At 64.6% G+C, this 57,671-nt stretch carries 45 protein-coding genes (2 of these 45 cut by a window edge); 32 read left to right on the forward strand and 13 right to left on the reverse strand.

Translation table 11 applies throughout. The features are described from left to right. Positions 1-1,032: the 3' portion of a murein biosynthesis integral membrane protein MurJ gene (gene murJ, locus DB459_RS17535; protein WP_253706552.1), read on the forward strand. The gene continues 495 nt to the left of window position 1, outside the view; the window shows 1,032 of its 1,527 coding nt (coding positions 496-1,527); its start codon lies off the left edge, out of view; it ends in the stop codon at positions 1,030-1,032. Between the two features lie 193 nt (positions 1,033-1,225). Here murJ and DB459_RS17540 read toward each other — a convergent pair whose 3' ends face one another. After that, entirely contained in the window at positions 1,226-2,308 is a 1,083-nt protein-coding gene (locus tag DB459_RS17540; RefSeq protein ID WP_253706553.1) for an IS630 family transposase, read from the reverse strand. Positions 2,309-2,878: 570 nt separating this feature from the next. On the opposite strand from DB459_RS17540, the gene DB459_RS17545 reads away from it, so the two are divergent. From DB459_RS17545 to DB459_RS17555, 3 genes are all read left to right on the forward strand, one after another. After that, a complete protein-coding gene (locus DB459_RS17545) occupies positions 2,879-5,191 on the forward strand; it encodes a xanthine dehydrogenase family protein molybdopterin-binding subunit (RefSeq protein WP_253713611.1) in 2,313 nt (770 codons plus the stop codon). 116 nt (positions 5,192-5,307) lie between these two features. Continuing rightward, positions 5,308-5,739 (forward strand): cytochrome c, encoded by a 432-nt coding sequence (locus DB459_RS17550; protein WP_253706554.1) that lies wholly within the window; start codon positions 5,308-5,310, stop codon positions 5,737-5,739. A gap of 75 nt (positions 5,740-5,814) precedes the next feature. After that, a complete protein-coding gene (locus DB459_RS17555; protein WP_253706555.1) occupies positions 5,815-6,744 on the forward strand; it encodes a cytochrome c in 930 nt (309 codons plus the stop codon). Positions 6,745-6,982: 238 nt separating this feature from the next. Here DB459_RS17555 and DB459_RS17560 read toward each other — a convergent pair whose 3' ends face one another. Then, entirely contained in the window at positions 6,983-8,494 is a 1,512-nt protein-coding gene (locus DB459_RS17560; RefSeq protein WP_253706556.1) for a porin, read from the reverse strand. Positions 8,495-9,067: 573 nt separating this feature from the next. Here DB459_RS17560 and DB459_RS17565 point away from each other — a divergent pair. Further along, a complete protein-coding gene (locus DB459_RS17565) occupies positions 9,068-9,547 on the forward strand; it encodes a MarR family winged helix-turn-helix transcriptional regulator (protein WP_253706557.1) in 480 nt (159 codons plus the stop codon). Between the two features lie 113 nt (positions 9,548-9,660). Beyond that, entirely contained in the window at positions 9,661-10,701 is a 1,041-nt protein-coding gene (locus DB459_RS17570) for a DMT family transporter (protein ID WP_253706558.1), read from the forward strand. 17 nt (positions 10,702-10,718) lie between these two features. Here DB459_RS17570 and DB459_RS17575 read toward each other — a convergent pair whose 3' ends face one another. After that, entirely contained in the window at positions 10,719-10,961 is a 243-nt protein-coding gene (locus tag DB459_RS17575; protein WP_253706559.1) for an Lrp/AsnC ligand binding domain-containing protein, read from the reverse strand. Between the two features lie 264 nt (positions 10,962-11,225). Here DB459_RS17575 and thiD point away from each other — a divergent pair, with 264 nt between their 5' ends. The 5 genes from thiD (at position 11,226) to DB459_RS17600 (ending at position 15,813) form a co-directional block, all read left to right on the forward strand. After that, positions 11,226-12,086 carry a bifunctional hydroxymethylpyrimidine kinase/phosphomethylpyrimidine kinase gene (gene thiD, locus DB459_RS17580; RefSeq protein WP_305884136.1) on the forward strand — a complete coding sequence of 287 codons (861 nt, stop codon included), beginning with the start codon at positions 11,226-11,228 and terminating at the stop codon, positions 12,084-12,086. Positions 12,087-12,192: 106 nt separating this feature from the next. Further along, positions 12,193-12,846 carry a class I SAM-dependent methyltransferase gene (locus DB459_RS17585; protein ID WP_253706560.1) on the forward strand — a complete coding sequence of 218 codons (654 nt, stop codon included), beginning with the start codon at positions 12,193-12,195 and terminating at the stop codon, positions 12,844-12,846. Positions 12,847-12,898: 52 nt separating this feature from the next. Further along, positions 12,899-13,699, forward strand: a complete 801-nt coding sequence (locus tag DB459_RS17590; RefSeq protein ID WP_253706561.1) for a UDP-2,3-diacylglucosamine diphosphatase — start codon at positions 12,899-12,901, stop codon at positions 13,697-13,699. After that, a complete protein-coding gene (locus tag DB459_RS17595; protein ID WP_305884137.1) occupies positions 13,699-14,751 on the forward strand; it encodes a glycosyltransferase family 1 protein in 1,053 nt (350 codons plus the stop codon). Before DB459_RS17590 ends, DB459_RS17595 begins: the two co-directional genes overlap by 1 nt. An 81-nt stretch (positions 14,752-14,832) precedes the next feature. Next, a complete protein-coding gene (locus DB459_RS17600) occupies positions 14,833-15,813 on the forward strand; it encodes a threonine/serine dehydratase (protein ID WP_253706562.1) in 981 nt (326 codons plus the stop codon). A 384-nt stretch (positions 15,814-16,197) separates the two neighbouring features. Here the strand turns inward: DB459_RS17600 and DB459_RS17605 are convergent, their stop codons facing one another. Then, complete coding sequence (locus DB459_RS17605) at positions 16,198-17,529, reverse strand: hypothetical protein (protein WP_253706563.1); 1,332 nt, start codon at positions 17,527-17,529, stop codon at positions 16,198-16,200. 47 nt (positions 17,530-17,576) lie between these two features. Here DB459_RS17605 and DB459_RS17610 point away from each other — a divergent pair, with 47 nt between their 5' ends. Beyond that, entirely contained in the window at positions 17,577-18,719 is a 1,143-nt protein-coding gene (locus tag DB459_RS17610) for an MFS transporter (RefSeq protein ID WP_253706564.1), read from the forward strand. Here DB459_RS17610 and dgcA read toward each other — a convergent pair. Next, entirely contained in the window at positions 18,689-19,696 is a 1,008-nt protein-coding gene (gene dgcA / locus DB459_RS17615; RefSeq protein ID WP_253706565.1) for an N-acetyl-D-Glu racemase DgcA, read from the reverse strand. The genes DB459_RS17610 and dgcA overlap by 31 nt on opposite strands. Positions 19,697-19,977: 281 nt before the next feature. Between dgcA and DB459_RS17620 the strand changes: the two genes are divergently transcribed. From DB459_RS17620 to DB459_RS17630, 3 genes are read left to right on the forward strand one after another with little or no spacing between them, the layout of a single operon-like run. Continuing rightward, entirely contained in the window at positions 19,978-21,177 is a 1,200-nt protein-coding gene (locus DB459_RS17620; protein WP_253706566.1) for an MlaE family lipid ABC transporter permease subunit, read from the forward strand. 2 nt (positions 21,178-21,179) lie between these two features. Beyond that, positions 21,180-21,977, forward strand: coding sequence for an ABC transporter ATP-binding protein (locus DB459_RS17625; RefSeq protein ID WP_253706567.1), 798 nt, complete (start codon positions 21,180-21,182; stop codon positions 21,975-21,977). Between the two features lie 15 nt (positions 21,978-21,992). After that, positions 21,993-22,892, forward strand: a complete 900-nt coding sequence (locus DB459_RS17630) for an MlaD family protein (RefSeq protein WP_253706568.1) — start codon at positions 21,993-21,995, stop codon at positions 22,890-22,892. A 391-nt stretch (positions 22,893-23,283) separates the two neighbouring features. On the opposite strand, the gene DB459_RS17635 is transcribed toward DB459_RS17630, so the two are convergent. Next, positions 23,284-29,103 carry a negative regulator of septation ring formation gene (locus DB459_RS17635; protein ID WP_253706569.1) on the reverse strand — a complete coding sequence of 1,940 codons (5,820 nt, stop codon included), beginning with the start codon at positions 29,101-29,103 and terminating at the stop codon, positions 23,284-23,286. 364 nt (positions 29,104-29,467) lie between these two features. On the opposite strand from DB459_RS17635, the gene DB459_RS17640 reads away from it, so the two are divergent. Beyond that, positions 29,468-29,845, forward strand: a complete 378-nt coding sequence (locus DB459_RS17640) for an Hpt domain-containing protein (RefSeq protein ID WP_253706570.1) — start codon at positions 29,468-29,470, stop codon at positions 29,843-29,845. A 335-nt stretch (positions 29,846-30,180) separates the two neighbouring features. After that, entirely contained in the window at positions 30,181-30,501 is a 321-nt protein-coding gene (locus DB459_RS17645; RefSeq protein ID WP_253706571.1) for a 2Fe-2S iron-sulfur cluster-binding protein, read from the forward strand. Positions 30,502-30,849: 348 nt separating this feature from the next. On the opposite strand, the gene DB459_RS17650 is transcribed toward DB459_RS17645, so the two are convergent. After that, entirely contained in the window at positions 30,850-31,293 is a 444-nt protein-coding gene (locus DB459_RS17650; protein ID WP_253706572.1) for a thioesterase family protein, read from the reverse strand. 185 nt (positions 31,294-31,478) lie between these two features. On the opposite strand from DB459_RS17650, the gene DB459_RS17655 reads away from it, so the two are divergent. Then, positions 31,479-32,507, forward strand: a complete 1,029-nt coding sequence (locus DB459_RS17655) for an NAD(P)/FAD-dependent oxidoreductase (RefSeq protein WP_253706573.1) — start codon at positions 31,479-31,481, stop codon at positions 32,505-32,507. A gap of 270 nt (positions 32,508-32,777) precedes the next feature. Here DB459_RS17655 and DB459_RS17660 read toward each other — a convergent pair whose 3' ends face one another. From DB459_RS17660 to DB459_RS17670, 3 genes are all read right to left on the reverse strand, one after another. Continuing rightward, a complete protein-coding gene (locus tag DB459_RS17660; RefSeq protein ID WP_253713614.1) occupies positions 32,778-34,757 on the reverse strand; it encodes a hypothetical protein in 1,980 nt (659 codons plus the stop codon). A 67-nt stretch (positions 34,758-34,824) separates the two neighbouring features. Continuing rightward, complete coding sequence (locus DB459_RS17665; RefSeq protein ID WP_253706574.1) at positions 34,825-35,886, reverse strand: UPF0104 family protein; 1,062 nt, start codon at positions 35,884-35,886, stop codon at positions 34,825-34,827. A gap of 886 nt (positions 35,887-36,772) precedes the next feature. Beyond that, on the reverse strand, positions 36,773-37,162 hold the full coding sequence (locus tag DB459_RS17670; RefSeq protein WP_253706575.1) for a hypothetical protein: 390 nt from the start codon (positions 37,160-37,162) through the stop codon (positions 36,773-36,775). Between the two features lie 315 nt (positions 37,163-37,477). Here DB459_RS17670 and DB459_RS17675 point away from each other — a divergent pair, with 315 nt between their 5' ends. Next, entirely contained in the window at positions 37,478-38,092 is a 615-nt protein-coding gene (locus DB459_RS17675) for a hypothetical protein (protein WP_253706576.1), read from the forward strand. A 9-nt stretch (positions 38,093-38,101) separates the two neighbouring features. Here DB459_RS17675 and DB459_RS17680 read toward each other — a convergent pair whose 3' ends face one another. Both DB459_RS17680 and DB459_RS17685 read right to left on the reverse strand, forming a co-directional pair. Then, positions 38,102-38,527 (reverse strand): universal stress protein, encoded by a 426-nt coding sequence (locus tag DB459_RS17680; RefSeq protein ID WP_253706577.1) that lies wholly within the window; start codon positions 38,525-38,527, stop codon positions 38,102-38,104. Positions 38,528-38,600: 73 nt separating this feature from the next. Further along, positions 38,601-39,146, reverse strand: coding sequence for a histidine phosphatase family protein (locus DB459_RS17685; RefSeq protein WP_253706578.1), 546 nt, complete (start codon positions 39,144-39,146; stop codon positions 38,601-38,603). Between the two features lie 331 nt (positions 39,147-39,477). Here DB459_RS17685 and DB459_RS17690 point away from each other — a divergent pair, with 331 nt between their 5' ends. The 9 genes from DB459_RS17690 (at position 39,478) to DB459_RS17730 (ending at position 53,115) form a co-directional block, all read left to right on the forward strand. Beyond that, positions 39,478-40,884 carry an FAD-binding oxidoreductase gene (locus DB459_RS17690; RefSeq protein WP_253713615.1) on the forward strand — a complete coding sequence of 469 codons (1,407 nt, stop codon included), beginning with the start codon at positions 39,478-39,480 and terminating at the stop codon, positions 40,882-40,884. A gap of 211 nt (positions 40,885-41,095) precedes the next feature. Next, on the forward strand, positions 41,096-41,608 hold the full coding sequence (gene msrB, locus DB459_RS17695) for a peptide-methionine (R)-S-oxide reductase MsrB (protein ID WP_253706579.1): 513 nt from the start codon (positions 41,096-41,098) through the stop codon (positions 41,606-41,608). A 206-nt stretch (positions 41,609-41,814) separates the two neighbouring features. After that, entirely contained in the window at positions 41,815-43,632 is a 1,818-nt protein-coding gene (locus tag DB459_RS17700) for a flagellar hook-basal body complex protein (protein WP_253706580.1), read from the forward strand. A gap of 48 nt (positions 43,633-43,680) precedes the next feature. After that, positions 43,681-45,555 carry a flagellar hook-associated protein FlgK gene (gene flgK, locus DB459_RS17705; protein ID WP_253706581.1) on the forward strand — a complete coding sequence of 625 codons (1,875 nt, stop codon included), beginning with the start codon at positions 43,681-43,683 and terminating at the stop codon, positions 45,553-45,555. A gap of 15 nt (positions 45,556-45,570) precedes the next feature. Further along, positions 45,571-47,445: a flagellar protein gene (locus DB459_RS17710; protein WP_253706582.1), complete on the forward strand. Its 1,875-nt coding sequence runs from the start codon at positions 45,571-45,573 to the stop codon at positions 47,443-47,445. Between the two features lie 287 nt (positions 47,446-47,732). Further along, positions 47,733-48,986: a flagellin gene (locus tag DB459_RS17715; RefSeq protein ID WP_253706583.1), complete on the forward strand. Its 1,254-nt coding sequence runs from the start codon at positions 47,733-47,735 to the stop codon at positions 48,984-48,986. 611 nt (positions 48,987-49,597) lie between these two features. Continuing rightward, positions 49,598-50,851: a flagellin gene (locus tag DB459_RS17720; RefSeq protein ID WP_371926768.1), complete on the forward strand. Its 1,254-nt coding sequence runs from the start codon at positions 49,598-49,600 to the stop codon at positions 50,849-50,851. Positions 50,852-51,295: 444 nt separating this feature from the next. Next, a complete protein-coding gene (locus tag DB459_RS17725) occupies positions 51,296-51,562 on the forward strand; it encodes an RNA-directed DNA polymerase (RefSeq protein WP_253706584.1) in 267 nt (88 codons plus the stop codon). Between the two features lie 299 nt (positions 51,563-51,861). After that, positions 51,862-53,115 carry a flagellin gene (locus tag DB459_RS17730; RefSeq protein ID WP_371926769.1) on the forward strand — a complete coding sequence of 418 codons (1,254 nt, stop codon included), beginning with the start codon at positions 51,862-51,864 and terminating at the stop codon, positions 53,113-53,115. A 204-nt stretch (positions 53,116-53,319) separates the two neighbouring features. Here the strand turns inward: DB459_RS17730 and DB459_RS17735 are convergent, their stop codons facing one another. Continuing rightward, a complete protein-coding gene (locus DB459_RS17735) occupies positions 53,320-54,576 on the reverse strand; it encodes a flagellin (protein WP_253706585.1) in 1,257 nt (418 codons plus the stop codon). 469 nt (positions 54,577-55,045) lie between these two features. On the opposite strand from DB459_RS17735, the gene flaF reads away from it, so the two are divergent. The 4 genes from flaF to DB459_RS17755 all read left to right on the forward strand — a co-directional run. Beyond that, complete coding sequence (flaF, locus tag DB459_RS17740) at positions 55,046-55,414, forward strand: flagellar biosynthesis regulator FlaF (protein ID WP_253706586.1); 369 nt, start codon at positions 55,046-55,048, stop codon at positions 55,412-55,414. Between the two features lie 23 nt (positions 55,415-55,437). Then, positions 55,438-55,803 (forward strand): hypothetical protein, encoded by a 366-nt coding sequence (locus DB459_RS17745; RefSeq protein ID WP_253706587.1) that lies wholly within the window; start codon positions 55,438-55,440, stop codon positions 55,801-55,803. Positions 55,804-56,241: 438 nt separating this feature from the next. Beyond that, positions 56,242-57,564: a hypothetical protein gene (locus DB459_RS17750; RefSeq protein ID WP_253706588.1), complete on the forward strand. Its 1,323-nt coding sequence runs from the start codon at positions 56,242-56,244 to the stop codon at positions 57,562-57,564. Further along, positions 57,554-57,671 carry the start of a RimK family alpha-L-glutamate ligase gene (locus tag DB459_RS17755; RefSeq protein WP_253706589.1) on the forward strand. 1,133 nt of this gene lie beyond the right edge of the window, so only the first 118 of its 1,251 coding nucleotides appear in the window; it begins with the start codon at positions 57,554-57,556; its stop codon lies off the right edge, out of view. Before DB459_RS17750 ends, DB459_RS17755 begins: the two co-directional genes overlap by 11 nt.

Raw genomic sequence — 57,671 nt, forward strand, 5'->3', positions numbered from 1 at the left:
AATCTTGCGATGATGGCAGCTCTGACGCTGGCATCCTTGTTTCCCAGCGCCGGCCATGCCGCCGCATGGGGCGTGCTGATCTCGGGCTTTCTGCAGTACCTGCTGCTTGCCGCCGATACCGCACGCCATGGCGGCCTGCCGAAGTTCACCGCCCCAAGGCGCGATGCGGAGGTCCGATCCTTTTTCGCCGTGCTTGGCCCGGCGACGCTGGGGTCGATGGGCACCCAGGTCGCGATGTTCGCGGATACGATCATCGCCACATTCCTGCCTGCCGGCGCGCTTTCGGCCCTGTATTACGCCGATCGCCTCAATCAGCTGCCGATCGGCGTGATCGGCATCGCCGTCGGCACAGTGCTGCTTCCCGACATGTCGCGGCGGCTCGCTGCCGGCGACCACGCGGGCGCGCACGCCTCGCAGCGTCGCGCCTTCGAGCTTACGTTGTTGCTGTCAGTACCCTTCGTCGCGGCCTTCCTCACGGTTCCCGACGTCATCATGCGGGCGATGTTCGCCCATGGTGCCTTCACCAGGGCGGATGCCGCATCTGCTGCGCAGACGCTCGCGGCCTATGCCGTCGGCCTCATTCCCTTCGTGCTGATCCGCGGTGCCGTCGCCACCTTCTATGCCCGCAAGGACACCGCGACGCCCGTCAAGGCGGCGCTCACCGGGGTCGCCGTCAACGTGGCGCTCAAGCTCGCATTGATCGGCTCGCTTGCCCAGATCGGCCTGGCGCTCGCCACCGCCGTCGGGGCCTGGGTCAATCTCCTGCTGGTGATCGGCTTCGCCATCCGGGCCGATTATCTGCAATTCGACGCCGGATTCCGCAACGCGCTGGTCAAATTTGCCGCCAGCGGCGTGGTCCTGGCGGCGGGATTGTGGGCGACGAAACGTCTGATGCTGCTGGGCGGCCTCGGCACCGTGCCGTTGGCCGCCGAGATCATGCTCGCCGTGCTGATCCTCGTCGGCGCGGTGATTTATGGCCTGTCTATTCTGCTGTTGTTCGGGCGGCGCTGGATCCTCGGGCTTGTGAGCTAGTGTGGCGTCTCGCAATTGCCTACCGCCTTTGCGGCAACCCTCTCGTAGGCAATTGCGAGACATAAGCCACACTAGGACTTTGATTTTGCTAGTGTCCCTATGTCTCCGAATGACCGTGCGAGTGCGAGGCAAACGTAGCGGTAATTCGGAGACAGGACACTAGTGTCCTGACTCTCAATTGCCTTGCAATAACTCACGCTGCCTCGATTTTGTCGAGGGCGGCGCGGGCGCGGTTGATTTTTTCGAGGATGGCCGCGCCCTCGGCCCTCCACGTGTAGGGCTTCGGGGCGGCATTGCGATCGGAGAGATAGGCTTCGATGTCGCGGACGAGTTCGCCGATGGAAGCGAAGCTGCCCGAGCGTATCACGTCGGCGGTTAAATCAGCGAAGAAGCGTTCGACGAGGTTCATCCAGGACGAAGATGTCGGCGTGAAGTGCGACTTGAAGCGCGGGTGACGGGCGAGCCAAGCCTTGACCTTTGGATGCTTATGCGTGGCATAGTTGTCCTGGATCAGATGGATGTCGAGTTCCTCGGGCGTTTCGCGATTGATCTGTTTCAGGAACCTGAGCCATTCGATGTGAGTGTGACGCGCCTCGGTGCGCGCGATCAACTTGCCTTTCATCGCATCGAGGGCAGCAAACAACGTAATCGTGCCATGCCGGGTGTAATCGTGAGTCATTGTCCGGGGACGCTTCGGGGCAAGCGGCAAGCCAAGTTGAGTGCGTTCCAGAGCCTGGCATTGGCTCTTCTCGTCGCAGCATAACACCAGCGCCTTCGCTGGCGGATCGAGGTAGAGCCCGATCACGTCCCAGAACTTTTTCTCAAACTCCGGATCATTCGAGAGCTTGAACGTCTTTACAATGTGGGGCTTCAAGTCATTCTTTGACCAGATCCGCTGCACAGTACTGTGCGATACTCCGGCATGGCGGCCCATGCTGCGCACGCTCCAACGCTTGCGGTTCTTCGGCGGACGCGTGGCATCGGTGATGACACGCTCGATTTTCTTCTCTGTAATCGAGGGCTTGCGTCCGCGTCCGCCCTTGTCGTCGAGGCCGTCGAGCCCGTGTGCCTCGAACCGGCTGGACCATGTCGACACCGTTGGCATCGATGTATCCATCTGCTCGGCGACGAGCTCGATTTTCACCCCCTCCAGACGCAGCAGAATAATTTTTGCTCGAAAACGATCGCGATGCGCACTGGTCGGAGCATTGGCCCTCCGTTGGAGTTCAGCCCGTGTCTCCGCATCGGCGGTAAGTACCTTGACGGGACGCGCCATCCTCTCAGCTCCTGCTTGCCCGAAGCAACCAAGATTATTTAAACTGATTTGCGAGACGGAACACTAGTATTCCGGTTCTGGCGTTCGTATCCCGCTTGCAGCGGGCTCTCATTCGAACGTTAGTCCCAAAGGGATGCTAGTGTGGCGTCTCGCAATTGCCTACCGCCTTTGCGGCAAGCCCCTGTAGGCAATTGCGAGACATAAGCCACACTTGCTTTTTGATTTTGCTAGTGCCCCTTTGTCTCCGAATGATCGTCCGACCGTGCGGCAAATGAAACGGTCATTCGGAGACGGGACACTGGCATCGTTATGATTCTAGTGCGGTTTTGGATCTGACGCGCGTACGACGAATTCGCTGCGATGCGGATATGAGCGTCAGATCCACATCAATCAACTGGAGCGCGAAGAGGATCGGCTCCAAAGATTGGCGTGCCGGCGTCGATCGCTGCTGCGCGAAAGATTTGCGCTGACTGCGGAGAGGCGGCAAGATAGGCTCTTTCTTCGGGAACCGCTTCGGGGGCCGATTGGCGCCAGCGTGCTTTCCGATCATCGCGTGGAGAGGTCATGGCTTTGGCTCCCCTCAAATTCGGCGTCGGCCACAGCGTCCGCCGCAAGGAAGACGATGCGCTGATTCGCGGCAGAGGCCATTACACTGCCGACTTCATGCCGCAGAAGACGCTTCACGCCCTGGTGCTGCGTTCGCCTCATGCCCATGCGCGGTTCACCATCGACGTTTCCGCGGCACGGAACCTGTCGGGGGTGGCGGCGGTCTTGACGGCCGAAGACACCGCCGAACTGGGCGGACTGCCATGCCTGTTCAACCTGCCGGACAATCCCTTCACGGCTCCGCCATATCCGATCCTCGCCCGTGACGAGGTTCGACACGTCGGAGACGCCGTCGCTTTCGTCATCGCAGAAACCATCGAACGTGCGCGTGACGCCCTTGAGGCGATCACGGTCGACTGGCGGCCACTGCCCGCCGCCGTCGGCGCTGCCGCGGCGCTCGGCAAGGACGCGGCGCAGGTCTGGCCGGACCATCCCGGCAACCTGTTGTTCGACGTCGAGATCGGCGACAGGGACGCGACCGAAAAGGCATTCGCCGGCGCGCATGCGGTTGCCGAGATCTCGATCGTCAATCCGCGCATCGTTACCAACTTCATGGAAACGCGGGCGGTGGTCGCCGATTATGATATCGGCGCCGATCACCTGACGCTCACCATCGGCAGCCAGGGCAGTCATCGGCTGCGCGAAATCCTGTGTGACATGGTGCTGAAGATCCCCCGGGAGAAGATGCGGGTAATCTGCCCCGACGTGGGCGGCGGGTTCGGCACCAAGCTATTTCCCTATCGCGAATACGCTCTGGCGGCGCTTGCCGCGCGCAAGTTGCGCCGTTCGGTCAAATGGGTGGCGGACCGGGCGGATCATTTCGTCGGCGATGCCCAGGGCCGCGACAACATCACGACCGCGCGCATGGCTTTGGCCGAGGACGGTCGCTTTCTCGGCCTCGACGTCGATCTCGTTTCCGACATGGGGGCCTATCTCTCGACCTTCGCGCCCTACATTCCCTATGGCGGCGCCGGCATGCTGCCCGGTCTCTACGACATCCGCGCGTTTCACTGTCGCATCCGCACGGTGTTCACGCACACCGTGCCGGTCGATGCATATCGCGGCGCGGGGCGGCCTGAGGCTGCCTATGTCATCGAGCGGCTGGTCGACGCTGCCGCACGTAAGCTCGGCATCACGCCGGATGCGATCCGGCGCAAGAATTTCATCCCGAGCCGCGCGCTGCCTTACAAGACGGCGACCGGCAAGGTCTATGATTCCGGCGATTTCGCCGGCCATTTGAAGCGGGCGATGGAGGCCGCGAAGTGGAAGGATTTTCCCAAGCGCGCCAAAGCGGCCAAGAAACTTGGGCGCATCCGCGGCATCGGTCTGGCGAGCTATGTCGAGGTCTGCGGCACCATGGGCGAGGAAACCGCGCAGGTGAAGCTCGATCCCAATGGTGATGTCACCATCCTGATCGGGACCCAGTCGAGCGGGCAGGGCCATCAGACCGCCTATGCCCAGCTCGTCGCGGAGCAGTTCGGGCTGCAGCCGGAGCGGGTCCACATCATTCAGGGCGACACCGACCTGATCCCGACCGGGCTCGGTACCGGTGGCTCATCGTCGATCCCCTCGGGGGGCGTCAGCGTCGACCGTGCCACCCGCAAACTCGGCGAAGCCCTGAAGGATATCGCCGCCGAGGCGCTCGAAGCCGGCAGTAGTGACCTCGAGATCAGCGGCGGTGCGATCCGTGTCGCCGGCACCGACCGCAGCATTGCTTTCGCCGATCTCGCCGCCCGCGCCGGCAGCGACAATCCCAAGCTCCAGGCCAGCGAGAGCTTCAGCAGTGCTGATGGGACCTATCCCAACGGCACCCATGTCGCCGAGGTCGAAATCGATCCGGATACGGGCGCGGTCAAGGTCGTCAACTATGTGATCGTCGATGATTTCGGCGTCACCCTCAATCCGCTGCTGCTGGCTGGCCAGGTTCATGGCGGCACCATGCAGGGCATCGGTCAGGCGTTGATGGAGCAGGCGGTCTACGATCCGCAGAGCGGCCAGCTTGTCACCGGCACGTTCATGGACTACGCGCTGCCGCGCGCTTCCGATGGTCCTGCAATCCAGTTCGAGACCTTGAACGTGCCCTGCAAGACCAACCCCCTGGGAGTGAAGGGCGCGGGCGAAGCGGGGGCGATCGGCTCCTGTCCGGCTCTCGTCAACGCCGTCATCGACGGGCTGTGGCGCGAGTTCGGCATCGACCAGATCGACATGCCGGCAACGGCCGAGCGGGTCTGGATGGAGATCGACAAGGCAAGACGGGGCCGCAGCGCCGCGGAATAAGGGCCTCGGCGAGGTGTTGAGGATCGGGACGATGTGTCCAGGTACCATGGCCACGACGGCCGTGGTATCAGCCGCCATTGCCGTGCGGGCATACCTGCCCAGGGGAGATTTGTTCGATGAAGCGTCTGTTCATTGTCGCGGGGGCGCTGGTCCTCGGGATCAATACCGTTGCAGCTCAGGATCCGATTGCCGCGCGTAAGGCCCTGATGAAAGCCACCGGCAAGCAGGCTGGCGCCGGCGGCGCCATGATTCGCGGTGAAGCTCCGTTCGACCTTGCGCAAGCCAAGGCGATTTTCGCCGTTTTCGAGGAGACTTCGGCCAAGGCGCCGACGCTGTTTCCCGACAATTCCAAGGACGGCGGCGAGACCGCTGCCCTGCCGGCAATCTGGACCAACAAGGCGGATTTCGATGCGCGCCTCGCCAAGCTGGGTACGGATGCCAAGGCCGCCGGCGCCAGCGTCACCGACCTTGCCAGCTTCAAGACCGCTTTCGGCGGCATCGGCAAGGACTGCGGCGGCTGTCACGAGCTCTATCGGGTGAAGAAGTAACCTGCTCTTCGCCGCCGGGATGGCGCTCGATTCAAGCCCGTCCCGGTCTCAATCGGTCCACCGCGCTGTCATTCCATGCTTCGCAAGCTGTTCGGTCTCGCCGCTCTCGCCGCAATGACCGGTCTCGGGTTGTTCTGGGTAATCACCCTGCCGACGGTGGTGCCAGCCAGCACGCTTGCAGCCTATACGCCGGATCTCGACAACGGCCGCATCGCCTTCAATGTCGGCGGCTGCGCTTCCTGTCACGCCGTCCCGGGTCAGCCGGATCGCCTGCGGCTCGGCGGCGGGCTCGCCATGTCCTCGCCGTTCGGCACCTTTCATGTGCCCAATATTTCTCCCGATCCGGTCGATGGCATCGGGCGCTGGAGCGAGGCCGATTTCGTGACCGCGGTGCTCAAGGGCACCTCGCCCCAGGGCACGCACTATTATCCGGCCTTTCCCTATGGTTCCTACCAGCGTGTCAGGGTCGAGGACGTACGCGATCTGTTCGCCTTCTTGAAGACGTTGCCGCCGGTCGCCGGCAAGGTGCCTGACCACGACCTGCGCTTTCCGTTCAACATACGCCGCAATGTCGGGTTCTGGAAATTCCTGTTCCTGGACGGCAAATCCTTCACGCCTGATCCCGCGCGTGACGCGGTATGGAATCGCGGCGCCTATCTCGTCGACGGCTTCGGTCACTGCGCCGAGTGCCACAGCCCGCGCAATGCGCTGGGCGGCATCGTCGTCTCGCAGCGCCTTGCCGGCGGTCCCAATCCGGAAGGAGAGGGATGGGTGCCGAACATCACGCAGAAGGGATTGGCGGGCTGGTCGGACAAGGCGATAGCCTATTTTCTCGCGACCGGAGAGACGCCGGAGGGCGATTCTGCCGGAGGCTCGATGACCAAGGTGATCCGTAACACCGAGCATCTCGGCGAGGCCGATCGTGCCGCGATCGCCGCTTATCTCAAATCGCTGCCGGCCGTGGATGGCCCGCCGCGACCGAAGCCGCCGGCACCGAGGACCTGAGCCCGAGCGGTGGACGCCGCGCGCCGCAATCACCCGTTGCATTGACGAGGCCGCCCCTGCGTCGCTCCATCCGCCGCTGAGACTGTTCGGCGGCTTCTGCGCCGTATCGCGTCACGGATCGCGGCAGCGCCGCTTCATGCCGCTTCATTCGCCCAAAAGAAAAAGACCTCCGGCGGGGCATCGCCGGAGGTCCCATTTGGAGGTCTACGTTGAAGAGTCTCCTTTCGTTATCAGACGCTTAGAAGCTGCGAATGATCTGGACCGCGCCGTTGTAGAGGTTCTGGTCCTTGATCTGATAGGCGGTACCGCCGGCGACGCCCGGGACCGAGGTGCCCGTCGTTGTCCAGGTGCCGTTCAGGTTGGTGTGCAGCCGGCTGTAGATGAATTCAGCCGACAGCGTGAGGTTCTTCACCGGGGTCCAGGCGGTACGGGTACCGACCTGGGCGATGCTGAACTTCCAATCGCCCGTGTTGGTGCCATTGAAGGAGCCGGTGCCCAGCAGGGTGCCGTTGGCCGCCGCGCTCAGCAGTGCATCGCCGGTCGAGCCGTACGAAATCTGGCTGTACGAACCAAATACCGAGGTGCGCCAGGCCGGATTCCAGTAGTGCTCGTAATAGCCGCTGACGTCCCAGGCGGTGCTCTTGGCGATGCTGGAGCCGTTGGTAGCGTTGGTGCCGGCATAGACGCCATCGAGCACGTAGCCGAACGCGATGCCGTTGTCGCCGATCTTGGCGAAGCGGCCCGCGCCGTTGGTGTCGACGGTGCCGCCGAACACGTATTTGGCGGCGCCGTTGGCGAAGCTCGCTTCGACCTTCAGGCTGTCGGCCGCGCCGGTCGGCAGGTTCTTGAGTTCGAACGCGCCGGTCAGCGCATAGCCCCAGGTCGAGCTCGGATGTCCGCTGCCGCTATCAGTCGAGGTGTAATACGTGCCGTGTATCTCATGCGCTGCCGCGGCGAAGTGCAGCGAGCCCCAGGCCTGGTCGACGCGCAGGTTGCCGACGATATCCGGCACATGGTTGCCGAGCTCGGCGTTGCCGAGGAAGCTGTTGCTGGTGGTGCCATAGCCGCTGGTGGCCGAGCCGAACGGACCGATGAAGGCGAAGCTGGTGTTGACGATGCCGGCATTGCGGTACGGATCGGCGCTCTCGAGCGACAGAGTGCCCGACACGCCGTTGCCGAACTGCCAAGTGTAGGCGATCTGCGGGATGCCGGTGGCGTTGTTGGAGCCGCCGAAGAAGGCAGACGAGATCGTCGGCTTGGACAGCGCCCACTGCGGATCGAACTGCGACACCGCCTTGCCAAGGGTGAAGCCGGCGAACTGGATGAAGGCGAAGTCGACTTCGGTGTAACCGCCGGAGAGGTTCTCGCGACCCTGGCTGAAGTCGAACTGCATGTTCGCGTAGGTGCGCAGCACGCCGTATTCGGTGGCGGTGCGGGTGTCGACGAACAGGTTCAGACGCTCGCGGGTCGCGTAGTAGTTGCGATTGTAGGAATTGGAGCCGCCGACGCCGCCCTGCCAGAACGGCGCATCGTACGTGTTGCCGTTGAAGGCGACGTCGAGGCGCAGCGCGCCGCCGATACGCAGGCACGTGTCGGTGCCCGGGATGTAGTAGAAGCCTGCGCCGTAGAGCGAGCAGACCTTCACATATTCGACCGCCTTCGCCTTGACGGGAAGATCAGCTGCCTGAGCGCCGGTCAGCGCGACGAGACCTGCCGCGGAGCCGAGCACGAGGCTCTTCAAAACGTTCATGTAACCTCCAAGTTGCCAAGGGCAGGGCGTTTCGGACGTGAATCGTCCGAGCAAACCCGGCCCGCTGAGCCCGACGCCGCAGGTGCCAGCCTGCGAAAGCCCTCGTCGGGACGACTTCGAGGGAGCCCCCCTCTGCCGTGTATATTGGATATTATACCTAGGCAGATATTCGAAATAGGAAACTAACTTATCTATTGGGATTGAGTAACAAGTGTGTCGTGGGCGACACAGTCGAGTTTTGGGCCTGCCCAAGCCTTGCCCCAGCATCGGTGTCGCGGGTTGGTTGCGCCGCAGCGAAAACCGCTGGCGGAACAAATACTTTCTGGATTTGTTTCGGGATTGTTGTAGTTATGTTTCTAAGTTAGTTTCATCGCGCCGTGAGAATCATAAAAATTGCGGTGAATGATCGATGCTCGCGCCGCGTGTGGCGGACGGCATTGGGGGAAGCTGGGGGAATCAGAAATGCCGGGCCGCAAAGCTGGGCGCCAAGTGGTCGGGAGGCCGGCGGCGCGGATGGGGGTGCGTAGTCCGCGGAATGAGGCTGGCGGAACCGGCTCATCCGCTGCGTTGCCGTTGCCACTGCCCTGCGCCGGATACCCCGTCTACCGGCAGATCGTCTGGGATATCGTCTCGATCATGGATTATCTGGACGAGATGCGCTCGCGCTGGGCCGAGCGGATCGGCGTCACCGGGCCGCAGTGGAAGATCCTGATGGCTATCGTCGATCTCGACCAGGGCGAGGGTACCTCGGTCGGCGAGGTCTCTGCCAAGGTCCATGCCGCCTCCACCTTCGTCACCACCCAGACCAAACTGCTGGAACAGCGGGGCTATCTCAGGCGCATGCCGTCGCCCAGCGATGCCCGGGTCGTCCTGATGTCGCTGTCCGACAAGGCTCGGAAGGAGTTCGCCGAGACCATGCGGCCCTGGGGCGACTTCCACGAGTTCATTTTCGCGGATTTTACGCCGGCGGCCCTTCGCGAGTTCGCCGAGCGACTGGCGGCGGTCAAGAAGCGCACCGAGATCATCCGCCGCCGCGTCGGCGACGAAGCTTGAGAGGCTGGCTATCGCCGGCTCTGCGTCTGGCGCGCAGGGGGCGTCGCGCTCTGCGGGTGGCGTCCGGTGGCCCTGTATTTTAAAGAGCGGCACCGTTCCCAGCCGTCCCGCCGATGAATCCCCTCAAGGCCATATCGCTCAAACTGCTCAGCACCCTGATGTTCGCCCTGATGGGGGCGCAGGTGCGATACCTCGGCGGCGCCTATCCGGTGGGCGAGGTGGCGTTTTTCCGCGCCCTTTTCGCCTTGTTGCCGATCCTGGCGGTGTTTGGCTGGCGCGGCGAGCTGCGCGGCGCCCTGCGCACCAGGCGGCCGCTCGATCACGTGCTGCGTGGCATCTTCAGCATCGTCGGGACCTTCTGCACCTTCGGAGCGCTGGCGCGGATTCCGCTGGCCGATTTTACCGCCATCGCCTTCATCGCCCCGCTGATCACGGTGGTATTTGCGGCGCTCTTTCTCAAGGAGCATGTCCGGGCCTACCGCTGGACGGCGGTGGGCATCGGCTTCGGCGGCGTCATCTTCATGCTGCAGCCTCATCTCGGCCTGCAGGGTGAACTCACCACGCCGGTCCTGGTCGGGCTTGGTTTCGCGTTCACCAATGCGATGACCGCCGCCGGCGCCACCATCCAGATTCGGCGCCTCACGGCGACCGAAACCACTGCGTCAATCGTGGTCTTCATGACGCTGCTGGTGATGCTGTTCTCGCTTCTGACCGTCGGGTTCGGCTGGCGGATGCCGGCGCGGACCATCGAACTCGCCGCCCTGATCGGCGTCGGCGTGAGCGGCGGGCTCGGCCAGATGTTCTTCACCGAAAGCTATCGCTATGCGCCTGCCTCGCTGCTGGCGCCGTTCGATTACTCGGCGATGCTATGGGCCTTCATTCTCGGTTTTGCGCTGTTCGCGGAGGTGCCGACCGCGCCGGTGCTGGTGGGTGCTGTGATCGTCGCCGGCGCCGGCATCTTCGTTGTTCTGCGCGAGCGTTTGCTTGGCCTCAAGCGGCGTCGCGAGATGCCGATCGCGCCGATCGCCGCCGTGCCGGATGACGGCATCGCTGCTCAAGATTCGGCCGTGGATGCTGACGCACTGACCGGCCGGCTTCCGGCAGATCGGGCGGACGGCAAGATGGCGCTCACGGGCGTTGCCGGCACGGGTTGACCGCCGGTGGGGGTGTTTCAGGTGCCGAAGGCCTTGAAGGTGATGATGGTGTAGGTGTCCTGGATGCCCGGGATGAGCTGGACCTTCTCATTGACGAAGTGGCCGATATCGATGTCCTTGTCGACGTAGAATTTCACCAGGAGATCGTAGTCCCCGGCGGTCGAGTAGATCTCCGACGCAATTTCCGCCTCGGCCAGCGCGTTCGCCACCGCGTAGGACTGCCCAAGCTTGCATTTGATCTGGACGAAAAACGGCACCATGTTCAATCTCCGGCAGCGCTTCGGCGCTGGCTTGCGGGCAAGTCGGTCTCGACGGCGAATTCGGTGATGCTAGTGTCCGGACACTAGCATCAATATCATTCTAGTGCGGTTTGGGATCTGACGCACGTACGACAAAACGCTGCAATGCTGATACGAGCGTCAGATCCACCGCACTAGAACCAAAATCCGCATGGCGTGGCAAGCGCAGGGCCGGCAGACGCCAAGGGCCGGACCCGCTGCTCTCGACCAGCCGGCGGTGGAACAATGAAGGACGCCATGGCAGTGGTGGGCTCTCCGACTATTCCTGACGCGCACCCCAGGCCTGTACCGATCGCGCTTACCATCGCCGGATCGGATTCCGGCGGGGGCGCCGGAATTCAGGCCGATCTCAAGACCTTCGCCGCCTGCGGCGTCTATGGAGCCTCGGTGATTACGGCCGTCACCGCGCAGAACACTAAAGGCGTGAGTGCCGTCCATGTGGTGCCGGCGGACATCGTCGCCGCCCAGATCGATGCCGTGTTTTCCGACCTCGATGTCCGTGCAGTCAAGATCGGTATGGTGGCACGGCAGGACGTCGTGGAGGCTATCGTCGCCGGTCTCGCGCGCTGGACTCCGGCACCGCTGGTCGTCGATCCCGTGATGATCGCGACCTCCGGCGACAGTCTGCTGGCGCCGGACGCGGTCGCCGTGTTGCGCGATCGCCTGTTGCCGCGCGCCACCCTGATCACCCCGAATCTGCCCGAAGCTGCGGCCCTGCTCGGTGAGACCGTCGCTGCCGACGATGCCGCGATCGCGCGGCAGGGGCGGGCGCTGCTCGCTATCGGCTGCGAGGCCGTACTGATCAAGGGCGGCCACGGCAGCGGCCCTGAAAGCATCGACCATCTCTTTACCGCCGATGGAATCGTGCGGTTTCCGGCGCCGCGTCTCGACACCGCCAACACCCACGGCACCGGCTGCACGCTGTCATCGGCGATCGCGGCGTTTCTTGCCCGCGGCGAGGATATCGTCTCCGCCGTCGGTGCCGCCAAGGCCTATGTCACGGCGGCAATCACTGCTGCTGACCGCCTTGCCGTCGGTCGGGGTCACGGGCCTGTGCACCACTTTCACGCGATCAAAACGCCGTAGGCTTCCTTCGTCGGGCAATCCCTTCCGTGTCGCGACACTGTCGCATGGCCTTGCTATGCGAAAGCCACATGACGCTTTCGCGATTCTTGGAGCCCGGCGGAACAGCATGACCACGACAGACCTCGATCGCTCCACGGTGGAAACCGCCTATGCGCGCTGGGCACCGATTTATGATGCGGTGTGTGGCCCAGTGATGGTGAAAGGCCGTCGCGCCGCCGCAAAGGCGGCCCGTGCCGTCGGCGGGCGCATCCTCGAGGTCGGGGTCGGGACCGGACTGTCCTTCGACGACTACGATACGACCACGGAAATCACCGGTGTCGATCTCTGTGCGCCGATGCTCGAAAAGGCACGCGCCAAGATGGCGACCGGGCGCTACCCATGGGTCAAGGCCGTGCACCAGATGGATGCCCACCGCATGACCTTCGCCGATCAAAGCTTCGATTGCGTGGTGGCGCAATTTGTCATCACGCTCGTCGCCAGCCCCGAGCAGGTGCTTTCCGAGTGCCACCGCGTCGTCAAGCCGGGTGGCCGCATCATCCTCGTCAACCATCTCTATTCCGAGCGGGGCGTCGCCGCCGCCGTGGAACGCTGGGCCGCACAGAAGACGCGTGGACTCGGCCTGCGCCCGGAATTCCCCTTCGCGCGCCTTCAGGCATGGGCCGAGAGCACCCGCGAGGCGGTGCTGGTGGAACGGCGCAAAGTCGCGCCCTTCGGCATCTATACGCTGGTGTGCTTTGAGCGCACTCAAAAGGCCGCGTGAAGGACAAGCGATCGTTGAATTCTGGCAGCCGCTCGGCATGGGGACGCAGCAGATGAGCGAAGCACCACAGGAACGACGTTTCCGCACACTCTTCATTTCCGATGTCCACCTCGGGGCGCGCGGGTCGCAGGCCGATCGCCTGCTGGATTTTCTACGTTATCACGATGCCGATACCATCTATCTCGTCGGCGACATCATCGACGGCTGGGCGCTGAAATCGAATTGGCACTGGCCGCAGAGCCATAATGATTTCGTCCAGAAGATGTTGCGCAAGGCCCGCAAGGGCGCCAGGGTGATCTACGTCCCCGGCAATCACGATGAGTTCCTGCGCGGCTACTACGGCACCCATGCCGGCGGCGTCGAGGTGGTTGAGCAGGCGATTCACGAGGGGGCCGATGGTCGCCGCTATCTCGTGATCCATGGCGATATCTTTGATCTCGTCGTGCAGAATGCGCGCTGGCTCGCCCATCTCGGCGACAAGGCCTATGATTTCGCGATCCAGATGAACCGGCTGGTCAACTTCGGCCGCAAACTGTTCGGCCGGCCGTACTGGTCGTTGTCGCAATGGGCCAAACTCAAGGTCAAGAACGCCGTCAATTACATCGGCGCCTTCGAACAGACCCTCGCGGCGGAGGCGAGGCGGCACGGTGCCGACGGGGTTATCTGCGGTCACATTCACTACGCGACCATCCGCGATGAGCACGGTACCCGCTACATGAATTGCGGCGACTGGGTGGAGAGCTGCTCGGCGATCGTCGAGCATGAGGATGGCCGCTTCGAGGTCCTGCGCTGGACCGGGCCGCTGACGCGGACGCGCCCGGTGGCCAAGTCCCTCGCTGCGCAGGCTGCCTGATGCGTATCCTGATCGCTACCGACGCCTGGCATCCGCAGGTCAATGGCGTTGTCCGGACGCTGACCATGATGGCCGAGTCGGCCCGCAATCTCGGCGCCGATATCGGCTTCCTGACGCCGCAATCGTTTCGCACCGTCGCGCTGCCGAGCTATCGGGATTTGCGCGTGGCGCTGCCAAATCCCTGGCAGATCGCCCACCTGATCGAACAGGCGCGGCCGGACAACATCCATATCGCGACAGAAGGTCCGATCGGTATATTGGTCCGGCGCTATTGCTGCCGCTACGGGCTGCCTTTCACCACCAGCTTTCACACCCGTTTTCCTGACTACGTCGCTGCGCGGGTGCCGGTGCCGGAATCCTGGGTCTGGGCGGCGCTGCGCCGGTTCCACGCCCGCAGCGGCGCGGTGATGGCCGCGACATCGGCGCTCGCCGCCGAATTGCGCGAGCGCGGCTTCCGCAATGTCGTGCTGTGGCCGCGCGGCGTCGACGCCGACCTGTTTCATCCGCGCAAGATCGATCTCGGCCTGCCGCGTCCGGTGTTTCTCTCGGTCGGCCGCGTCGCCGTGGAAAAGAACCTGGACGCTTTCCTGGAGCTGGATCTGCCCGGCAGCAAGGTGGTGGTCGGCGATGGTCCGGCCAGATTGGAACTGGAGCGGCGCTATCCTGAAGCCGTCTTTCTCGGCGCCCGCCATGGCGAGGCGCTGGCGGACGCCTATGCCGCCGCCGATGTTTTCGTGTTTCCGAGTTGCACCGATACCTATGGTCTCGTGGTGCTGGAAGCGTTGGCGAGCGGGGTGCCGGTGGCGGCATTCCCCGTGACGGGGCCACGTGACGTCATCGGAGCGGCTCCTGTCGGCATGCTCGACGAGGACCTGCGTCGGGCCTGCCTGTCGGCATTGACCGTGTCTCGGGATGACTGCCGCGCCTTTGCCCTCAGCCATACCTGGGAGGCCTGCGCGCGTGCCTTCATCGACAATGTGATGCGGGTGCGGGCTGAGCATGATGCCGCCGCAGCGCCGTTGCGGCCGCGGGGCCCTTCGCTGGCTGCTTGACGGGAGGGGCGGCGCGAGGCGCTGCGGCGGCAACCCCGGTACTTGCTTGCCTTCGTCGCGGACGGCGATATAACAAGAAGTATGATCGCACAGCTTCCTGTCACTGCCGCCGATATCGATGCTGCCGCAAGCGTGCTCGCGCCGGTCGCCGTTCGCACCCCGCTGATCTCTTCGCCGGCGCTGGACGCTCTGACCGGCGGCCGCATCTTCCTCAAGGCTGAGGTGCTGCAGCGAACAGGGTCCTTCAAATTCCGTGGCGCCTATAATCGCCTCTCCGCCATCCCGGCTTCGGTGCGGGGCGCGGGGGTGGTGGCCTTCTCGTCCGGCAACCATGCCCAGGGCGTCGCCGCGGCGGCACAGCTGTTCGGCATGGCCGCGACCATCGTCATGCCGGCGGACGCACCGGTATCCAAGCGCGAGCGCACCAAGAGCTATGGCGCGGAGGTCGTGCTCTACGACCGGTTGCGTGAGGATCGTGAAGCGATCGCAGGGGAGATCGCCGCCGGTCGCGGCGCAACCGTGATCCGGCCCTATGACGATCCTCTGATCATCGCCGGGCAGGGCACCGCGGGACGGGAGATTTGCGAGGAACTGGCAGTGCGCGGCATCGCACCCGATATCGTCGTGGCGCCGGCTTCTGGCGGCGGCTTGGTCGCCGGCACGGCGGTAGCGGTCAAGTCGCGCTTTCCCCATGCCGCAGTGATGTCGGCCGAGCCGGAGGGCTACGACGATCACGCCCGCTCGCTCGCGGCGGGGCATCGCGTCGCCCATGGTGCAAGCGAGCCGACGATCTGCGATGCGTTGATGGCCCAGATCCCCGGCGAAATCACCTTCGCCATCAATGGCGCCCTGCTGAAGCAAGGTGTCACCGCCACTGATGTGGAAGTCGGTCGTGCCGTTGCCTTCGCCTTCCGGGAGCTCAAATTGGTGGTCGAGCCCGGCGGCGCGGTGGCGCTGGCGGCACTGCTGGCCGGGCGCTTCGCGGTGAAGGATCGTGCGGTGGTGATTGTCCTGTCCGGCGGCAATGTCGACGCGGATCTCTACACCCGCCTGATCGCTTGAATATGCCGGCACGACATCCGCGGATTTGCCGGCCAGGGCTGTCGCCCAGTTAAGCTGGTGTCCCGGTTCTAACGTTCGTATCCCTTTGCAGCGAGCGCCCATACGAACGCTAGTGTGGCGTCTCGCAATTGCCTACCGCCTTTGCGGCAAGCCTCTCGTAGGCAATTGCGAGACATAAGCCACACTAGCATTTTGATTTTGCTAGTGTCCTTATGTCTCCGAATTGCCGTGCGAGGGTGAGGCAAACGAAGCGGTAATTCGGAGACAGGACACTAGAACCAAGGGACACTAGCATCATTATGATTCTAGTGCGGTTTTGGATCTGACGCTCGAACGGCGAATTCGCTGCAATGCTGATACGAGCGTCAGATCCATCGCACCAGCTCAGCTGAAGAACGCGATCTTTTCCACCTGGGTCATGCGCCGCAGCGGCGCCATGGGGTCGGGCCGCGGCGTGCTGACCATGCCGCGCGCCAGCAGCGAGGCGCCGAGCGACAGCGTATCCGCAGACGGTCCATCCGGCACCTGCGCCTCAAACGTCGTGACCTGCATCGTGGCTATCGGATCGGCCGCATCGGCCGATGGATCGCCGGCGAGCGTCTCCGGTTCGACGGAGTGATGGGGGCTCTCGAGGTCGAGCACGCCGGCCGGCACGTCCGCGACGCTGTTGGCAGCCGGCACGGCAGCAGCGGTTTTCTCGGTGGGCCCGTCCAAAGCCTCGGCGGCCACAACATGTTCGAGTTCGTCGCCGGCCGTGGCGACCTGGTCCGACGCCAACATCGTCGGCCGACCGAGAGCCATCTCGGTCGGCGCGGAGGGAGCCGCTTGCATCGTATCGGCCGCGGCGGAGCTGCCCTCGGTCTCGGTCGCGAGGACGGCAGCTTCGCCTGACGGCCCGGCAGCGAGCCATTCGGTCGCTGTGTTCTCGGTCAATGGTGGCGACACCGATGGCGCCGGTTCTGCAGCAGCGGTGACCGAAGCCGCCGGCTTCAGGGCAGCGAGGCTCACGACGTTTTCCGGCATCGGCGGTGGGGGCGAAGTCGCCGCGCTCGTTGCGGCGGGCGCGTCGCCGCGGGCGATCACTTCGAGTTCGGTGAGTGCCTGTGCGAAGGCGGTCGCCACCCGTTGATGGAGGTCTTCGGTGACGGTTGGCGCCAGGTTGGCATCGACGGTGTTCGCCTGGGTTTCCAGGATGTCGCAGATGCGGCCGTCGTAGCCGAGTTCGCGAAATCGCCACGCGACCTCGCGGACGACGCGTACGGCCTTGCGTGCCGGGCCGAAGCTGTCGCCGCGGCTCAGCTCGGCGATGGCGTCCTCGGTCGAGGCGTGGGCCGCCTCGAGAATGGCGCGGAATGCGGTCAGCGCTTCATCTAGCCTCGCCGTATCGTCCGGCTGCCCGGCCGCCGCGGTCTGGGCCGCAACTGCGGTTTCGATCCGCGCAACCGCCTCGAGCACCATCGCGGTGTCGGCGTTACGGTTGCGCCGGGCATATTCCTTGAGAAACCAGCGGCCCCTGGACGTTTCCATGAAGGCTTCGCTGATCGCTTCGTAATCGGCCTCGGACGGCAGGGCCGCGCTGGCTGACATCGGCGAGAGTGCGAAGGCGTCGTTGGCCATATCCCGAACCGTTGCGTATAACCTCGGCGCCTGCCCGGCGTCCCACCCTGGCGGCGCAACCAATTGTCTACGATCACCACGAACCGGCTTGAATCGCAATTGAATTGATGCTCCACGCTCCGGAAAAACCAATTGCAGAGCCGGTCGTGGCGCGCCGATTCGCGCGCTGGCTGTCGCTCGTTTACGGTGCAGTGTTCGGTCTCGGCGGCATCAGCCTGCCGTTCTTTCCGGTCTGGCTCAAAGCGGTGGGGATCGACGTCGGCTGGATCGGTGTGATCACCGCGCTGCCCTCGTTGACCCGCTTCACCGTGCTGCCGTTTGCCACTGCCCTGGCCGAGCGGCGTGGCCTGTTGCGCCAGGCCATCGTCGGTTTCGCATTTCTTACTTCAGTCGGCTTCGTCGCCGTCGGCCTCAGCGGCAGCCTCATTCCGATCCTGCTGCTCTACGGCCTGACCGCCTGCGTCTGGACGCCGATCGTGCCTTTGGTCGACGGCTACGCCTTGAAGGGTGTTGCGCAGTTCGGGCTTGACTACGGACCGTTGCGTTTATGGGGATCGGCGGCATTCGTCGCCGGCGCACTGGCCTGCGGGTTGCTGATCGACATGGTGGCGCCACGCCACGTGATCTGGATCATGGTGGCAATGGCGCTGTTCGGCGCCGGAGCGAGTCTCGGGCTGGTCCCGCTCGCCGCGCGCGGGACGGCAATGGACGCGCCGGCGCGGGACGCGCACCTGCTGCGTCAGCCGGGGTTTCTCGCCGTCATCATCAGCGCCGCCCTGATCCAGGGCAGCCATGCAGCCTATTACTCCTTCGGCTCGATCGCCTGGCAGAGCGCCGGCTTGAGCGGCCTGACCGTATCGCTGTTGTGGTCGCTCGGCGTCGTCGCCGAGATCGTCGTGTTCGCGGTATCGCCGCGCTTCACCTGGTCGCCGGCGGTGCTGGTCGCCGTCGGTGCCGCCAGCGCAGTGCTGCGCTGGAGCGTGACGGCATTGGCGCCGCCGCTGTCATTGCTCGCGCTGGTGCAGATGCTGCATGCCTTTACCTACGGCCTGACGCAGGTCGGCACCGTCGGGCTGATGCTGCGTCATGTCCCGCCGCATCTGATGGCCACGGCGCAAGGCTATCTGGTCGCGACTTCGGGCATCGTGCTCGGGCTTGCGTATATCGGCTCGGGACTGTTGTTCGCCAGATTCGGCGATGGCGCCTATTTTGCCATGGCGGCGATGGGGGCAGCCGGAGGAGCGCTGATCCTGCTGGGTCAGCCCCACAGCGAGGCATCGGGCGGATAGATCGTGCTGCCGTCGTAACGCAGACCGCCGTCCCGGTCGCGGGCGAGCAGCAAGGGACCATCGAGATCGACTACGCGCGCCTGCTGCGCCACGACGAGGGCCGGCGCCATGGCGAGCGAGGTCGCCACCATGCATCCGACCATCAGGTCGAAGCCGAGGGCTTGTGCGGCATCGGCGAGGCCGAGAGCTTCGGTGAGGCCGCCAGTCTTGTCGAGCTTGATATTGATGGCGTCATAGCGGTCGCGCAGCGCCGCGAGCCCGTCGCGGGCGTGCACGCTTTCGTCGGCGCAAACCGCGATCGGCCGGCGGATGCGGCCGAGCAGGGCATCCTTGCCGGCGGGCAGGGGCTGCTCGACCAGCGTCACGCCGGCCTCGGCGCAGTCCGCAAGATGGGATTCCAGGGTCTCGTCCCGCCAGGCTTCGTTGGCGTCGACGATCAGTTCGGCATCGGGGGCTGCGGCCCGGACGGCCCGGATACGGGCTCCGTCTCCATCGCCGCCCAGTTTGACCTTGAGCAGAGGCCGCGTAGCAGCCCTGGCCGCTGCTTGCGCCATGGCCTCCGGGGTGCCGAGGGAGATCGTATAGGCCGTGGTCAGGGGCTGCGGTGCTGCCCGCCCCAGCAACTCCCACACCCGACGGCCGGCGGTCTTCGCCTCAAGGTCGAGCAGGGCGCAATCCAGGGCATTGCGGGCGGCGCCTGGGGCCATGGCGGTTTGCAGGCCAGCCCGGTCCAACCCGGCGGCAAGGGCGCCCTGCATGGCCATGATGGCTGCCAGCGTCGCCTCCGGGGTCTCCCCATAACGCGGATAGGGGGTGCATTCGCCCACGCCTCTGGTGCGGCCAGCTTCGGTCAGGCGGGTGATCTCGGCCACGACCACCACGGCCTCCGTTTTGGCGCCACGGCTGATGGTGAAGCTGCCGGCGATCGGAAACCGCTCGATGCCGGCCGAGAGTGTCTGGATGTTTCCGGAAGTCATTCCAAAATCAGAAGATTTATTTTTTCCAAGAGTGTGGTCCTGCCGCAGTATGGCTTTAAATAGGTGGCTGTTAAAGGAATGGTTGTAAATTCATCAGCGGCGATGCGGGGACGGCATCGCGGAAGGCGTGGGGAATCGTGCTCCATGGAGCTTTCGAGCTACCATATTACCATTTGAGGGTTGTCGAGAAATTGGACATGTCGTCCCGACATTGAAAAGCAATCAAGTGAAGAACGTTCACGAAGGCGGGGTGATGCGAGCCCAAGCGCAGATGGACCGGTATGTCCGGCGACAAGGTTCTGGAGGCGGGCGTCGTGGCTGAAGCGGCGTCCCGGGCGGCTGAGTTGGCGGCCGGCGGCGTGCCGCGCCTTGAACGAGTCAGCGTTCAGGGCAGAGTCGCGCTGCGTGCCTCGGGAGCCTGGATCGCGGAGCATGCCCGGCTGCTCGAGGGACTGATCGACGATGCCGGGAGTGCCGCGCCCGGCGGCGGCGTCCTCATCGATGTTTCCGCGGTCGGCAAGCTCGATACCTTCGGCGCCTGGTTACTCGAACGGCTATGCCGCAGCCTTGCCGAGCGCGGCGCCGATGCGAAGATCGCTGGCCTTTCGGCCGACTATTCCAGCCTGGTCGACGAGGTGCGCCGGGTCGGCACAACCACGCTCGAGCCCTCGCCGCGGATGCCGCTCGCCGCGATGCTCGAGAGCGTGGGTCGCAACGTGGTCCAGATCGGCGAAACCGTGGTGGCGCTGCTTGCGATGTCCGGCGCGCTCCTTGCCGCGGCGGGGCGGGTCGCGCGGCGGCCGTCGACATTCCGTCTGACCTCGATGATCCATCATCTCGATCAGGTCGGCTGGCGCGCTGTGCCCATCATCATGCTGATCACCTTCCTGATCGGCTGTATCATCGCCCAGCAGGGAATCTTCCATTTCCGTCAGTTCGGCGCCGACGTGTTCGTGGTGGACATGCTGGGCGTCCTGGTGCTGCGCGAGATCGGCGTGTTGATCGTCGCCATCATGGTCGCGGGCCGTTCGGGAAGCTCCTACACCGCCGAACTCGGCTCGATGAAAATGCGGGAAGAAATCGATGCACTGCGGACCATGGGCTTCGATCCGGTCGAAGTTCTGATCCTGCCGCGTGTTCTCGCGTTGCTCGTCGCGCTGCCGATGCTCGCCTTCATCGGCGGCATGGTGGCGCTCTATGGCGGCGGGTTGGTGGCTTGGCTCTATGGCGGCGTCGATCCAGACGCCTTCCTGTTCCGGCTGCGGGAGTCGATCTCGATCAGCCATTTCGTCGTCGGTATGGTCAAGGCGCCCTTCATGGCGCTCACCATCGGTGTCGTGGCGAGCGTCGAGGGACTGCTCGTCGAAGGTAGTGCAGAGTCACTCGGCCAGCACACCACCGCCTCGGTGGTGAAGTCGATCTTCTTCGTCATCGTCATGGATGGCGTTTTCGCCATCTTCTTCGCATCGATCGGGATCTGACCATGGCTTCGCCGACCTCTGTGCAGGAAGTGGCAACGGCGGCGGGCGATGCCATCATCCGCGTGCGCGATGTCTCCGTCCGTTTCGGCGATCACCTGGTGCTCGACCGTCTCTCGCTCGACGTCGCGCGGGGCGAGATCCTCGGCTTTGTCGGCCCGTCCGGCGCGGGCAAGTCGGTGCTGCTGCGGACGATTATCGGCCTGGTGCCGAAACTGGGCGGGACCATCGAGGTGCTGGCGACCGATCTCGATGCCGCCGACGCGGCGACACGGCGCAGCGTCGAGCGGCGCTGGGGTGTGTTGTTCCAGCAGGGCGCGCTGTTCTCGTCGCTCACGGTGCGGCAGAATATCCAGTTTCCCGTGCGCGAATATTTGAAAGTCTCGGACCGGCTTCTCGACGAAATCACCATGGCCAAACTCGCCATGGTCGGGCTGCGGCCGGATGCGGCGGACCGTTATCCGTCCGAACTGTCCGGTGGCATGATCAAGCGAGTGGCGCTGGCGCGTGCGCTGGCGCTCGATCCGGAGATCGTCTTCCTCGACGAGCCGACGTCGGGGTTGGACCCGATCGGAGCGGGTGCGTTCGATGAACTGGTGCGGACGCTGCAGCGGACGTTGGGCCTGACGGTGTTCATGGTGACCCACGATCTCGACAGCCTCGCCACGGCCTGCGATCGCATCGCTGTGCTCGGCGACGGCAAGGTGATCGCCCACGGCACGCTGGACGACATGCTGGCATCGCGGCATCCCTGGCTGCAGTCCTATTTTCATGGTGCGCGAGCCCGTGCGCTGGCAAGCTAGTTTCGGAGTAAGTTGATGGAAACCCGGGCGAACTACGTTCTGATCGGAGCCTTCACCCTGGGAGTGCTGCTCTGCGGCTTCGGGTTCGTGATGTGGTTCCAGAGCCTGCACGCCGCCAAGCAGCGCACCCCGCTGCGCATCGTGTTCGAGGGCTCGGCATCCGGCCTGCGCACCGGCGCCAGCGTCAATTTCAACGGTATCCGCATCGGCGAGGTGACCTCGGTCAAGATCGACGACCCCAAGCGGGTGGTTGCCCTGGCCGCCGTGGATAAGGGCGCGCCGATCCGTCAGGACACCCTGGTCGGCCTCGAATTCCAGGGATTGACCGGCGTCGCCGCGATTTCGCTGAAGGGAGGCTCGCCGGATGCGCCCGAAGTGCAACCGGGCGACAAGGGCATTCCGACGCTCACCGCCGATCTCAGCGCCACTCAGGACGTCATGGAGTCGGTCCGCTCCTCGGTGCAGAACATCAACCGTCTGATCGCCGACAATCAGGAGACGATCCGTACGTCGATCCAGAGCCTTCAGGCGTTCTCGACCACCCTGGCCAAAAATTCGGAACGCATCGACAGCATCATGAACGGCGTCGATACCCTGGTCGGTGGCAAGGACGGCGGCGCGCTCACCGCCACGGTGAAGTCGGTCAAGGATCTTGCCGACAATCTCGACAAGCGCACGGCGGAGATCAGCGCGAACGCCAACAAGTTCCTCGTCACCAGTTCGCGGGACCTGACCGCTCTGGCAGCCGATGGACGCCGGACGCTCGACGACATCAGCCGCGCGGTCAATAACTTCGACCGCAATCCTACTCGTGTGCTGTTCGGCGCCAGCACTGCCGACCAACGTCCGGCAGTGCAGCCGCGGTCGGTGGTGCGCACCTCTCCGGCCGATGCACGGGCGCGCGTCCGGCCGTGATGGTGCGGCCGCGCAAACGCGGGTGAGCTGAAGCGCCATGCATCAGCGGTTCGATGCGGGATTGCGCGAAACCGCGGCGCCGGCAATCGAGAGCCCAGGACTCGGATGGCCCCAAGGCTCGGTCGATCCGGAGGCTAGTGTGGCGTCTCGCAATTGCCTATGCCCTTTGCGGCAAGCCCCTGTAGGCAATTGCGAGACATAAGCCACACTAGCGGCAGCGAGTGCTTAGGCGAATCTCAGAGCCAAGGGGAAACCGGTGGTTCGATCGTAACATTCGCATTCCCGTTTCGGCCGGCGCCTGTGCGCTGCTCTCCGGTCGCGTTCATTCCCAAAATGAAAAGGCGGAGGCTTGAGGCCTCCGCCTGCTATTTCGCACCTCGATTGCGACCGGTCAGCCGAGCCGGCCCGCGGCTTGGGCGAGAAGTGTGTAGACCAGCCCGGTTTCCGAGGTGAGATAGCTGCGCAGCGCCGCCGGTCCGCGCTCGTCGCGGGCGACGTCGTCGAGCAGCCGCTCGAATTCGGCGATGTAGCGGTCGACCGTCTGTTTGAAGCCACGGTCGGCGCGATACTTGCGAGCAACCTCGTCGAAGGCCTTCTGACCGGCAGCGGTATAGAGCCGCTTGGAGAACGCCTTGCGCTCGCCGCGCTGATAGCGATCCCACATCTCGGCGGCGAGGTCGCGATCCATCAGACGGACGATGTCGAGCGCCAGCGAATCGAGCGGGCTGCTGGCCGGGCGGGCCGCCGGGGCGGGCCGTCGCGGCGGTTCAGCGGGCGTATCGGCGCGATTGAGCAGGTTGGACAGCCAGCCGTCGCCACTCTGCTCGTCGGGGCTCACCGACGGAGCTTCGGTCCGGCGCGGCGCGGGCGGACCCATGCCGAGATCCGGCGGTGGCAGGATTGCGGCGCTCGCGGCCTCGCGGCGCGGCGCGGCCGGGCGCGGAGCTTCGGCACGAGCGCCGATCGACATCAGCGCCGGCTCTTCCTCCCGAGTATAGCCGTGGTTTGCCCCGGCACCGACCACGTCAAGGCCGCGGCCGTGGCGTGCGACGATGCGGTTGAGCTCCGCCAGCGCCTCGATCTGATCGACGATCACCTTGCGCATCTGGGAGGTACTTTCCGCGGTTTCCTGCGGGATTTCGAGTACGCCGCGGCGCAATTCGGCCCGCGTCGCCTCGAGCTCCTGATGCATTTCGCCGGCCATCTGCTTCATGGTCTGGACCACCGCGGCGAACTTGTCCGCCGACTGGGTGAACAGCGTCTCGGCCTCGCGGCTGTTCTGCTCATAGAGTTCGTTCATCGCCTCGGAGGTGAGGCGGCGCTCCTCCTCGGCGGCGTTGCGCACCGCTTCGAACTGGCGATTGATTGCCGTCGCGCCGGCGCCGGCGGTCTCGGCCACCACCCGGGCGATGTCCCGCGCCCGAGTTTCGGCGGCCGCAAGCGATTCGTCCAGCAGGCCGGTGAAGCGGGACAGTCGCTGGTCGAGATCGGTGGTGCGCAGATCGATGGTGGTCAGCAGCGATTCCAGATCCGACTTGCGCTCCGACACGGTGCGGTGGGTGCTGGCATTGCTCTGCTCGACCAGCGCAGCGGCCTCGACCAGGGCGTGACCGTGGGCGGCGAACTGCTCGGATAGGGCATTGAGATTCTGCAGCGCACGAGATGTCTTGTCGGTGAAATTGCCCAACTGGTCGCTCAGCGCCGTGGTGGCCTGACCGTTCCGCGAGGTGACGTCGTTCATCGTGGTGACGAATTCCGCCACGCGGCTCACCAGCGTCTGCTCCAGCGAGTTGAGATTGTCGTGGGCGCTGGTCAGAACTTCCTGCAGCAGGATGTTGCCCTCGCGCAGACGCTCGAACAGCGCCACGGTGTCGGTGCGCAGGATCTTGCTGGTCTCCTGCATCTCGGTGACAGCGGCGGTGGCGACCTGGCGCGACTGGTCGATGGCGGTGCGGGTGGTCTGCTCGATGTCCTTGAGCGACTTGTTGACCGCGCCGGTGGCTACTTCGCTGGCCGTGGTGATGGTGCGGGCGAGGTCGGTCGAATTGCGCACCAGGGTCTGCGAGAAGTTCGCTCCCTTGCTCTCGATGGCCTTGAGGGCTTCGTCGGTGACGCGGTTGATGTCGATATTGATCTGGTTGCCGCGGTCACCGAGCGCCTGAACGAGCGTTCCGCGCGAGGAGTCGAGCATGTGACCGAGGCGGTCGGCCTGCTGCTTGACGCCGGTCACGATCTCCTCGGTCTTGCCGAGCAGGACGGTGCCGAACTGGCCGGTAACGGTGATGATGGCGCGTTCGATTTCGCTCGATGTGCTCTTGATCTTGGTCGCGGCTTCGGTCCCCGAGGCGATCAACGCGCTGTTCGCGTCCTTGGTCGCGCCGGCGATCGCCGCGGTGACGCTCGCCGAGGTTCCGGCGAGCGACGTCGATGCTTCGCTCGAAGCGGCGACAATGGCATTCTGGACCTCGCGAGCGCTGGCCATCAGCACGTCCGCGGTGCTGGCGCCGGCCGTCGACACGCTGTGTTCGATCTCGCCGGACAGCACCCGGATCTGATTGGCCGATTCCGTCGAGGCGGACAGCAGCGTGCTGTGAGCCTCGCGGGCGCTCGCCATCAGCGTGTCCGCCGTCTTGACGCCGGCTGCCGAAACGCTGGTCTCGATCTCGCCGGACAGGGTCCGGATCTGGTTGGCGGCTTCCGCTGAGGCGGACAGCAGCGTGCTGTGGGCGTCGCGGACGCTGCCGGCGAGGGTGCCGGCAGCGGAGGTTGCGGCCGTCGTGATCGTCAGTTCGATTTCGGTGGACAGGCTCTTGGTCTGCTGCGCGGCCTCGGAAGAGGCGCTGAGCAGGTTGTTATGGGCTTCGCGCGCACTTGCCAGCACGGCTTCCGCCGTCGTTGCTGCGGTGGCAGTCAGCATGCGCTCGATATCCGCGGAGAGATTGCGGCTCTGCTGCACGGTCTCGGCCGAGACGTTGATCAGCGTGGCCTGCGCCTCGCGGGCGCTCGACACGATCTGATCGGCTGTGGTCGCGCCGGCCGACGTGAGCATCCGCTCGATCTCTGCCGAGATCGTGCGCGCCTGCTGCGCTGCATCGGTCGCGAGATTGAGGAGAGTGGCCTGTGCCTCGCGGGCACTGGAGACGACCTGTTCGGCCGTGGTGGCGCCGGCTGAGGTGAGCATCCGCTCGATCTCCGCCGCGACGGTGTGGGCCTGCTGAGCGGTCTCGGTGGAGATATTGAGCAGCGCGGCCTGGGTCTCACGCGCGCTGGCCAACACCGTTTCCGCCGACGAGGCGCTGGCGGCGGCGAGAGCGCGCTCGATCTCGGCGGACAGGTCACGGGCGCGCGCGGTGGCCTGTTCTGAGGCGGCGAGCAGCGACGACTGGACATCGCGCGAGGAGCCCAGGATGGCGGCGGCGGCATTGGCCCCGGCCCCGGTCAGGCTCTGCTCGACCGACGAAGCGGCGGCGCGCAGATGTCCGCTGACTTCGTCCGAGACGCCGAGCAGGCTCTCGTGGGCTGCCCGGCTGCCGGCCTGGATCGTTTCGCTCGTGGTCGTGGCGAGCGTGAGCAGCGAGTGCTCGGCGTCTTCCACCCGGGCACGGATGCCCTGGGACAACTCCTCGGCGCGGGCCAGCAGGACGTCGCTGGCCTGGCGACCGCCGGTCTCGATGCGCAGCGCCACGTTCTCGATGCGGGTGCCGAGCAGGTTTTCGAACTGGGTGACACGGGTCTCGATATCGCTGGCGACGGCACCGGCGCGGGTCTCGAGGCCGTCATGGATCGCCTGGAAGCGCGCCGTCACCGTATCGGCGAGGTGCATGCTTCGGCCGTCGATCGTCTCGGTCACGTTGATGATGCGCTGGTCGATGGCGTCGAGGACCTGGTTCGTGCCCTGAGACAACGACGAGGTGAGGGTAGCGATGCGCGTGTCGAGGGCGCCGACCACTCGCGCTGTGCCGTCGTCGAGCGAGGAGGTAAGCGCGGCCGCCTTCTCGTTGATAGAGTCGATCGCTCGAGCGGTGCTACCGCTCAAGGTCGAGGTCAGCTCGTTCAAGCGGCCATCGATGCTGCCCACGACCGAGATGGCGCGGTTGTCGAAAGAGGCTTCCAGCGCCCTGATGCGGCCGTCGATGCTTTCGTCGAAGCCGATGACGCGGGAAGCGAGGCTTTCGTCGAATGCTCTGATCCGGCTGTCGAGCGAAAGGTCGAGCTTGGTGACGCGCGATTCCAGTGAGCTCTCAAAGGCGGCAAGGCGCTGATCGAGGGGGCCGTGGATGTTGCTGGCATGGGCCGCGACGCGCTGGTCGAAGCCGTCGACATAGGACTTCAGCGTCGTCGTGATGTCCTCGGCGCGTTGTCCCATGCGCTCGACGATGTCACCGCCAAAGGTCTTCACCGTGCGGTCGAATTCGCCGATGTGGCGGGTGATCAGGGCTCCCAGCATGCCGGAGTCGCGAGCGAAGCGCTCGGCGAGTTCGAAGCCTTGTTCGCGCACGAGATGGTCGAACGCGGTCATCTGGGCGCTGAGATTGTCCTGGGCGGACGCGGTCTGAGTGACCACCTTGTCGACCAAAGCGTTGACGGTGGAATCGAGGCTGTCCTGGGCGGACGCGGTCTGGGTGACGACCTTGTCGACCAGGGCGTTGACGCTGGCATCGAGGCTGTCCTGGGCGGACGCGGTCTGCGTGACGACCTTGTCGACCAGGGCGTTGACGGTGGCATCGAGGCTGTCCTGGGCGGACGCGGTCTGGGTGACGACCTTGTCGACCAGGGCGTTGACGCTGGCATCGAGGCTGTCCTGGGCGGACGCGGTCTGCGTGACGACCTTGTCGACCAGGGCGCTCACCGTGGCGTCGAGAGTATCGCCTGCCCGCTCGCCGCTGTCGACGATGTGTTCGGCGAGACGGCGGCCCGCTTCGTCGACCTTGTGGGCGAGGTCGCTGCCGCGCAGTTCGAGCTCCATCAGCAGCGAATCGCTGGAGGTCTTGAGCGAGTCGTGGACCTGTTCGGTGCGCGCCGAGATGCTTTCGACGATGTTGGCGCTCTGATCGGCGAATTCGCGGGTGACCCGGTCGATGCGCTCGTTGAGCATGTCGTGGATGCGATCGGCGAGGTCGACGAATTCCTCGTGCACGGCGCCGGTCTTGAAGTTCAGGCTCGCGGTCAGCCGCTCGGTGGCGTCGATTACGGCCCGCGTGGTTTCGGCGCTGGCCTCTTCGAGACGATCGAGCAGGTCGCCGCCGCGCTCGCCGAGCGCCAGGATCATGGTGTCGCCGGCGTTGCCCAGCGCCTGGGTGATGTGCTCGCCGCGCTCTTCGAGGGCCGTGGTGATGGTGCGCGCGACTTCGTCGACGCGCGCTGCGATGGCGTCGCTGATGACGGCGATGTCCTGGCGAAGATCGATCTGCACGCCGGAGATGGCGTTGCGGACCTGCTCGGCCTGGCCCACGAGGTTGTCTCGCTGGTGGGCGATGTCCTGGAGCAGGGCGCGGATGCGGACTTCGTTGTCGGAATAGGCGCGCTCGAGCGCAGCGACTTCGTTGGCGACCAGGGTCTCGAGTTCGCCGGCGCGCGCGACGGCGCGCTCGACGCCATCGCCCATCGCGGCCACTTCGCGGCGGATTGCCTGTCCGACGGTGACCATGGAATCGCTGGCAGCGCCTTCCGGCTCGGAGAAGCGGATCGCGACCTGGGCCATCGACTGGGCGATCATGCTCAATTCCTGGCCGCGCCAGGCGAGGCTGGCGAGGAAGTAGAACAGCAGTACGGGTGCAAACATCAGCGCGAGCAGGCCGCCCAGCGCCAGCGTGCCGCCGGCACCCTGGCCGATCAGGCCCTGGAGCGCGGGCAGGAAGCTGACCATCAGGAGAACGGCGCCGGCCACCCAGATTCCTGAAAATACCGTGGCGACCGTATAGACGCTGCGGCTGGGCCGGCCCTTCTGCAGCGACTGCAGCAGCAGGCCGATGGTTTCCCGGTCGTCATTGGCGGGCCGGCGGGGGAGACGTTCGTCCGCAGCCTCGATCGCAACGCGGTTTCCGACGTTCAGCGGCGGTTCGGCGTAAGGCTCGGCGACACTCGCCGACTGGTCATGGCGAGCGGTATCCAAGGAGGGTTCGGGCGGTGCCTCGCTGAGGTTGAGGGCTTCCTGGATGGCGGAAAGAGCTACTTCGGTCGGGTCTTTCGCCTTCTTCGGATTGTTTGCCATGTCCGTTTACGCCCTTTGAATACGCGCCAGGGAACCACACAGACATCCGCACAAGGGCACTGGCCCTTGGCCGGTTACGCCTCCCGCCACGATGGAAGCGAAGTCGATGGTCGCCGTAAGGCTTGTCCCCCACTTCTCCGAACATCCTATTGGCTTGACCTGTCGAAAGGAATGCCCGGCGTTAAGAACATTTTAATCATCGTTAACGCGTCCGTGCGTAACCTCTTCAACTCCCTCAAAATTCCGGAACAGTCGCGGACTTCATGGCGATGGCATGGCAAATCCATGGCAAGACTGTTTCGGCGACAAACCATTCGTTAACCAGCGCTGTGATTGGTTTTCGGGCCGCCCTGGAGTCCTTCAGATGACGCTCTCGCCGCAATGGATCGAATGGATGCCCTCGCCGCCGCTGGTTCCCGACGATGCGCCGCTGGACCTTGCTCATCTCGAACGGATGACGCTCGGCGACGCCAGCCTCGAGCGTGAGGTCCTGGCCATGTTCGCCGCCCAGTCGGTCGATCTCGTCAGGCGCCTTTCTGCGTTGTCGGACGACGCCGCGATGCTGGTGCACACCCTGAAGGGGTCCGCCCGCGCCATCGGCGCCGTCCGGGTCGCCGAGGCCGCGGCCGGACTCGAAACCGCGCTCCGCCGGTCGGCCCCGGCGGGAGAGTTGCTCGCGACGCTGGAAGCCGCCGTCACTGAGGTGCGTACGGTCATCGGTGCAAGGCTCAAGCGGTCCTGACCGCCTCGCGTGGTCACCAGCACTATTCGTCTCATCCATCTACATTCAGCTCCGCACCCGCCGAGCGGCGTTCCTTGCGCGCGACGCTGGCGCAGGGCAGGCGGACCCGTTATAGGACTGCATCCTCCCGCTGGTGCGGCGGATTCGACGTTCGTATCAGCATTGCAGCGAGCTCTTCGTACGAGCGTCAGATCCGAAATCGCACTAGAATCATAACTATACTGGTGTGGTTTGGTTCAGAAATTCCCTTGGAGGACTCGCTGCGGGGAATGAAGGGAATTTCTGAATCGCCACACTTGGACGACTCCTCAATCACACCGCTGGCACGGGCTATCATGGTCAAGATCAACTTTGTCGATTCCAAAGGCGAAAAGCGCACTGTCGATGTCGAGGCGGGCGCGACGGTGATGGAGGCGGCGGTCCGCAACGCAATTCCCGGCATCGAGGCGGAATGTGGTGGTGCCTGCGCCTGCGCCACCTGTCATGTCTATGTCGACGAAGCGTGGCGGGAGAAGGTGGGCAGCCCGACCCCGATGGAAGAGGACATGCTGGATTTCGGCTACGATGTCCGGCCGAATTCGCGCCTGTCCTGTCAGATCAAGGTCACCGAGGATCTCGACGGCCTGGTGGTGAGCACCCCCGAGCGCCAGGCCTGACGAAGGGCGGCCGAGGCCGCGACGCCGGACAACGCTCGCGGCTCCAATTATCCAAGTCATGACAGGCTTCCCGTCACGGAAGAGGGGCGGGGGATCTCGGTGTGAGTCATGCAGAGGCGCCGGCATTTCAGGGAGCCGGGCTCAAGAAAAGTAGGCCGACGGCTCGCCGAGGCGCTCTACCGTGTCTCCGCCGACCTGCGCGACCATTCGGTCATGTTTGCATTGCTTCGGGTGCTATGCTCCCACGATGCGGTGATCGCGGAATGTCGCGACCTCTCCGATATGTTCTGCCGCTCGAAATGGCGCTGGGGGGGGCTTCAACATAATTCCGCGTTGGCGCGGCGATGATCATGCGATCGCGGCCTCGCGGCGCATCCATGGCCGGAATTTCTTCACCACGTCGTCCGGCAGCGCCGTCGGCTTTCGGCTCACCTGGTCGACCAGTACGGTCACCGCTGCCGCCGAGGCGGCGCAGACGCCGTTATGAAAAACCACCTGTTCATAGCTCACCGAGCTGCGGCCGATCCGTGACACGGCAAGGCCGAGTTCGACGACGCCGGGCCAGTGCACCTCGGCGCGGAAGTCGATGGCGAGATGCGCCAACACCCAGCTCAGCCCCTTCGGCATCAGGCCAAATTCGGGATGGCGGATCAGTGACACCCGGCTGGTCTCGAAATAGGTCGCGTAGGTAGCGTTATTGACGTGATGATTGGGATCGAGATCGCCGAAACGGACATTGTCGGTCTGGCGGTACGGGAAGTCCTCGAGCCGGGGCGGGGCCTTTACATTCACGTCGCGGATCTCCGGAGCGGTTGACTGGTCACGCTCGTCTTGTCGCCCAACCTGCGAGGGCATCGCAAGGGCCATGATTTTGCCCTTTCCCCCTCGGGCCCGCTTGGCTAGACAAGGAGCATCGTTTCGGCCGCGGCGCCGCCGCGGGTCCGGTCCCTCACCCGACAGGCGATGCAGGCGATCCCATGAGCGAGCCGATCAAGACCGATGTGCTGATTATTGGAGCCGGCCCCTGCGGCCTGTTCGCCGTCTTCGAGCTCGGTCTGCTCGACATGCGGGTTCATCTCGTCGACATCCTCGACAAGATCGGCGGCCAATGCGCCGAGCTCTATCCGGAGAAGCCGATCTACGACGTTCCGGGCATTCCCATGGTCACCGGTCACGGCCTGACCGAGGCTCTGATGGAGCAGATCAAGCCGTTCAATCCGACCTTCCACCTCAACGAAATGGTGGAAAGCGTCGAGAAGATCGGCGATCCGTTGTTCAAGGTGACCACGGATGCCGGCAAGGTCTTCGAGACCAAGGTGCTGGTCGTCGCCGCGGGCGGCGGATCCTTCCAGCCCAAGCGGCCGCCGGTGCCGGGGATCGAGGCCTATGAAGGCTCCTCCGTGTTCTACGCCGTCCGCAAGATGGAGCAGTTTCGCGACAAGACCCTGCTGATCGTCGGTGGCGGGGATTCCGCCCTGGACTGGACGCTCAACCTTCAGCCCATCGCCAGGCGCGTCACGCTGTTGCATCGACGTGACGAATTCCGCGCTGCGCCTCACAATGTCGAGCAGATGAGGGCGCTGGTGGCCGAAGGCAAGATGGACCTCAAGCTCGGCCAGATTACCGCGCTCGAAGGTGATGGCGGCAGGCTCAGCGCCGCGCAGGTCAAGGGCAACGACAACACGGCCTTCACGATCGAATGCGACACCATGCTGCCGTTCTTCGGCCTGACCATGAAGCTCGGGCCGGTCGCCAATTGGGGCATCCATCTGGAGAATAATTTGGTGCCGGTGGATACCGCGGCATTCGAGACCAACGTGCCCGGCATCTTCGCCATCGGCGACATCAACACCTATCCCGGCAAGCTGAAGCTCATTCTCTCGGGCTTTCATGAGGGCGCACTGATGGCGCAGAAGGCGCATCGTTACGTCTTTCCGGACAAGCGTCTGGTGTTCCAGTACACGACATCGTCGACCAGCCTGCAGAAGAAGCTCGGCGTGAATTAGGGCGCGATCCGGAAAGTGTGCGTCATTTTTCCGATCAGATCATGCTCCATCGGCGTGGAGCCGCGATGGCGATTTGTTTGACGGCGATCGCGCCGCAGGTGGCGGCGCGTTCCGCGCGCCTCACGCCGGCGAATGGCGGACCGCCTCGCCGGCAAGTGCAATGCGCAAGCGGATCGAGGCGTCCGCGCTCGTGGCGCTCGGCATGGTCTCACAATAAGCTGAAGACCGAAGAGCCGGAGCTGTTGAGGCAGTAAGTGCGGTATGAGCCCGTCACCGTGGCGTAATCGGCAGCGGTTCGCTTGTCACCGGCGATTCGGCGCCGACGAGCCCGAGCACGGAGGTCATTGCCGGCAGGGCCGCATCCGCCATGGCGGCATGGCCCTCCGCGGTGGGATGGATGGCTCCGCCATACACCGCCGAGAGTACGCCCCAAGTCGCATCGTGGATGTCGGCGGGCAGCACCGAATTCGACACGCCCTGGGGATAAGTCATCGCGGTGAAGTAGCTATCGTTGGCGTCGCGGATCCAGCGGGCGCGCGGCAGATAGGCGCGGAATTCACTAGCGCCTCGGCCGCAGGTGAGGGGCTGGGACGAGGCGGCGACGATATCGCTCGTGAAGCTGTCGCCCTGCGCTGAAAAGCACTGCCGGTCGAATTCGGGGTCGGTCGCTGCCCGGGCGCAGAAGCCATGATCGGCGAAGGCGGCCTGATGACTCTCGACGAAGGTCATGCGATCGGCGTTCGGATCGCGGCACAGGATGCCACCCTGACATTCCGCCAGATTCTTCAGCTGGGGCAGGAATTCGCGCTCGACAAAGGCCGTGACCCGCTGCAGCCGCGCCGGGTCGGCGTTGAATGAGGGGTGGATGTCGAAGCCGGCCGGGCCGCCGGGGCAGGGGGCGCCGTTAGCGAGGGCCGGATTGCCGTAGGTGGTGAAGATCACGCGCGAGAGATCGCCTCCGACCAGAGGCTTGACGGCTTCGCGCAACCTGACGAAGCGTTGCGGCAGGTCGTGCTGCAGCGTCGAGCGGGAATCGTCGAGCGAGCCGAGCACCCCGCTGCGCCGGAACAATGTCCGCTCGGTCGTGCTGTTGACGGTCACATCGGCGACCAGTCCGGAGAAGTCGATGTCGTTGGCTCCGATCGACAGCAGCACGAGGTCGAGCTGGCGGTTGGGATCGCGTCGCCGCGCCGCCGCGAGCGCTTCGCGCAATTCTCCGATCTGGCCCGGGACGGTGCCGGTGCAGGTCATGCTGTTGCGCGTAAATAGGCATTCGCGGGCGCGTTGCGAACCAAACAAGCCATCGCTGATGGTTGCGCCGGTGCAGGCCAGCGGCAGGTACGTGACCGCGACATGCGGATACATTGCCGCAAGCGCGATCGCCGCGCGGGTTTGATAGCTGTAGAGCGAGCGATGGCAGGCGGCGTTGAACCATTGCGCTCCCAACGCCTGCCAGGCGCGCAAGCCGGCGGCCGAGGTGTCGCCGCCTTCGCAGGCGCGCGAGCCTTTGTAGCGTGCGCGGCTCGGCCGATAGTACTGGCTGCCCGGGCCGCCGAAATAAGACTGGAAGCAGAAACCCTCGTCGGCGAGTGCGACCGCTCGATCGGGATTGCCCTCGCCGGAGGCGATGGAATCGCCGAGGCCGGCGATGAAGAGGTCTCGCACCTCGATCGCGGTGCTGAGCCGCTGAGGTGGCTCGCCGCCGGTCGAGAGGTCGACGGTGGCATTGGTCGGCCGACCGTAACGGGCACGGAAATTTATCGGCTCGGCGCAATCGACCGTCGACTGTCGTGGACCATCGCCGTCATTGAAAGTCCAGGCGCACACAGCACCGACCGGCACGGGACCGGTAAGCCGGACTGTCACGGCATGCTCGGTGGGCGTGAGATAGCTTTCCTTGACGCCGTCGCGGGTGCACGGCTCGTTGACATGCCCGGTGGGGTCGATGCAGAGCCGCGCCACGGTGTTGCGGGCCCAGCCGCGTCCCTCGCTCTGCGCTTCCAGGGTCTGCTCCGAGGTTAGAATCCGGCCGGCCCGCAGGGTCTCGACATGGATCTGGAAGTCGCGCTCCTCACGAAACAGGCGGAAGCGATTGCGCACTTCCCAATTGATGCGAAGGCCCGTCTCAGGCGGGGCCATCTGGGCGCCGGCGCGCGTCGGCAGCAGCCACCCCGCGGCGGCGGCGAGAGCGCCAGCGATGATGATCAGGGTCGTGGGACAGGTGAGACGGGTGGGACGGCGGGGCATCATCATGATCTTATCAATGCCGCGCGTGAGGCGAAAATATGGGATGCCGACAGCCTGCGAGCGAGAGGGCTCACTCGGCCGGGTGGTGCTGGCGGTGACGAGGCTCGACCCGTTGCGGCACGGCGACGCGATTGAGGGCGTTGGTCCGGCGCTTCTCGATCCACGGGGCCACCACGTTGAGCCATAACTCGCGTGAGCCCATGATCGAGACCGAGACCGCGAACGGGATGGCGAAATAGAGCAGGCGATAGACCAGCAGCGAGGCAAGGACCTGTTCCTTGCCGAGCTGCGGCAGGGCGATCAGCATCGCAGCATCGAATACCCCGAGACTGCCCGGCGCATGGCTGGCGAAACCAATCAATGTGGCGAGGATGAACACCACCGAAACGGAGATGAAATCGACATCAGGCTGCGCGGGCAGCAGAATGTACATCGCCGTGGCGCAGAAGCCGAGATCGACGACCCCGATCAGGATCTGCAGCAGCGTCAGCTTGGCCGAGGGCAGAGTGACGGTCCAGCCGTTCTGGCCGAGCCGGCGGCAGCCGCGGGACAGCCAGTACAAATAGATTCCGATGCCGGCGACGAGGCCGATGGCGATCAGGCGGTTGACCGGCGAGGGCAGCAGGTCGATGGCACTGGCGGCGTCTGGATGCCAGGCCATTCCCAGCCCGAGCACGAACATGTTGCCGAGCCAGAATGTCAGGCCGGAGATGAAGCAGATCTTGGCGACGTCAATCGCCGAGAGGCCCCAGTCCGAATAGATGCGAAACCGGATGGCACCGCCGGTGAAGACCGTGGCGCCGATATTGTGGCCGATGGTGTAGCTGGTGAAGCTCGCCAGCGCCGCGATCCGATAGGGCACGTGCCGCTTGTGAATCGTGCGCAGGGCAAACAGGTCGTAGAACGTGAGCGTGAAGAAGGCGGCGACGACGCAGAGCGCGGCCAGCGCGATCCGGCCGGGCGACTTTTCGGTCAGCGCGCTCAAGACGACGCCGGTGTCGACGCCCTTGAGCATGCGCACCAAGGTCGTGATCGCCAGGATAATGATCAGCACGCTGGCGGCGATACCAAGCCGTCGCCAGCCGATCCGTCCCGTAAATCCGCGTTTAAGCGCGGTCAGCAGTCGATCCATTCATCCTCCCGGCGGAGTTCGAAATACATCAAAGCCGGCTGAACGGACAGGGGACAAGCGGCTGCGGCGGCATTCATAATCGAAAACTCGCGTTCAAAATACGGCTTCGTCCGGGCATCGGGACGGCGTTGCTGCGGTGAAGGCGAACAAGGTTAAACCGATCGCGATCCCGGCGGCGCGGCAACGCCGACGGGGCTCCAATGTGCCAAAACCGGATCCGGCGAAACCCGATGGGCGACCAGGAGACGGACCGCGGATCGGCCAACGTATTATGAGCTGCACAACTCAATTCCACTCTATCTTGTCCGAGATTCACACCTTGGTACCGGCCATGGCCTGAATGGCCTGAATTGGTCACGGAGGGCCCCGCCGTTCACGGATGCTGGCAGATTCAACGATGTCCACAGGGCTCCCCTCGATCCCTACGGCAACGGTCATATACGGTTCGGCGCCGTCGTTACAGATCCCCGGGCGAAGCCGCCAAGCCCCCGATCCAGCGGGCCAGTTCCAGGCCGCAACTCCCGTCCGATGGTCGACACAAGTCGGATGGGCTGCCAGCAAGGCGCGACCCGCGCCTACCGTCCATGGCTGCTTCTCATGTCATTGATATGACCGGCAATATCACCGCTGACGTTGGTCCTGTTCGCTCGCCCGCTTGGCCGCCGGCAGGTGAAGCGGATGTCAAATCCCTAACGCCACTAGTGTCCTGTCTCCGAATTACCGCTTCATTTGCCTCACCCTCGCACGGTCATTCGGAGACATCAGGACACTAGCAAAATCAAAAAGCTAGTGCGGCTTATGTCTCGCAATTGCCTACAGGGGCTTGCCGCGAAGGGCATAGGCAATTGCGAGACGCCACACTAGTAGCTTGAAATTGCTGGTGGGTTCAGCTCTTGCGCAGGGCAAAGTGCGCGCCGCAGAACGCCATCAGGCCGCCAAGGAGGAGGGCAATAAGCCCTGCGGCCACGCCGCCGGCGACGGTTGGCGTTGCGCTGGGTCCGGAGGCCGCCTGACCGACACCTGCGAGCACAAGGACCGCGACAGCGATGATGAATTGGCGCATGCGCAGCGGAATCTGCCCCGATACGGCGCTCGCCAGCATCGCAGCGGCCACATAGCCGCCGACGAAGGCGCCGAGTCCCACCACCCACCATGCCAGCGCGGCCCGGGCCGGAATCAGATAGCCGGTCTCGGAACGCCACAACAGGCTCAGATCCAATCCGAAGCGCGGGACAATCATGTGCACCGCCAGCGCGATCAGCACGCCCGAGGTCATGGCCGCGGCGAGGATCAGGCGCGGCGGGAAGACGATTGGTTCGGGCTTCTGATGTTGACGATCCACTGTGGCTCTCTCGGCCGCGGGCTTGTCTGCCGCTGCAGCTTGGGGTCATAGCATGGCTGGTGTCCTGGTTCTAACGTTCGTATTCGCTTGCAGCGCGTGCCTGTACGAACGTTAAAACGAAAGGATGCCGGCACGATGATGATTTTAGTGCGGTTTTGGATCTGACGGGCGTACGAAGGATTCGCCGCACTGTGCTGGTACGAGCGTCAGATCCACCGCACTACCGCCGTGAATGAAGCGGCGCGCGTCGTGAGGGACTTTGTTTTGCCGACCGAGTTGCCGAATTCCAGATTCCCCGATCTGAGCCCAGTATCCTACAGCTACAAGCCGTCGCTGGTCGGCGCGGCATGGCAGTTCGAACTGGGCGCGGAAGGTCTTTCGTTTCGCATTGGGCGGCGGGCGGAGACGTGGCCTTATCGCTGCATCACGGTGATCCGGCTGAGCTACAGGCCGATCTCGATGCAGTCGCGTCGCTTCCGTGCCGATGTCCACAACAATACCGGCCAGTCCGTTCGCATCGTGTCCGTGACGTGGCAGACCACGGCGCTGGTGGCGCCGCAGGACGCCGATTATCGTCGTTTCATCGTCGAATTGCACCGTCGCATGACAGCGGCCGGCGCAACACCGGCTTTCGAGGCCGGGCTCAGTCCGACATTGTTCGGGTTCGCTGCGGCGGCCATCGTCCTCGTCGCCGTTGCGCTCGCCGGGTTGTTCGTTCGTGCCGCGCTGATCGGCTCGTTTCCGGGAATGCTGTTCCTCGCCGGCTTCGCGGCGCTGTTCGGCTGGCAGATCGGTGGCTTTCTGCGGCGCAATCGTCCGCGCCGCTATACGGCAGCAGATATTCCGCCGGAGTTGCTGCCTTGACTGCTGCGATCAGTGGCGCACCACCAGGACCGAACAGGTAGCGTAGCGCACCACATGTCCGGCATTGGAGCCGAGGAAATAGGTGCGCATGGCGGGCCGGTGGGAGGTCATCACGATCAGGTCGGCGCCGATTTCGGCCGCTTCCTCGAGGATCTCATGGTAGATTCCGCCCTGACGGACGGCGGTGGAAATGCGCGCCGCCTCGATTCCGGATTCCGCGGTGACGATGGCCAGGGCGTCTTCCGATGACTGGCGTTGCTGGGATTCGAAATCGGCCGGAACGTATTCGGCCAGCATCACCGGCGTGATCGGCAGCACGTTGAGGAGCCGCACGGTGCCCTGGAAGGTCCGGGACAGCGTCGCCGCCGTGGCGATGGCGGGTTTGGCGAGGTCGGTGTCGGAGAGGTCGATCGGCACGAGTATGGACTTGAACATCCTTGCCCTCCGCTGGTGGTTCAGAAATTCCCTTCATGATCCGCAGCGACGTCTCGAACGGAGCTTCTAAGCGTCACTCGCCGATCATGTCCCGTCCTGCGCCTTCCCTCAACTGGCGTGGCGTGACGAAGCGGTCGAGCCGGCCGCGGCGAAATGCGACATCGCCCCAGTCGTCCACCGCAAAGTCGATGACCGCCACGGCGCCGGTCGGCATGTGGTGGCGGAGTGCCTCGCGCGCCTTTGCGGGGCCGGCGGCGGTGAATGCCAGTGCGATTTCATGCAGTGAAGGATTGTGCGCCACGATCATCAGCCGGTGCGGATCTTCGCCGGCGGCCTCGCGGATGATGGTGAGGAGGTTGGACGTGTCGGCGGTATAGAGGTCATCGCGGAATTCCGCCGGCCGCTGCGGCCAGTCGCGCGAGAGGAGGTCCCAGGTTTGCCGCGCGCGCTCCGCCGATGACACCAGTACGCGATCGGGCAGGAGGTCGTGGTCGGCAAGCCAGGTTCCGATCGCCGCGGAATCTCGGTGGCCGCGATCGTCAAGCCGGCGGTCGCGGTCCTTGTCGGAGGCCGAGTCCTTCTCCGTCTTGGCATGACGCATCAGCAGCAATCGGCGCATATGGCGGTCTAGTGTCCCGGTTCTAACGTTCGTATGCCCTTGCAGCGACCAGCACCGCACCTGCCGGGCGCCCTCGCGCCGATGGCTGAATCGGCCCCCGGTTTGCGCCCAGACCCTATCGGGTTCCAGGCCAAATCCAAAGCACGGGATGCCGCCTCGCGGCCTCGACAACCCTGGTGGATGGAGGCCGCCTCGCGAGGTGACAAGCTCGTGGTCAGCGGTCTATGACAACATGAACACAGGCGGGATCAAACCAGTGCCCGATTTCCAAACGTCCTACCGCGCCGCAGCAGGGGACCAGGTGAGCCAACCGGGCCAGAGCGTCGATACGTTGCAGGATGAGGCGGGGAGCGTGCCGCGGGAGCCGCGACCGAAGCTCGCGTTCGAACTTGATGTCGATGTCTGCGTCGTGGGGGCCAGCCTGGCGGGGCTGACTGCGGCGCGGGAAGCCGCCCGGCTCGGGGCCTCGGTTGCCGTGCTTGAATCCCGGCAGGTCGGTTGGGGCGCGTCGGGCCACAATTTCGGGTCGGTGATGCCGGGCTTCGATCTGCCGGTTTCCGAGCTGATCGAACGCGTCGGATTCGACGATGCGCGGGATCTGTGGGGGCTCGCGCAGGAGGGTGCCGATTACGTCGTCGCAACTGTCGCCGACAGCGGCGTCAGCGATCTCGGCGGTGGCTTCGGCGCGCTCGAAGTCTCGAATGTCGATAGCGGCGACGAACTGATCAGTCGCCTGCAAACGCTCGGCGAGGATTTCGGGACCGAGGTCGAAGGCTGGCAGGTCGAGCGTGTCCGCGAGGTGTTGAAGACGCCGCGCTATTTCCACGCCATCCATTATCCAAAAGCGTTTCAGCTCGATGGCCGACGCTATATCCACGCCCTGGCAAGGCTCGCCGAGCAGGCGGGGGTTCGCATCTTCGAGGAGACGTCGGTCGTCGAACTCGACTTGGTCGGCATCCGCAAGCGGATCGCCACGCCGGCCGCACGGGTGCGGGCCTTGCAGATCGTGCTTGCCGGTGGACCGCATCTTGGTTCGCCCTTGCAGCGCCTGTCCGATACGCTGCTCCCCATCAGGCGTCAGGTGGCGGTCACGGCGCCGCTCGGCGATCGGCTGGCCGACGCCGTCGCCTTCACCGGAACCGTGCGGGACGGCACGGGCCTCTCCCAATATCGCATCGTCGATGGCAATCGGCTGATGTGGTCCGGCGGGGATTCGAGCTTCTTCAGTTCGCCGCGCCCCTTCGCGCGTCGCGTCAAGAAAGACATCGCGACCCTCTATCCCGGTCTCGGGTCGGTCGAGATTGCCGAGGTATTCGGCGGCATCTGCGGCTATACCGTTCATGGCATGCCGCAAATCGGCGAATTGCGGCCCGGCGTGTGGGTGGCCAGCGGTTTCGGCCGGCAGGGGCTCAACACTTCAGCCATGGCGGGTCAGCTGATCGCCCGCGGCAGCCAGCTCGGTGATGATCGGTGGCAGCTGTTCTCGCCGTTCGAACTGGTCTGGGCTGGCGGCCGCACCGGGCGGCTGGTCGGTGAATCGATCATCGCCTGGTCGCGCGGTCGCGCCGCGGCGGCGGGGGCGTTGGCGCGTTGGCGCGAGCGGACGCGCAAGCGCGAGCGGCGCAAGGAGGAGCGGATCGCCGCGGCCAAGGCGGCGCGCCGCCCCCGCCAGATCACCGAGGTGCGCACGCCGCCTGGGCTCGAAGCCCGGCCGCGCCAGCCGGAGCGGGTAGACTGACTCCCGGCGCTTCCCGCGCGCCCAAAAAACGCGCATCGAACCGTTGACTCGGGACGGCTCCGTGCGTGATCAGCCATCAAGCGAAAGTGAGCGTCGGCGCCGGCCCGCGTGTAACTTTGCGCCCCCAGTCGACGTATCCATGGCAGCGGACCATGGAACGGAAGTTCCGGCGGTTCGCGTTCGCCCCGACATCCTACCGGAGCTGCCGACCATGACCGATCGCCGTTCGGTGCTGACCGCCGCCGGAGCCTCCCTGCTGGCCGCCCTGGGCTGGCTGCGCCCTGACCCCGCATCCGCCGCAGGCAACTCCGCGGCTGAGCATTTCGAAGTCACCAAGGCCGAGGCGGAATGGCGCAGGCAGCTTTCGCCCGGGCAGTACAATGTCCTGCGCGAGCATGGCACCGAGCGACCGTTTTCGAGCCCGCTGAACGGCGAGCACCGCAAGGGCACCTTCGCCTGCGCGGGGTGCGATCTGCTGCTGTTTTCCTCCGAGACCAAGTTCGACAGCGGCACCGGTTGGCCGAGCTTTTACCAGCCGCTGGACAATGCGGTCGCGACCACCGAGGACCGCTCCTACATGATGCTGCGCACCGAGGTCCATTGCCGGCGCTGTGGCGGACATTTCGGTCATGTCTTCGATGACGGCCCGAAGCCGACCGGGCTGCGCTACTGCATGAACGGCCTCGCGCTGACCTTCAAACCCGCCGCCAGTTCCGCGTCTTGAAAGCGGAATGCGCGGGTCTCGCGTCGGCCCGACCTGGGAAAAACTTGCCGTGCCCGGCAAAAGCGTCCCGGCGCGGGCATGGCGGTCAATCGCTTAAGCCTTTGAAATAACTGGACACGATCTCCTGGCACGCGACTTGCGACGCCGCCGGCAGCCATGGCTGACCGGTAGTCGGCGGCCACCCAAGGCAAGGTTGGAGATTTTGTATGGGTATTTTCGACGCGCTCAATACTTCCGTCGGCGGCCTCCAGGCCCAATCCTTCGCGCTGCAGAATATTTCAGGCAACATCGCCAACGCTTCGACCGTCGGCTACAAGGGCATCGGCACGAGCTTCGAAGATCTGGTCCCGGCCGCGGCGGCGACCAACCGGCAGAATTCGGCCGGTGTGACGGCGCACTCCCAGGCGACCATCACCACCAAGGGTACGGTCAGCCGCTCGAGCGTCTCCACCAACATGGCGATTGTCGGCGACGGCTTCTTCAACGTCCAGAAGCCGGTCGGCATCACCGACAATATTCCGGTGTTCAACGGCGTCACCAACTACACCCGCCGCGGCGACTTCCAGCTCAATGCCAACGGCAACCTGGTCAACGGCGCCGGCTATTACCTGCTCGGCGTCACGGTCGACCCCAAGACCGGCAACCCCACGGGCAACGTGCCCAAGGTCCTGCAATTCCAGAACAACTTCATCCCGGCCCAGGCCACCACGTCGATCAACTACGCCGCCAACCTGCCGACCAAGCCGGCGACGGTCGCGAGCACCACCGCGACCGCCGGCGGCCTCAAAGCCTATGGCGGCCTCGATCCGTCCGATTTCAGCGCCGGCTTCAACCCGCTGGTGATCGGCACGCCGGCGCCTCCCTTTACCGATGCCACCACCTCGGGCAGCACCGTCAACAACAAGCAGGCGACCCAGATCTCCGGGGCGACGCTGCTGTCGGGCGCCGCCAGCACCGACTCGATCATCACCAATTTTGCGGCCGGCGATACCATCACGGTGAACGGCACGCCGATCACCTTCGTCGCCTCCGGCGCCGTCGGCAACCAGCTCAATGTCACCGACAGCGTTTCGACCATGCTCGCCAAGATCGACTCGATCACCGGCGCAACCACTGCATCGAGCGTCACCAACGGCATCATTACCCTGCATACCGGCACTGCCTCGAACCTGACAATTTCGAGTTCGAACGCCACGGCCTTTGCCGCCCTCGGCTTTGCCTCGCCGACGACGCAGGCTCGCGGCGGCGGCGGCACGGTGGGCGCCGGGGTCGTCATCGGCAACGACATCAAGGTGTTCACCAACGAATCGATCAGCGGCGGCGCGGTCACCGCCTATGACGCCACCGGCACCCCGGTGAACCTGCAATTGCGCTGGGCAAAGGTCGACAGCTCCTCTCTCGGCAGTCCGCATGTCGACACCTGGAACCTGTTCTATCAGGCCAACAGCAGCGCGACCGGCACCCAGACCGCCTGGATCAATGCTGGAACGAACTTCCGATTCTCGGCGAGCGGCGCCCTGACGTCGCCGAGCGGATCGAGCATCTCGCTTCCCGGTGTCACCGTCGACGGCCAGTCGCTCGGCACCCAGACGTTCAATTTCGGCTCGGGCGGCCTGACGCAATACGCATCGACCGGCGGCACCGCCACCATCAACAATATCTTCCAGAACGGCTACGCTGCCGGTCAGTTGCAGTCGATCGCGGTCAATAACTCCGGCCTCGTTGTCGGCACCTTCTCCAACGGCCAGAACCTCAATCTCGCGGCGGTGTCGCTGTCGCACTTCAATGGCACCAACTACCTCAAGGCGCTCGACGGCGGTGCCTATGCCGCGACCGACGAGTCGGGTGTGGCGATCGCCGGCGCGACCGGCACGATCAACGGCTCGGCGCTGGAGGGCTCCAACACCGACATCGCCGACGAGTTCACCAAGCTGATCGTGACGCAGCAGGCCTATTCGGCGAACACCAAGGTCATCACCACCGCCAACAGCATGGTGCAGGATCTCCTCAACGTGCTGCGGTGAGCGCCGCGGCACCGCACCCAGTAATGTTGTAACCCAGGGCACGCATCCATGAGTCTCAGTTCGGCCCTCTCCATCTCGATCACCGGCCTGTCGGCGAACCAGGCCGCGATGTCGATCGTCTCGTCGAATATTAGCAATGCCCAGACGCCGGGCTACGTCGCGCGCTCGCTCAACCAGACGGAGCAGTTCGCCAGCGACAGCGGCTCGAGCGTCAGGGTGCTCGGCGTCATCCGCGAGCTGGACAGCTTCGTCCAGTCGCAGCTTCGCACCGAGAAGGCCGGCGGCGCCTATGCGGATCAGATCTCCAACATTCTTTCGCAACTGCAGGGGGTCTATGGCACGCCCGGCAATGCCGGTACGCTGGAAAACGCGTTCAACAATTTCACTGCGGCGGTGCAGGCCCTCTCGGCCAATTCCGGCAACCAGACGGTGCGGAGCGCCGCGGTCACCGCGGCTCAGTCGCTCGCCCAGCAGCTCAACGCCACCACCAACGGCATCCAGGCACTGCGCTCGAATGCCGACCAGGACATCAGTGCTTCGGTTGCCGAGGCCAACGCTTCCATTTCCCTAATCAGCAAGCTCAATTCGCAGCTCCAGGGAATGGACAAGACCACCAACCAGGCGGCGACCCTGATGGATCAGCGCGACGCCGCGATCGGTGCGCTGTCCAAGCTGATGGATATCCGCGTCTCGGTTGGCGACACCAATCAGGCGACGATCTATACCAGCACCGGGATGCAACTCGTCGGTCCGGATGCGACCTCGCAGCTGATTTTCAACAGCGCGGGTCCGCTGAACGCGACATCCCTGTACAACGTCAATTCGGCGCAATCCGGCGTCGGCAGTCTGTTGATCCGGCTGTCGAATGGCTCGATCATGGATGTCGTCGCCAACAACGGCATCACCTCGGGTCGCATCGCCGCCGATCTCAAGCTGCGTGATGCCACCCTGGTGCAGGCGCAGGCTCAGGTCGATCAGCTAGCCTCGACACTGGCGAGCTCGCTGTCCGACAAGACCACCGCGGGCACCGCAGTGAGTTCCGGCGCGCAGAACGGCTTCAAGCTCGACCTCTCCGGGCTGCAGACCGGAAACACCATCAATCTCAACTACACCGACGCGGCGACAAACACGCCGCACCAGATCACGCTCGTCCGCGTCGACGATCCCTCGGTGCTGCCGCTGCCGAATACCGCGTCTAATCCCAATGACAAGGTGATCGGCATTGGTTTTTTCGGCGGCATGGCGTCCGTGCTGTCGCAGCTCAACGGCGCCTTCGCCTCGGCCGGCCTGCAGTTCTCCAACCCGTCGGGCTCGGTGCTGCAGGTGCTCGACAACGGCGGCGGCGCCGCCAAGATCAATTCGGCCTCGGTGACCGCCACGATGTCGTCCCTGACCAGCGGCAACCCGCAACTGCCGCTCTTCACGGATGGCAACAGCCTCTATACCGGCGCGGTCTCCAGCCTCGGATCTCAGCAGACCGGCTTTGCCGGCCGCATCGCCGTCAATCAGGCGCTGCTTGCCGATCCCTCCAAGATCACGGTCTACAGTCTGTCGCCGCCGACCACTGCGGGGGATACGACCCGCTCCGATTTTCTCTATTCCCAGCTCACCACGGGCAATTTCACCTATTCGCCACAGACCGGCCTTGGTTCGACCAAATCCCCTTTCAAAGGCACGATCTCCAATTACCTGCAGCAGTTCATCGGCATGCAGGGCAATGCGGCGGCGAACGCCAAGCAGGTCGCCCAGGGGCAGGACATCGTGGTCAACACGCTGCAGGAGAAGTTCAACGCGTCGTCCAGCGTCAATATCGACTCCGAAATGGCGAATCTGATCGCGCTCCAGAACAACTACGCGGCCAATGCCCGTGTCATGTCGGTGGTACAGTCGATGATGCAGACGCTGCTGCAGGCACAACGTTAAGGCAAGGCGGTCCAGATGGCGATCTATGGCGTCGGTTACGGCTATTCCCCGCTCGGGCGGTCGATCCAGGACATCAAGGCCCAGCTCGACAACCTGCAGACGCAGCTCGCGAGCGGCAAGAAGTCGAACGTCTATTCGGGTATGGGAGTCAACGAGGGGTTCGCGATCTTCGCGCGAGCGCAGTTGTCGAATCTCTCCGCCTATTCGACGACCATTACCAACGTCAAGACCACGATCAGCACCGCCAACACCGCACTGCAATCGTTTGGGCAGATCGCCAGCCAAGTGAAGTCGGCCGCCGGCAGCGGCGGGGCCGTCGTGAACGGCTCGGGGCAGACCGTCGGTCAGCAGACGTCGGTGTTGCAGCTGCGGACGATGCTGGAAATGCTCAACACCCAGGCTGGCGGCCGTTACCTGTTTTCGGGCAGTGCGATCGATACGCCGTCCGTTGCCTCCATGGACGATATCCTCAATGGCAGCGGCACGGCGGCGGGACTGAAGCAGCTGATCGCCGAGCGCAACCAGGCGGATCTCGGCGCCACCGGTCTCGGGCGGCTCGTCATCTCGTCGCCCACAGCCACCTCAGTATCGGTGGCCGAGGATGTCGCGGGCTCTCCCTTCGGCCTCAAGCTCAGCGGGATCACGTCATCGCTCACCGGCGCGACGGTGAGCGGACCTTCGGGCTCGCCGCCGGTGGTCTCGGTCGCCCTCGGCGCAACCAACCCCAACAACGGCGATCAGGTTACTTTCTCGTTCAAGCTGCCGGACGGCACCACGGAAAAGGTGCAGCTCACCGCCTCGAGCGCGACGCCGCCGCCGGCGGGGAGCTTTGCCATCGGGGCGACGCCGGCGGCAACGGCGGCGAACCTCAACAGCGCGCTCACTGGCGCGATTGGCACACTGGCCGGCACCTCGCTGGTCGCGGCTTCGGCCATGGCTGCCTCCGATAATTTCTTCAACTGGTCGGCGCAGTCCACGGGCAGCGTGACCGCCAACAAGGCCGGGTCATTGATCACCGGCGCCACGGCGCTGTCCGGCGCCGCGGGAACGGATTCGCTGACCACGAATTTTGCCACCGGCGACACGCTCACCGTCAACGGCACGACGATCTCCTTCGTCGCCTCGGGCGCGACCGGCAACCAGCTCAACGTCAACGACAGCATTCAGACGCTGCTGGCCAAGATCGATTCGATCACCGGAACCTCAACCGCTTCGACGGTCAGTGGCGGCGCGATTACGCTTCGCGGCGGCACCAGCTCCGACCTGACGATCACGAGTTCGAATACGTCGGCCCTCTCGGCGCTCGGCTTCAGCAGCCCGGTGTCCGCGTCTCGCGCGTCGTTGCGGGTCGGCGGATCGCCGTTGAATGCAGCGACGGCCCTGGTCAGCGGCACGCCGGCGAACACCGTCTCCTGGTATACCGGCGAAAACGGCAGCGGTTCGGCTCGCGCATCGTCGACCGCGCGCGTCGATCAGACGTCGGTGGTTCAATATGGCGTGCGGGCCAATGAACAGGCGATCCGCTCCGCGCTGCAGTCCGTCGCCGCCTTCGCCGTGGTTACGACCTCGCCCACGAGCCCGAATGCAACCGCGCTGATCAGCGCGCTCAGCCAGCGTGTCGCATCGGGGCTGACGCCGCAAGGCACGCAGCAGAGCGTTGCGGATATCCAGACCGATCTGGCGAATGCGCAGGTCTCGATGAAGGACGTCGGCGCAAGGCAGAACCAGGCCCAGCTGACGCTGCAGAATCTTGTCGATCAAACCGAAACGGTCTCTTCCGATCAGGTGGCGACCGAGATCCTGGCGCTCCAGACCAGATTGCAGGCGTCCTACCAGACGACGTCGATGCTCTCGCAGCTCACGCTCGTGAAGTACCTGCCGGTCGGATAATTCGAGGGCTTCCAGCGCCTCGGCAGGGCGGGCCGCGCGAGCGCGGTCTTTTTCGCCTCGATTTTCCACATTGTTAACCACGACAGCGCAACCGCGATCTACGCCGGCGGACATCGCGTCGATTCCTTCGCGTTCACTTCATCTTTTTTAAAGCATGAGTTCCGATGCCGGGCGGCATCGCGGCATCTTCACGACCCGATTCAGTTTTCATTGATCAATTGGACCCAGGTTCCCTGGTGCGCGGCCAAGAAGGCCGCCTGTTGCGTAACGCCAGAAAGGTCGTTCTTATGTCTTTGTCCAATATTACCCTGTCCTCAGCCGTCCGCCAGAACCTGCTCTCCCTGCAGGGCACCGCCGACCTGCTGGCGACCACCCAGAGCCGTCTCGCTACCGGCAAGAAGGTCAACAGCGCCCTCGACAACCCGACCAATTTCTTCACCGCCGCCGGCCTCGGTAACCGCGCCAGCGACATCAGCAACCTGCTCGACAGCATCGGCAACGGCGTCCAGGTGCTTCAGGCGGCTAACACCGGCATCACCTCGCTGTCCAAGCTGGTCGACACCGCCAAGTCGATCGCCAGCCAGGCGCTGCAGGCGTCGACGGGCTACACCTCGAAAGCGACCTTCACGTCCGACGCGACGACCGGCGCCGGTCCGCTCGCGACCGCGGGCACTGCGGCCGACCTGACCAACGCCGGCACCAACTCGCTGCAGGGCAAGACGCTGATCTTCAAGACCTCGGCGACCGCTACGACCACGCTGACCATTAGCAACGCCGCCGGCGCCGGCAATGTCAACTCGATCTCCAGCCTGAACTCGGCCCTGTTGACGGCGGGCGTCCAGCTGACCGCCAGCGTCAACACCAACGGCTCGCTGACCTTCACCTCGACCAACGACGCCGCTTCGCAGACGATCACGAAGACCGGTACCTGGGCCGCTCCCGGCACCGGCTCGTCGAGCTCGGTGGATATCTCCGGTACGGCGACCAGCGCCGCGAACGCTGTCACCGCCGCCGTCGCCGATCCGGTGTCTCAGGCCTCGCGCGCTTCGCTGGTCAGCCAGTTCAATCAGATCATCACCCAGATCACCACCACGGCGCAGGATGCCTCGTTCAACGGCATCAACCTGCTCAATGGTGACACGCTGAAGATGGTGTTCAATGAAACCGGCAAGTCGACGTCGACGATTGCGGGCGTGACCTTCAACCCGGCCGGTCTCGGCCTGGCTTCGCTGACCTCGGGGACCGACTTCATCGACAACGTCGCCACCAACAGCGTACTGACGTCGCTTAACACCGCCAGCAGCACGCTGCGTTCCCAGGCCTCGGCCTTCGGCGCCAACCTGTCGATCGTCCAGATCCGCCAGGATTTCAACAAGAACCTGATCAACGTGCTGCAGACCGGCTCGTCGAACCTCACGCTCGCCGATTCCAACGAGGAGGCGGCCAACAGCCAGGCGCTGTCGACCCGCCAGTCGATCGCGACCTCGGCGCTGTCGCTCGCCAACCAGTCGCAGCAGAGCGTCCTTCAGCTGCTGCGCTGATCTCGTCGCATTCATCGCATTTGGGAACGGCGGGGCCTCGGCCCCGCCGTTTTCATTTGGTGCGCCAGGCATGATGCGGAGCGCCGTGACTGGCGCGATTTGACCGGAGTGGTGTCCGGTCGATGGCCTGGAGGTGAGAGTTCTCTAGTGCGGTGGATCTGACGCTCGTATCAGTATTGCAGCGAACTCTTCGTACGAGCGTCAGATCCACCGCACTAGCGGCCCTGGTGATGGGAACCGGTAGCCGAACAGCAAGGGCGTCGTCGCGGGGCGGGGTCTGAAGGAAGCTGTAAGCAAAGTGCCGGCTCGACGAACAGCCAGCGCATATGAGGCGTCCGCATCTGGGCGAGGGGGCCACGAAGCCCGATATCACCCGGAAGGCGCGGCCGTCGATGCGACGAGTGTATGGCACGAAGGTCACGCGTCTAACTCTGGGAGGTCTGTCGTTCTGCCTCGCTGGCTTCATCTTTTTTAAAGCATGAGTTCCGATGCCGGGCGGCATCGCGGCATCTTCACGACCCGATTCAGTTTTCATTGATCAATTGGACCCAGGTTCCCTGGTGCGTGGCCAAGAAGGCCGCCTGTTGCGTAACGCCAGAAAGGTCGTTCTCATGTCTTTGTCCAATATTACCCTGTCCTCGGCCGTCCGCCAGAACCTGCTCTCCCTGCAGGGCACCGCCGAACTGCTGGCGACCACCCAGGGCCGTCTCGCCACCGGCAAGAAGGTCAACAGCGCCCTCGACAATCCGACCAACTTCTTCACCGCCGCCGGCCTCGACAACCGCGCCAGCGACATCAGCAACCTGCTCGACAGCATCGGCAACGGCGTGCAGGTGCTTCAGGCGGCCAACACCGGCATCACCTCGCTGTCCAAGCTGGTCGACACCGCCAAGTCGATCGCCAGCCAGGCGCTGCAGGCGTCGTCGGGCTACGCTTCGAAAGCGACCTTCACGTCCGACGCGACGACCGGCGCCGGTCCGCTCGCGACCGCGGGCACTGCGGCCGACCTGACCAACGCCGGCACCAACTCGCTGCAGGGCAAGACGCTGATCTTCAAGACCTCGGCGACCGCTACGACCACGCTGACCATCAGCAACGTCGCCGGCGCCGGCAATGTCAACTCGATCTCCAGCCTGAACTCGGCCCTGTTGACGGCGGGCGTCCAGCTGACCGCCAGCGTCAACACCAACGGCTCGCTGACCTTCACCTCGACCAACGACGCCGCTTCGCAGACGATCACGAAGACCGGTACCTGGGCCGCTCCCGGCACCGGCTCGTCGAGCTCGGTGGATATCTCCGGTACGGCGACCAGCGCCGCGAACGTTGTCACCGCCGCCGTCGCCGATCCGGTGTCTCAGGCCTCGCGCGCTTCGCTGGTCAGCCAGTTCAATCAGATCATCACCCAGATCACCACCACGGCGCAGGATGCCTCGTTCAACGGCATCAACCTGCTCAATGGTGACACGCTGAAGATGGTGTTCAATGAAACCGGCAAGTCGACGTCGACGATTGCGGGCGTGACCTTCAACCCGGCCGGTCTCGGCCTGGCTTCGCTGACCTCGGGGACCGACTTCATCGACAACGTCGCCACCAACAGCGTACTGACGTCGCTTAACACCGCCAGCAGCACGCTGCGTTCCCAGGCCTCGGCCTTCGGCGCCAACCTGTCGATCGTCCAGATCCGCCAGGATTTCAACAAGAACCTGATCAACGTGCTGCAGACCGGCTCGTCGAACCTCACGCTCGCCGATTCCAACGAGGAGGCGGCCAACAGCCAGGCGCTGTCGACCCGCCAGTCGATCGCGACCTCGGCGCTGTCGCTCGCCAACCAGTCGCAGCAGAGCGTCCTTCAGCTGCTGCGCTGATCTCGTCGCATTCATCGCATTTGGGAGCGGCGGGGCCTCGGCCCCGCCGTTTTCATTTGGTGCGCCAGGCATGGGCGCACTCTTATGGGTGCAAGTCCCATCGTGAGCTGATCACAGCGAGCGAAGTGAGGCGCAACTGCGCGAGGGCGACCGAGTGTGGGGAGGAAGCGTGGAGCGAAACTGCGGGCCGATGAACAAGAACCGGATAAAAGGCGTTGCCGACCAGGGCGAGCGGGCCGTGAACCGAGAAGCTGTTGTGATCAAGGGGAAGTGGCGTAGATCCGGCGGTCGTGCAGTGAGGGAGTGCGTTCTTACCTGGAGAGATCTCGCCTCACGCCCGAAAGGGCGACGGCGTCGAGCCGGAGCGAGAAGTCAGCCGAGGTCGTAGTAATCGGTGGGAAGGCTGCGAAGCCGTCCCGCAGGCGAACGGCCGAACGAGAGAGAATGTTCGACGCCCGGCTGGCGCAAACACCACGGGTCTGGCGAGAGCTCCATCAACGGCTGCGTCATCGGCTGCGCGCCATCCAGCTCAAGCAGTGGAAGCGCGGTGCGACCATGTACAGGGAATTGCTGGTGCGGGGAGCCAAGCCTGACGTTGCGCGACAGGTGGCAGCCAACAGCCGTCGCTGGTGGCGCAACGGCGGCATGCTCCTCAACGCTGTGCTAACCCTTAACTGGTCGGACCGGCTGGGATTGCCCAGTCTCTCATGACCTCAACTTCTCGAACCGCCCGGTGCGGACCCGCATGCCGGGTGGTGTGCCAGGGGGGCGACCCAAAAAGGTCGCTCCCTATGCCGATCGTCCGGTGTGTCGTCCGAGATCCCGTCGTTAACAACGGCTTAACCGTTCGATCGACTTTAGGCGATTTTTAACCATGATTTTTCGAAAACGGCCGCAGCATTAACCAAGACCCGACCCGTTTCATCTTTTGTTGACCATGCGGTTCCTAGGGTTTTCCCGTGCGCGGCCAAGAAGGCCGGCTGTTGCGTTACACCAGAAAGGTCGTTTCGATGTCTCTGTCCCATATCACCCTCACTGCCGCAGTCCGTCAGAACCTGCTCTCGCTCCAGGGCACCGCCGACCTGCTGGCGACCACCCAGGGCCGTCTCGCCACCGGCAAGAAGGTCAACAGCGCCCTCGACAATCCGACCAACTTCTTCACCGCAGCCGGCCTCGATGCCCGCGCCAGCGACATCAGCAACCTGCTCGACAGCATCGGCAACGGCGTGCAGGTGCTTCAGGCGGCCAACACCGGCATCACCTCGCTCTCCAAGCTGGTCGACACCGCCAAGTCGATCGCCAACCAGGCGCTGCAGCAGCCGTCGGCCTATACGGCCAAGGCGACCTTCACCAGCGATGCGACGACCGGCGCCGGTCCGCTCGCGACCCCGGGCACCGCGACCGACCTGACCAATGCCGGCACCAACTCGCTGCAGGGCAAGACGCTGATCTTCAAGACCTCGGCGACCGCTACGACCACGCTGACCATCAGTAACGTCGCCGGTGGCGGCAATGTCAACTCGATCGCCAGCCTGAACTCGGCCCTGTTGACGGCGGGCGTCCAGCTGACCGCCAGCGTCAACACCAACGGCTCGCTGACCTTCACCTCGACCAACGACGCCGCTTCGCAGACGATCACGAAGACCGGTACCTGGGCCGCTCCCGGCGCCGGCTCGTCGAACTCGGTGGATATCTCCGGTACGGCGACCAGCGCCGCGAACGTTGTCACCGCCGCCGTCGCTGATCAGGTATCTCAGACCGCGCGCGCTTCGCTGGTCAGCCAGTACAACCAGATCATCACCCAGATCACCACCACAGCGCAGGATGCGTCGTTCAACGGCATTAACCTGCTCAATGGCGACTCGCTGAAGATGGTGTTCGATGAGACCGGAAAGTCGACCTCGACGATCCCCGGCGTGACCTTCAACCCGGCTGGTCTCGGCCTCGCTTCGCTCACCGCCGGCACCGACCTGATCGACAATAATTCCACCAACACCATTCTGACGGGGCTCAACACAGCGAGTATCACGCTGCGGTCGCAGGCCTCGGCCTTCGGCGCCAACCTGTCGATCGTCCAGATCCGCCAGGACTTCAACAAGAACATCATCAACGTGCTGCAGACCGGGTCGTCCGCCCTGACGCTCGCCGATTCCAACGAGGAAGCGGCCAACAGCCAGGCGCTGTCGACCCGCCAGTCGATTGCGACCTCGGCGCTGTCGCTCGCCAACACCTCGCAGCAGGGCGTGCTGCAATTGCTGCGCTGATTTCAGCAAGACTCCGGGAATTGGAAAACGGCGGGCTTCGGCCCGCCGTTTCTTTGTTATCGAGCGCTTCGAACCGGGCGAATTGCTCTCAGGTGGGTCTGTGTCTGGGAAGAAGAACGACGCGCGAAGGCCGCATGGGAAAGGGCGGCGAAGCCAAGCTCCGCCGCCCTGATTCGTTGTCGTCAACGCAGATGCGGCCGGTGATCAGCGCAGCAGTTGCAGCACGCTCTGCTGCGAGGTGTTGGCGAGCGCCAGGGCGGAGACCGCGATCGACTGGCGGGTCGACAGCGCCTGGCTGTTGGCCGCTTCCTCGTTGGAATCGGCGAGCGTCAGGTTGGACGAACCGGTCTGCAGCACATTGATGATCTTCTTCGAGAAATCCTGGCGGATCTGGACGATCGACAGGTTGGCGCCGAAGGCCGAGGCCTGCGAGCGCAGCGTGATGCTCGCGTTGTTGAGCGACGTCAGAACCTTGCCGGTGAGGACGTTATCGGTGAAGTCGACACCGGGGGTCAGCGACGACAAGCCGAGGCCGTTCGGATTGAAAGTCACGCCGGCGATCGTCAGCGTCGACTTGCCGGTTTCGTCGAAGATCATCTTGAGCGAGTTGCCGTCCAGCAGGTTGATGCCGTTGAAGGAGGCGTCCTGTGCCGTCGTGGCGAGCTGCTGGATGATCTGGTTGTACTGGCTGACGAGGGTCGCCCGGGCGGTCTGCGACACCGGATCCGGTACCGCGGCGACCACCGCGCCGCCGGCGCCGCCGCCGGCCGCGTTGGCGCTGACATTGATCGCGTCGAGTGCGGTGGGAGCGGTCGGAGCTGCCGTCCCGGTGATTACCTGGCCGGCGCCGTCGTTGGTCGAGGTGAAGGTCAGGCTGTCGGTGCCGGTGATCGAGGCCGAGAGGTTCACTCCCGCGACCGCCAGTGCCTGGTTGAACTGGTCCAGCGACTGGGCCTGAGCGGTCTTGGTCACGGGATTGAATGCCGACGGCGAATTGCCGACGGTGATGGTGACGGCGGCGCCTGCGGAGTTCGTGAAGGTGAAGACGCCGCCGTTGAGCTTGCTGGTCGTCAGGTCGGCGGCAGTCGCGCCGCCAGTTCCGCTCGGCACGCCGGTTCCGGTGAACTGGATGCTGGACTTCGTGCTGTAGCCGGACGGCTGCTGCAGCGCCTGTTTGGCGATCGACTTGGCGGTATCCACCAGCTTCTGCAGCGAGGTGATTCCGGTGTCGGCCGCCTGCAGAACCTGGACGCCATTGCCGATGCTGTCGAGCAGGTTATTGATGTCGCTGGCGCGGGCGTCGAGGCCGGCGGCGGTGAAGAAATTGGTCGGGTTGTCGAGCGCGCTGTTGACCTTCTTGCCAGTGGCGAGCCGGGTCTGGGTGGTCGAGAGCAGATCGGCGGTGCCCTGGAGGGAGAGCAGGTTCTGGCGGACTGCTGCGGTGAGGACGACGTCGGACATTGTTAATGCCTTCCTTGATTGTGCATCGCCGGCGGCCTGGCCCGAGCCAACGCGCTTCCTGATTCCAACCAAGGGCAGATATGAACAAAAGCCTTTAAAATGTGGTTAACCGCTCCTTACTGAAGGTGGTTAGCGGAGGCTTAACGCCCGGTCGCCGGCTTGACCGGGGCGCCGGCAGCCGCCGGCGCGGGGGATCTGCGGAGCCGGGTAAAGGTAACGGCGCAAGTCATTGAGCCGGCACAGCTTCGCGGCATCGGCTGGGATGAGTGCGCGGGTCCCGCCCCGAGGCTACGAAAGTAAATCAATCTTAATCGGCAAGCTTTACAGTTTCCTAATGAAAATCAGGAAGCCTGGTGCGGTGGATATGACACTCGTTCAGCGTTGCCGGGTCCGATCCCGCCTTACGAGCCCGCGGCGAGGCGGTGGCGATTGTCAAATCCACGCCAGGAAGCGGGTGCTGAGGTGGTGAATGTCTAATGCTGCTGCTCAAGCCTATGCGCGGGTCGCGCAGGCCACCTCGTCTCCCCGTGATACCGAAGCCCAGGCGCTGTTGATGGCAGCGAACAAGTTGCAGGCCGTCATGACGAACCCCGACGCGACCTTCGAACAGGCATCGGCCGCGCTCGTGTTCAATCGCAAGCTTTGGACGATCTTTCTCACCGAAGCGCAACGCGACGAGAATCCGCAGCCATTGGACGTGCGGCAGAACATCGCGAACATCGCTGTTTTCGTACTGTCCCAGACCGCGGCCCTGCAGATCAGCCTGCAGCGCGAGCATTTCAGGCCGCTGATCGACATCAACCGCAACATCGCGGCCGGCTTGTGCGGGCGACCGTGAGCGGCTTGGCCTGAGAGCGAACCATGGCAGATATCCTCAGCATTCTCAGCATGGCCTACAAGACGGCGCCGACGCCGTCGTCTTCGCACGCCAAATATGTCGCGGTCGATCCGAAGCTGTACACAGGCACGTGGCGCGGGGCCTATTCGAAGGGCGAGAAGTTCTCGTTCACGATCTCGAATGTCCAGGGGTTCCGCGCCAAAGTCAGATACCAGAGCGGCAACGGCCCGGTTCAGTTCCAGGACGTGCTGATCAAGGACAATTCCTTCCGGGTCGGGGACAGCAAGTTCCTGCTGAAGAAGGTCGGTCATGCCCAGATCAAGACGGTCGTCACCAATCCGGCGACGGGAAAGAGCGTGCTCAATACCGCCTATGCCGATCTCGCGTGACGTGGTCGGGCAGGGCGGTTAAGAGCTCGTTAACCCAATCCGTTTACTCTTTCGCAACCAAGTGACGGCCGGCCGTCGCCTCCGGCGACCTGCGGCGCGGTATCACGAACTTCGGAAACGGGCAGAGATGCCCGTCTGTCGGCCAAGGATTGAGCCATGTCGAATGCGAGGTTCCGGTCGGGCGCAGCCGGCGACCTCCGCGCTCCGGATTTCGCGCCGGATCGGCCCTGTTCGGAACTGCGCGAATTGTTCGCGCCACTGGATCGCCTCCTCGTCAGCGGCGGCGATGCGCGCCTCGATCTCGACCCGCGCACCGGTCGCAACGCCTACGGCTGCAGTCCGTCTCCGCGCGGCGGGATGACGAGCTTCTCCTCGAGCACGGCCACCACGATCTCGCAACGCGGCTTTGAGCGCGCCGGGCGTGCGCGCGACCGCCTCATGGAGGCGGCCATCGCCGTCGGGCTGGTCGATGCCTTCGATACCTGCATCGAGGCGACGCGGAGCGAACTCAAGGATTGCCTTGGCCTTCATCCTTCGGGTGCCGATGTGGTGTTCTCGGCTTCGGGCACGGATGCCCAGATTCAGGCGCTGTTTCTGGTGCAGTCCATCCTGGGCCTCCCATTGACCACCGTGATCGTCGGAGCCGACCAGACGGGAAGCGGCACGAGCTTCACCGCGCTTGGACGGCATTTCAGCGACAGAACCTCGCTCGGCGCGCGGGTGCGCAAGGGGGAACCGATCGAGGGGCTCGCCGGCTCCGTCACCAGCCTGGCGGTGCCGCTGACGCAGGCGGACGGCAGCTCCCGGTCCGTGCAGGACATCGATGGGCAGGTGGTGGGGATGGTCGAGCGGGCGATCGCCGGCGGCGCTCGCGTCCTGCTTCAGACCATGGACTCCTCCAAGCTCGGTTGGCGCGCGCCGAGCGATGAATGCCTCCGGCAGATCGCGGACCGCTGGCCCGGCTCCGTCCAGGTCGTGGTCGATGCCTGCCAGATGCGGCTCGGCCGCAGCCGCCTGGCGCGCTATCTCGACCGCGGATTCATGGTGCTTCTGACCGGGTCGAAATTCTTTGCCGGGCCGCCGTTCAGCGGTGCGCTGCTGGTGCCCGGCAGCATGGCGGGCGAAATCGGCGCAATCGCCGAGATCCCGCCGGGCCTGCGTGACTATTCCTGCCGCACCGACTGGCCCGCGCGCTGGTCGGCGCTGCGCGGCTGCTTTCCCGGGCGGCCCAATTTCGGCCAGTGGCTTCGCTGGGAGGCCGCGCTCGGGGAAATCAGTGCCTATTACCGCCTTCCCGAGGACTTCCGTCGTTCCGCCGAGCGAGAGCTCGGGGTTGGCATTGCCCGGCTGATCGAGGCATCGCCGTCGCTCCGCCCGCTGCCGGCCGAGGGGCGGGATGGCGACGATAACCTCGATGGCGAAATGGCGTGGCCCACCATCTTTCCTTTCCGGATCGAACGGCGCGGACGTGCGCTGGCCGCGCCGGAGTGCCGGGACATCTATCGCGCGCTCGCCGGTCGGGAGGACGCCAGTCCCATCGGCCAGCCCGTGGTCCTCGGTCGGGGCGAGGAAGCGCCGACGGCGCTGCGGATGAGCATCGACGCGCGTCAGGTCAGCGAGTCGTGGTGCGCCGACGACGAGGTGGCGCGGCGCAACCTGCGAAGCCTGCTCGATGATGCCGCAACATCCGTCGCGCAGATCGAAACGTTGGTCGGGCAGTCCGATCGACAAGAAACTCGGGCAGGGGTGCATGAGCACTGAAATCCAGCAGCAGACGAATGCCGTGCCGGTCGCCGCGGACCGCATCGGCTTTGCCAGGCTCACCAAGCTGGCGTTCGACGGCGGCGACCTGCGCCCGCTGTGGCAGA

It is taken from the genome of Bradyrhizobium sp. WD16, from assembly GCF_024181725.1.
GTDB lineage: Bacteria > Pseudomonadota > Alphaproteobacteria > Rhizobiales > Xanthobacteraceae > Bradyrhizobium_A.

Coding starts and splice junctions, on each gene's coding strand:
- DB459_RS17540 (WP_253706553.1), bottom strand. CDS start 2,308: ATGGCGCGTCCCGTCAAGGTACTTACCGCCGATGCGGAGACACGGGCT.
- DB459_RS17550 (WP_253706554.1), top strand. CDS start 5,308: ATGAAGCGTCTGTTCATTGTCGCGGGGGCGCTGGTCCTCGGGATCAAT.
- DB459_RS17555 (WP_253706555.1), top strand. CDS start 5,815: ATGCTTCGCAAGCTGTTCGGTCTCGCCGCTCTCGCCGCAATGACCGGT.
- DB459_RS17560 (WP_253706556.1), bottom strand. CDS start 8,494: ATGAACGTTTTGAAGAGCCTCGTGCTCGGCTCCGCGGCAGGTCTCGTC.
- DB459_RS17570 (WP_253706558.1), top strand. CDS start 9,661: ATGAATCCCCTCAAGGCCATATCGCTCAAACTGCTCAGCACCCTGATG.
- DB459_RS17575 (WP_253706559.1), bottom strand. CDS start 10,961: ATGGTGCCGTTTTTCGTCCAGATCAAATGCAAGCTTGGGCAGTCCTAC.
- thiD (WP_305884136.1), top strand. CDS start 11,226: ATGAAGGACGCCATGGCAGTGGTGGGCTCTCCGACTATTCCTGACGCG.
- DB459_RS17585 (WP_253706560.1), top strand. CDS start 12,193: ATGACCACGACAGACCTCGATCGCTCCACGGTGGAAACCGCCTATGCG.
- DB459_RS17590 (WP_253706561.1), top strand. CDS start 12,899: ATGAGCGAAGCACCACAGGAACGACGTTTCCGCACACTCTTCATTTCC.
- DB459_RS17595 (WP_305884137.1), top strand. CDS start 13,699: ATGCGTATCCTGATCGCTACCGACGCCTGGCATCCGCAGGTCAATGGC.
- DB459_RS17600 (WP_253706562.1), top strand. CDS start 14,833: ATGATCGCACAGCTTCCTGTCACTGCCGCCGATATCGATGCTGCCGCA.
- dgcA (WP_253706565.1), bottom strand. CDS start 19,696: ATGACTTCCGGAAACATCCAGACACTCTCGGCCGGCATCGAGCGGTTT.
- DB459_RS17620 (WP_253706566.1), top strand. CDS start 19,978: ATGTCCGGCGACAAGGTTCTGGAGGCGGGCGTCGTGGCTGAAGCGGCG.
- DB459_RS17625 (WP_253706567.1), top strand. CDS start 21,180: ATGGCTTCGCCGACCTCTGTGCAGGAAGTGGCAACGGCGGCGGGCGAT.
- DB459_RS17630 (WP_253706568.1), top strand. CDS start 21,993: ATGGAAACCCGGGCGAACTACGTTCTGATCGGAGCCTTCACCCTGGGA.
- DB459_RS17635 (WP_253706569.1), bottom strand. CDS start 29,103: ATGGCAAACAATCCGAAGAAGGCGAAAGACCCGACCGAAGTAGCTCTT.
- DB459_RS17640 (WP_253706570.1), top strand. CDS start 29,468: ATGACGCTCTCGCCGCAATGGATCGAATGGATGCCCTCGCCGCCGCTG.
- DB459_RS17645 (WP_253706571.1), top strand. CDS start 30,181: ATGGTCAAGATCAACTTTGTCGATTCCAAAGGCGAAAAGCGCACTGTC.
- DB459_RS17655 (WP_253706573.1), top strand. CDS start 31,479: ATGAGCGAGCCGATCAAGACCGATGTGCTGATTATTGGAGCCGGCCCC.
- DB459_RS17660 (WP_253713614.1), bottom strand. CDS start 34,757: ATGATGCCCCGCCGTCCCACCCGTCTCACCTGTCCCACGACCCTGATC.
- DB459_RS17665 (WP_253706574.1), bottom strand. CDS start 35,886: ATGGATCGACTGCTGACCGCGCTTAAACGCGGATTTACGGGACGGATC.
- DB459_RS17670 (WP_253706575.1), bottom strand. CDS start 37,162: ATGACCTCGGGCGTGCTGATCGCGCTGGCGGTGCACATGATTGTCCCG.
- DB459_RS17680 (WP_253706577.1), bottom strand. CDS start 38,527: ATGTTCAAGTCCATACTCGTGCCGATCGACCTCTCCGACACCGACCTC.
- DB459_RS17685 (WP_253706578.1), bottom strand. CDS start 39,146: ATGCGCCGATTGCTGCTGATGCGTCATGCCAAGACGGAGAAGGACTCG.
- msrB (WP_253706579.1), top strand. CDS start 41,096: ATGACCGATCGCCGTTCGGTGCTGACCGCCGCCGGAGCCTCCCTGCTG.
- DB459_RS17700 (WP_253706580.1), top strand. CDS start 41,815: ATGGGTATTTTCGACGCGCTCAATACTTCCGTCGGCGGCCTCCAGGCC.
- flgK (WP_253706581.1), top strand. CDS start 43,681: ATGAGTCTCAGTTCGGCCCTCTCCATCTCGATCACCGGCCTGTCGGCG.
- DB459_RS17710 (WP_253706582.1), top strand. CDS start 45,571: ATGGCGATCTATGGCGTCGGTTACGGCTATTCCCCGCTCGGGCGGTCG.
- DB459_RS17715 (WP_253706583.1), top strand. CDS start 47,733: ATGTCTTTGTCCAATATTACCCTGTCCTCAGCCGTCCGCCAGAACCTG.
- DB459_RS17720 (WP_371926768.1), top strand. CDS start 49,598: ATGTCTTTGTCCAATATTACCCTGTCCTCGGCCGTCCGCCAGAACCTG.
- DB459_RS17725 (WP_253706584.1), top strand. CDS start 51,296: ATGTTCGACGCCCGGCTGGCGCAAACACCACGGGTCTGGCGAGAGCTC.
- DB459_RS17730 (WP_371926769.1), top strand. CDS start 51,862: ATGTCTCTGTCCCATATCACCCTCACTGCCGCAGTCCGTCAGAACCTG.
- DB459_RS17735 (WP_253706585.1), bottom strand. CDS start 54,576: ATGTCCGACGTCGTCCTCACCGCAGCAGTCCGCCAGAACCTGCTCTCC.
- flaF (WP_253706586.1), top strand. CDS start 55,046: ATGTCTAATGCTGCTGCTCAAGCCTATGCGCGGGTCGCGCAGGCCACC.
- DB459_RS17745 (WP_253706587.1), top strand. CDS start 55,438: ATGGCAGATATCCTCAGCATTCTCAGCATGGCCTACAAGACGGCGCCG.
- DB459_RS17750 (WP_253706588.1), top strand. CDS start 56,242: ATGGAGGCGGCCATCGCCGTCGGGCTGGTCGATGCCTTCGATACCTGC.